A 55,494-nucleotide genomic window follows, 5' to 3' on the forward strand; every position below is an offset into this window, starting at 1 on the left:
ACCGAAGGCCGCCACCCGAACCCCACCCCCGGCACCCGCCGGACAGCGCCCTGACCTGCCCGGACACCCCCGGACACCCGACCAGAACCCACCCGGCACCGAGCCGACCACCACACTCAGCCACACCGCCCCCGGCAGCAGCCGACCGGACCGCCCCGTTCACCCCACCCTTCAGCAACTCGGTCCTCAGCCACGGAGAGCACACCGCCGGCGCCCCGAGTTCCGCGACCACTACAACGCGGCGTCCCGGCAAAACCTCGACTCGCTCAAGAGAAGGCGTTCTCGTCAGGGTAGAGACGGCCCCACCGCGGCCAACACTTCCGCAGGACCGGCGGACTGTCCTGGTGGCGAGGCCAAAGTCGCAACCGATAGGAGTCGTTGATCACCGTTCCACGGTCCCCGAATCCGCGTCCAGAGACCCGCATGCGGTATAGCCCGGGCGGCAATGATGCGCTGGCGCTCCTCGCACTGCCACCAGAAGGTTCGAAGACGATGCCGCCTTCTGGCGCGTCGAAGTCGATATCGACCTCGTGGTCCCAGTCGGCAGTGTCGGCCAAAGACGGTTCGCCGCTCCACAGCTCGACCCGCATCGGCGTTTCCCAGTTCCACTGCCCCGGCGTGACCAGGTCGATGCACCCACGGGAGGAACCTACATAGCGTTTGGTGTCCAATGCGTCATCCAGGGCATCGTGGAAGACGTTTATTTCCTCGGGATCGTCAGGCCACTCGATGTGGGAGTAGATGTAGATCTGGCCATAGTCGGTGGCGACCACGAGGTCCTGTGCGCTCGTCATCTCAGCGGCAGCTCGCCTTCGTCTTCACCATCGACCCGCACACCGCCGGGTTCTCACGAGACGATCTCCTCCACACCCTTCGGCAATACGGATACGGCGAGATCACCACCTGCGACGCGATGCGGCCGTTGCACACCTATCCCGTCTACGCCGCGCCCAGATCACCGGTCACCACCTACCGGACCTCCTGCATCCGCTGCGACACACGTCGCCGAACACCTGGCCGCCACCTCGCTACGGGTCCACGTTCCCGCCGACGACGGGCCGGAAGGACGCGCGTACATCGATGCCGCGATCGACACCCTTGACCGAGCCCTGAACTCCCTGTCCTCGACGCCTGGCCGGACTACCCTGCCAGCGTGACCACCGCATCGGGCCTCGACATCCAGCAGTCGCACGCCGACGCCGACCGCGACGGCATCGCCAAACTCGTGGTCGGTGCCATCGTCCACACCGATGGGCGAGTGCTCATCCTGCGCCGTTCCGCCGAGGACGCCTTCATGGCCGGCATCGAAGAACTCCCCTCCGGCGGCGTCGAGCCGGGCGAGGACCTCCTCACCGCACTCGAACGCGAACTCGCCGAAGAAATCGGCTGGACCGGACCACTCATCCTCGACCCGGGCGTCGTCGCCCACTTCGACTACATCTCCGGCTCCGGCCGCAAAGCCCGCCAGTACACCTTCGGCCTCGCCCACCACGGTCGGCCCATCACCCTTAGCAGCGAACACACCGCCCACCGATGGCTCCACCCCGCCGACCTGAACGATTCCGAAGTCACCCATGAGACCGCTCGAACAATCCGGGACTGGGCTGCCCTATGACGTCGGCCATCGCGACGAGGTGTACCTGGCCGCAAGCCGCAAGCTGACCGAACAGCTCAAGTAGGCCGCAGAGGGGCTATAAATGTCTCTCGGTGCTGGTCCGGGACGGACTGTGTCGGCGAGTAGGGGTAAGTCTCGCGGACGAATGACGGGCAAAAGATCTTGAGGCCGGTCTCCTGTGTGGAGATCCGGCCTCTGATCTGGCGGTTTCTGTCGGGGTGGCGGGATTTGAACCCACGACCTCTTCGTCCCGAACGAAGCGCGCTGCCAAGCTGCGCTACACCCCGGTTGGTGGCTGCCCGGGAGTCGTACGTTTCTCCCGGCGCCTAGACAACTCTAGCGGATGCGGAGGGGTGGTGCGTCCGCTTTTAGCGGGGGACGAGGGTGAGGAGGGAGGCTTCGGGAGGGCAGCAGAAGCGGATGGGGGCCTTCGGGGAGGTGCCGAGGCCGGCGGAGACGTGGAGCCAGGAGCCGCGGTGGCGGTGCAGGCCCTTGACGCGGGGGCGGTCGATGCCGCAGTTGGTGGCGAGGGCGCCGTAGAAGGGGACGCAGACCTGGCCGCCGTGGGTGTGGCCGGCGAGGAGGAGGTCGTAGCCGTCGGCGGTGAAGCGGTCGAGGTTGCGGGGTTCGGGGGAGTGCATGACGCCGAGGTGGACGTCGGCCTGGGGGTCGACGGGGCCGGCGATCTTGTCGTAGCGGTCGAGGTCGATGTGGGAGTCGTTGATGCCGCCGAACTCGATGTCGAGCTCGCCGACCTTGAGGCGGCCGATGCGGTTGTTGAGGTCGAGCCAGCCGGCGGCCTGGAGGGACGAGCCGAGTTCGCGGTACGGGAGGTCGGGTTCGCGCTTCTTCTTGGCGTAGTCGGACTTGCTCGTGCGCCAGACGTAGCGGAGGGGGTTCTTGAGGACCGGGGAGTAGAGGTCGTTCGAGCCGTAGACGAAGACGCCGGGACGTTCGAGGAGGGGGCCGAGGGCGTCGAGGAAGGCGGGGATGGCATCGCGGTGGGAGAGGGTGTCGCCGGTGTTGACGACGAGGTCGGGTTCGAGGGCCTCGAGGGAGCGGACCCAGCGGATGAGACGGGAGCGGCCCGGGGTGAGGTGCGCGTCGGAGATGTGCAGGATCTTCACCGGGGGGCGGCCGGGGGCGAGGACGGGGACGTCGAAGCGGCGCAGGCGGAACCAGTTCCGCTCGATCACCGAGGCGTACCCGAAGGTCGCGGCGCCCGCGCCCGCGAGGGTGAGGGGCACGGAGTACTTCTTTTGCACGGCTCTCCCTTCTCTGGTTTCCATGCTTCCAGACATGGGCGGCGCGCGGTAATCCCGATGAGAAGGCAGGTGCGGGGCGGGCAGAATGTGACCATGACCCTGAAGGAGAAGCTGGAGACCGACCTGTCCGCGGCGATCAAGGGGCGCGACGATGTGCGGACGCGCACGCTGCGGATGGCGCTCACGGCGGTGAAGAACGAGGAGGTCGCCGGCAAGCAGGCGCGGGTGCTGTCGGACGACGACGTCGTCAAGGTGCTCACGCGGGAGGCGAAGAAGCGCCGGGAGGCGGCGGCCGCGTTCGAGGACGCGGGGCGGACGGAGTCCGCGCGGGCCGAGCGGGACGAGGGCGTCGTGCTGGAGGAGTACCTGCCCGCGCAGCTGGGGGACGAGGAGCTCGCGGCGCTGGTCGCGGACGCGATCGCCGAGTCGGGGGCCGCGGGGCCGCGGGCGATGGGGCAGGTCATGAAGATCGTGAACCCGAAGGTGGCCGGGCGGGCCGAGGGGGGCAGGGTCGCCGCCGAGGTGAAGCGGCAGCTCGCCGAATGAGAAGGGGCCCGGCGGATGCCGGGCCCCCTTTTTTTCAGTCGCGTCTGCCGTTGCTCACGTAGAGGATCACCGTGCTGCCGGGGGCGGCCTCGGTGTCCGCGGCGGGCGACGAGGAGACGACCGTGTTGCGGGGGCGGTCCGAGGTCGCGGGGGCGATCTGGACCTTGAAGCCCGCGTCCTCCAGGGCCTTGCGGGCGTTGTTCAGCGGCTGGTTCGCGACGTTCGGGACCTGGGTGGTGTCGCCGAAGTGGCGGGACGGGGTGCTGAAGCCGGGGGCGGGCTCGCCCTGCAGGGCCTCGCTCATGCTGCGCTGCCAGATGGCGCCGGGGGTGTCGGCGCCGTAGACGCCGTAGACCTTGTACTGCCAGGGGCCGCGGAAGTCCCAGTAGGCGACGGCGGCGGCGAGGTTCGGGGTGTAGCCGGCGAAGTCGGCGCAGGTGTGGGCCTCGCAGGTGCCGGTCTTCGCGGCGGACGGACGTCCGATGTTGCGGCCCTTCGGGGTGCCCTTGCTCATGTTCGCGTTGAGGATCGAGTTGACCTTGTCGGCGACGTCCTGCTCGACGACCTGCTTGCACTCGTGCTTCGGCAGCTCGACGCGCTTGCCGGTGTGGTCGACGATCTCGGTGACGGCGAGCGGCGCGCAGTACTTGCCGCGGGCGGCGAACCCGGCGTACGCGGCGGCGAGGTGGACCATGTCGACGTCGTTGACGCCGAGGACCTGGGACGGGACGGGCAGGAGCGGCTGACCGTTGCCCTGCTTCATGCCGAACCGCTCGGCCATCTTGACGGAGTTGCAGAGGCCGACGCGCTTCTCGAGCTGGGCGTAGAAGGTGTTGACGGAGCCCCAGGTGCCGGTCTTGAGGTTGAAGGTGCCCGCCTGGCTGTCGCCCGCGTTGGAGACGGACGGCCAGGTGCCGCCGCCGAGGAGCTCACCGTTGTACTTCTTGCCCTGGTACGTCCCGTAGTAGGGGCATGCCTTGAAGCCGCTGATCGACATCGTCTCGGGCGACTTGATGCTGGTGTTGACCGGGATGCCCTGTTCGAGGGCGGTGGCGAGGGTGAAGACCTTGAAGGTCGAGCCGGCGGAGACGCCGGTGCCGCCGCCGTGCCGGGTGTCGGCCGGGAGGTTGATGGTGGTCTTGCCCTTGCCGGGGCCGAAGTGCTTGCTCAGGCCGATGGCGCGGACCTTGCCGGTGCCGGGCTCGACCATGGCCTCGGCGCCGACGCGGTTGCCCTCGGGGTCGACGATCTCCCGCAGGGCCTTGTCGACGGCGCGCTGCTTGTCCATGTCGAGGGTGGTGCGGACGGTGTAGCCGCCGCGGTTGAGCTTGTTGACGATGGACTGCTGCTCCTTCGCGTCCATCTCCCAGTACTTGCCGTCGGCGAGGGTGTTGAGGACGTCGTACTTCGCGTACTCGCAGAAGTACGGGGCCTGGCTCGTCTGGCAGCCGCCGACGGGCTCGGTGGGGTTCAGCTCGACCGGCTTGGCGGCGGCCTGGTCGGCCTGGGCCTTGGTGATGTGCCCCAGCTCGGCCATCCGCTGCAGGACGACGTCGCGCCGGGCGCGCGCGTCCTTCGGGTTGCGGTGCGGCTCGTAGGCGGTGGGGTTCTGGGTGATGCCGGCGAGCAGGGCGGCCTCGCCGAGGGTCAGCTTGGACGCCGGCTTGCTGAAGTAGCGCTTGGACGCGGCCTGCACGCCGTACGCGCCGCCACCGAAGTAGGCGATGTTGAGGTAGCCCTCGAGGATCTGGTCCTTGGACATCGTCTTCTCGACCTCGAGCGCGTAGCGCAGCTCGCGGATCTTGCGGCCGACGGTGGGGGCGGTGACCTCCTTGTACTCCTCCTGCGTCTGTGCGCTGTCGACCAGCAGGTTCTTCACGTACTGCTGGGTGAGGGTGGAGCCGCCCTGCGTGGTGGTGGAGCCGACGTTCGAGGCCAGTGCGCGCATCGTGCCCTCGATGTCCATGGCGCCGTGCTCGTAGAACCGGGAGTCCTCGATGTCGATCATCGCCTGCCGCATGATGGGGGCGATCTGGTCGAGCCGGACGGACTCGCGGTACTTGTCGAAGAAGGTGGCGAACGGCTTGCCGTCGGCGTCGTACAGCACGGTCTTCTCGGACGGCGGCGAGGTGTTGAGCTCGCTGTCCATCTCCTGGAAGTTGTTCGCGGCGTCGCGCGCGGTGATGCCCGCGCTCCCGACGCCCGGCAAGGCGACCAGGGCGACCAGTACGCCCGCGACGATGCCCGTTCCCAGCAGCTTGATCAGCGTGGTGAGGGCCTTACCCCGATCCGAATTCGCAACGCGCACGCGCTCTAGGGTACGCGGGACGACAGGTGCATACGGGACACGGCCGCCGCGGGTTCGGTGTCCGGCACGAGAAGTTCCGCCCGTTCTGTGGTCATCGTGACAACCTGGGCGGTGTCTCGCGCGTCAACTAGAGGTAACTAGTCCGTTCCGGCGGTATGGCCCTGGAGGGCTATATCGAGAATGGGCCCATCGGGGACTGTTGAAACGTCCCTCGCTTCCGTAAGTTCTTCCCCACGGCTTTCGTTTGGCGGCCTGACGTCCGCGCCCGTCCGGCCATGGAGCGCAAATCGACACAGACCCTAGGGGAGTGGGGCCAAGATGTGGATCACGGATTGGACCGCCCGCGCCGCCTGCCGTAACGCGGACCCGGACGCTCTGTTCGTGCAGGGTGCGGCGCAGAACCGGGCCAAGCTCATCTGCCGCGGTTGCCCGGTGCGGACGGAGTGCCTTGCGGACGCGTTGGACAACCGGATCGAGTTCGGTGTCTGGGGTGGGATGACCGAGCGCGAGCGACGGGCGCTGCTGCGGCGGCGGCCGGACGTGCGGTCGTGGCGCGACCTGCTGGAGACCGCCAAGGAGGAGTACGAGCGGTCGGCGGACGCCGACGAGGAAGAGCTCGTCGCGAGCTGACGGCCCGTCGGGCGGCCCCGGATCCGGTGCGGATCCGGGCCATGCGGCATTGCAACGGACACGGCGGCGGGCCCGCACCGATCATCGGTGCGAGCCCGCCGCCGTGCGCGTCCCGATCGGGTCCGTTCCCCGCGTGATGCGGTGAACTGCTATTTCGGACGACCGAAATTGAACGGTCGGGAACGGCGGGTGCGCGCCATCCGGCGATCGCCGCGCCCGGTCGTGTTCGCGCATGTCGCTGCGTTTGCCGGATGGCCTCGGGCGCGTGCGATGAACGGTCGGCTCGTCCGTCCGGTGGCGCCTTTTCGGTCGCCGAAGTGCATTGCGGACGACCGTTCCGTTCGTCAGTGCGGGTACTGGAGCGGCGGTCGGAAGCGCGGCAGGTCCGCGCGGAAGTCCGCGATGACGGAGTGGATCTGCCGCATCAGCGAGGTGCCCTCCAGCCGGTCGAGGTACAGGGAGCGGCGGGCGAGGCCGTCCAGGTCGACGGCGAAGTACATCGCCATCAGCGGGTTGATGAACAGCTCCCCGCCCCGGGTGCGGTCGGTGAAGCGGACGTCGCCGAACAACCCCCGGACGGCCGCGGCGATCGACCCGTTCACGATGCTGGGACGCGACGGCGTCGACGCCTGCGCGTGGTCCACGGCGTCCAGGTAGAGGGCCGCCTCCCGGCTGTCGAACGGGATGGACACGGCGCCCAGGTACGCGCCGTCCCGGGAGAGGGCCGCGAGGTTCTCCAGAACCTGCGCGTGGTTCACGCCGTGGTAGGCGTCCACACCGAACCCCAGGCAGACGACGAGTTTCTCTGCGACGTCCAGGCCGTGCACCGCCGCGAGGCTCGCCATGTCCTCCTCGGGCGTGCCGAGCCCCGCCTCGTCGCCGCGCATCAGGATGTCGGTGCCGCCGTCCACCAGGACGATCGCGTCCAGCTCCAGCTTCTCGACCAGGTGGGCGTAGGCGGCGCGCAGCGGCCGCACGCCGACCTTGGGGAACGCGTGGACGGTCGAGGGGAGCCCGTGGCGGTCGAGCCAGCGGGCCAGGGCGCCCTCGGGGAAGTACGGGTCGCGGCCGGGGGTGGCGGGCGTGACGGTTGCGACGTCGGCCTCGGCCCAGGCGTCCAGCGGCAGGCCGTCCAGGGAGCTGAACGACAGGTTCGCGAGATGCACCTCCTTGCCGTCGTCCCAGAGGGCGAGGGCGAGGGGCAGCCCGGCGTAGACGTCGAAGCCGCCTCCCGCGCCGGCCACCAGGATGCGGCGCGCGTCGCGGAGGCGCGTGAACAGCGGAGGTTCCTTGAGGGAGAACACGCCGCGAACCTAGACGAACGAGACGCCGTCCGGCCCCCGGTTTTCGATCGGGCGCCGGCGTCGCGGGCCGGGGGTCAGGCGGCGGACTCGTGGTCGCGGGCCGCCAGGTCCTCGCCGACGAGGCGCAGGCCGTCCAGGTCGTGGACGTCCTCGGCCTGCGCGGGCACGGCCGTCACCGGGACGGCCGGGTGCGTGGAGGCGAAGTTCTCGCGGAGGCGCTCCTCGCGGGCCGCGAGCTGCATGCGGTCGGAGTGCAGCCGCAGCAGCGCCGCCGTGAGCGCGTGGTCGCCGCGCTCCTCGAGCGTCTCGGCGGCGGCGAGGCTGCGGGCGGCCGACAGCCCGTCCGCGGCGGACTCGTGCACCCGGTTGACGACGAGGCCCGCGAGCGGCATCCGCTCCTCGGCGAGCCGCTCGATGAAGTAGGACGCCTCGCGCAGCGCGTCCGGCTCCGGCGCGGCCACGACGAGGAACGCGGTGCCGGGCGTCTGCAGCAGCTGGAAGGTCTTCTCGGCGCGCTCCTGGAACCCGCCGAACACCGTGTCGAACGCGGCGACGAACGTCTGGACGTCGCGGAGCAGCTGGACGCCGATGACCTTGTTGACGACCCCGGTGAACATGCCGAACCCGGCGCTGATCACCTTGACGCCGAAGCGGCCGCCGGTCTTCGCGGGCGCCGCGAGCATCTTCATGAACCGGCCGTCGAGGAACCGGCCCATCCGCTCGGGCGCGTCGAGGAAGTCGAGCGCGTTCCGCGACGGCGGGGTGTCGACGATGATGAGGTCCCAGGCGCCGGACCGGTGGAGCTGGCCGAGCTTCTCCATCGCCATGTACTCCTGCGTGCCCGACAGGCTCGAGGAGAGCGACTGGTAGAAGGGGTTGGCGAGGATCTGCTTCGCGCGGTCGGGATCGGCGTGCGCCTCGACGATCTCGTCGAACGTCCGCTTCATGTCGAGCATCATGGCGTGCAGTTCGCCGTCGCCGTCGATCTCGATCTTGCGGGGGTTGTTGTCGAGCTCGCTGAGGCCCATCGACTGGGCGAGCCGCCGCGCCGGGTCGACGGTGAGGACGACGACGTCGCGCCCGCGCTCGGCGGCGCGGACGCCGAGCGCCGCGGCGGTCGTGGTCTTGCCGACGCCGCCGGACCCGCAGCAGACGATGATCTTGGTGCGCGGGTCGTCCAGCAGCCGGTCGACGTCCAGCGCGGGCGGGGTCTTGGCGGTCGGGCTCATCGTCGGCTCGTCTCCCTCATCCCGCTCATGCCGTGCTCTCCGTGGCCACGCCCCCCGGCGGGCGGCATGAGCTCGCTCGGCAGGCTCCGCTCCCTCATGCCGTGTTGCCTGTGGGGGGACGCCCCCCCACGCCCCCCGGTGGGCGGCATGAGCTCGCTCCGCAAGCTCCGCTCCCTCATGCCGTGTTGCCTGTGGGGGGACGACCCCCCACGCCCCCCGGCGGGCGGCATGAGCTCGCTCCGCAAGCTCCGCTCCCTCATGCCGCGCCCTGTTCTCGCAGCGCCGCCGCCAGGTCGTACAGGCCGGCGAGGTCCATGCCGTCGGACAGCAGCGGGAGCGTGTAGCGGGGCCGGTCGATGGACTCCAGGCGCTCCTTCTCGCGGCGCTGCAGGGCGGTGCGGCGGGCGTGCTCGCCGGCCTCGGCGGCCAGCACCCCGGCGACGGCCTCGGCGTCGCGCTCCAGGCCGGCGGCCTTCACCCCGCGGACGATCTCGTCGACGTCGAGCTCGCCGGCGGCGGCGCGGGACCGGTCGTCCTCGGACAGGACGGGCGTGTGCTCCATGTTCACGATGACCGCGCCGATCGGGAGGCCGACGGCCTCGAGGTCGCGGATGCCGTCCATCGTCTCCTGGACGGGCATCTCCTCCAGCAGCGTGACGAAGTGGACGGCCGTCTCGGGGCTGCGCACGACCTTCATCACGGTGTCGGCGTGGTTGCGGACGGGCCCGACCTTCGCGAGCCCGGACACCTCGTCGTTGACGTTGAGGAACTTGGTGATGCGGCCGGTGGGCGGGGCGTCCATGACGACGGCGTCGTAGATGAACGAGCCGTCCTTCTTGCGGCGGCGCACGGACTCGCTCGTCTTGCCGGTGAGGATGACGTCGCGCAGGCCGGGGGCGATCGTGGTGACGAAGTCGACGATGCCGAGCCGGGTCATGGCCTTCCCGGCGCGCTTGAGGTTGTAGAACATCTCGAGGTACTCGATGAGCGCCTCTTCGGTGTCGACGGCGAGCGCGTGGACGTCCCCGCCACCGGGCGCGACGGCGACGCGGCGCTCCTCGTACGGGAGCGGCGGGCAGTCGAAGAGCTGGGCGATGCCCTGCCGGCCCTCGACCTCGACGAGCAGCACCCGGCGGCCGCCGGCGGCCAGCGCCAGGGCGAGTGCGGCGGCCACGGTGGTCTTGCCGGTGCCGCCCTTGCCGGTGACGACGTGCAGGCGCACCCCGTCCCAGTCGGTGTCTCTCGCGCTCACCCGATCGACCATATCGTTCGTCCGCCGCGAGCTTTAGAGGCCGTCGCGTCTCATGCAAGTGATCCCTGACACGATGTGCCCCCCGCTCGGGATTCGCGTGCGAACCGTTGTGTTCCGGCGTGCCCACGGGGTTAGCTGGGAAACGTGACACCGGCTCCCGGGCCGGCTCGTCCGGACGGGGTGCGCCCGCACCCGGCGGTCCGGACGGCGTCGCGGGCTCCCGGGGGGCGGCCCCGCGGGAGAGAGGTGCCCGAAGATGGAAGCGATCATCCTTATTGTGCTCCTGGGCATCGCCGTGGTCGGGCTGATGGTCGCGGGCTCGGCGATCCGGGTGGTGCAGCAGTTCGAGCACGGCATCGTGTTCAGGTTCGGCCAGGTGCAGCGCGGCGGGCAGTTGCGGCCCGGGGCGGTGCGGGCGCCGGGACTGACGGCGATCGTCCCGGTGGTCGAACGGATGCAGAAGGTCAGCCGCCAGACGATCACGATGGACGTGCCCGCCCAGGAGGGCATCACCGAGGACAACGTGAGCGTCCGCGTGGACGCCGTCGTCTACTTCCGGGTGATCGACCCGGTGAAGGCGATCGTGAACGTCCAGAACTACGGGTACGCCGTGTCCCAGGTCGCGCAGACGTCGCTGCGGTCGGTCATCGGGCAGGCGGACATGCAGGAGCTGCTCGGCGAGCGGCAGAAGATCAACGCCAAGCTGCGGTCGATCATCGACGAGATCACGCAGGACCCGTGGGGCATCCTCATCGAGCGGGTCGAGATCAAGGACGTGTCGCTGCCGGAGGGCATGAAGCGGTCGATGGCGCGGCAGGCCGAGGCGGAGCGGGAGCGGCGGGCGCGGATCATCGCCGCGGACGGCGAGTTCCAGGCGTCCAAGCGGCTCGCCGCCGCCGCGGAGATCATGTCGCAGGACCCGGCGGCGCTCCAGCTGCGGCTGCTGCAGACGGTCGTCGACGTGTCCGCCGAGAAGAACAGCACGCTCATCATGCCGCTCCCGGTGGAGGTCCTGCGGTTCTTCGACAAGATGACGAGCGACGCGAAGAAGACCGTCGAGGAGGAGCCGCGGGAGAAGCCGGACCTCGGCGAGCGGCTCGCGAAGGCCGAGCAGGAGCTCGCGAAGGCCGCCGAGGCGTCGTCCCCGGCGCTGGAGTCGCCCGAGGACGTCCCGCCCGTGATCGGACTGGACGAACCGGGCCGCGCGCGCACGGAAGGACGTCAGGGTGTCGCGGGCGGCGAGCCGGGCGCGACGCCCGCGACGGGGGCGCCGGAGGGCGAGCGGCGCGACCCGCCGCTCGACTGAGCCGTCGGTGCGGCGGGCGGTGCGTCGCCGCGGACGATGTCCGGTCCGACGGCGAGCAGCGCCGACGGCGTGAGGCCGAACGTGGCGTGGAAGGTGCTGCTGAGGTGGGACGGGCTGGAGAAGCCCGCCTCGACGGCGGCCCGGGTGAGATCGTGGCCCTCGGCCAGCAGCGCGGCGGCCCGCAGCATGCGCGCCCAGATCCGGTAGCGGCGGAAGCTCGTGCCCGTCTGCGCCTTGAACAGGTGCAGGAACCGGGAGACGGACAGGCCCGCTTCCGCGGCCAGCTCGCGTGCCGTCAGGGCGGACTCCGGGGCGTCGAGGAGCCGCTGGGTGGCCGCGCGGACACGTTCGTCCGATCCCGTTGGGGACGGGGCAGGGGCGGCGCGGGCGAGCCAGAGCGCGCCGTCCGCCGGGTGCCGTTCGTCCAGTCGGTGGGCCAAGCGCACTAGGTCCGCCTCCTGCCGGTGGGTGTGAGCCAGGACGTCGCCTTGGGGCATCTCCGTCCGGCAGGCATCGGCGTACGGGGAGGCGGGGTCGAGGTAGCAGAACACCATGCGCTCCCCGTGGGCGATGAGGCGGTGCGGGATGCGCGGCGGGATGAGGACGCTGCGCGCGGTCAGGTCCGGTCGTCCGGGGACGTGGACGGTGACGGGCGCGTCCACGCCCACGGCGAGGCAGGCGACCGAACCCGAGTGGACCCCGAGGCCGAGCGAGGGGCCCGCGTACAGGGCCTGCCCCGGCCACAGCCAGAGCCCGGCGCGGGAGCACGTTCGTGAAAGCGCGGGCACGGGACGGCGGCACATCCTTTCGGCGACGGGTCCTCGGACCGGGCCCGGAGCCTAGCCGAGTGGAGGTCCCGCGGTGCCCGCCGCCGTTTCCACTGCAGTGATCGTGGTCGTCGCCCTGTTCTTCCTCGGGATGGGCGTGTACGGGCTGGCCGCCCCGGGGGCGCTGATCCGGCCGTTCGGGATCGCGCTGCCGTCCGGGACGGCGCGGGCGGAGGTGCGCGCGGTGTACGGCGGGTTCGGCGTCGCGACGGGGGCGCTGCTGGTCGCGGCGGCGGCCGATGCGGGCGGCGTCCGGTCCGGGGCGGTGCTCGCGGTCGCGTGCGCGCTCGCCGGGATGGCCGGCGGACGGCTCGTCGCGCGGGCGTTCGACCGCTTCGGCGGCTTCTATCCCGGCTGGTTCTACTTCTGGGTCGAGGCGGTCGCCGCGGCCGGGCTCGTCGCGGCGCGCTGAACGGCCCGCCGGGCGGCCCGTGCGGCGGTGGGTTCGCGGGGCCCCGGTGCAAGCAGATCGCTAGGGTGATTGCCATGAAGAAGTGGGAGTACGCGACCGTTCCGCTGCTGGTGCACGCCACCAAGCAGATTCTCGACAACTGGGGCCAGGACGGGTGGGAGCTCGTCACCGTGCTGCCGGGCCCGAACCCGGAGAACCTGGTGGCCTACTTCAAGCGGGAAGTGCAGTCCTAGGCCCGTACGCGGGCGAGTCGAGGAGGGAGTGGCGATGAGCACACCCGAGGAGCGGATCACCGAGCTCGGGCTGGAGCTGCCGGAGGTCGTGCCGCCGGTCGCGTCGTACCTGCCGACGGCGCGGACGGGCTCGCTCGTCTACACGGCGGGGCAGATCCCGCTGGTGAAGGGGGAGCTGGGCGCCACCGGCAAGGTCGGCGCGGAGGTCAGCGCCGAGGAGGCGAAGGCGCAGGCGCGGATCTGCGCGCTGAACGCGATCGCGGCGCTCAAGGCCGAGGTGGGCGAGCTGTCGCGGATCACGCGGATCGTGAAGGTCGTCGGGTTCGTCGCGAGCGCGCCCGACTTCTACGGCCAGCCGGACGTGGTGAACGGTGCGAGCGACCTGCTGGGCGAGGTGTTCGGCGACGCCGGACGGCACGCGCGCAGCGCGGTGGGCGTCGCGGCGCTGCCCCGCAACGTGCCCGTCGAGGTCGAGCTGATCGCCGAGGTCGCCTGACGGACGTCCGGACGCTGGACGGGCCCGTCGGGGAGAACGCTGCTCTCCTCACCCGGATGCTGACTTCGGGTTGACGGAACGGCATTCGGTATGTCCGAATTGGCCGCCATGAGGATCACACGGCCGGCGAGGCGAGGGTGAACGGGCTGAAGCTGCCCGCGGAGTTCGTGGGGCGCATCGAGGACATCGAGGCCGGACGGGCCGCGCCCCCGCCCGCGCGGGACGCGGCGACGGTCGTGGTGCTGCGCGACCACGACCGGCACGGCCTCCAGGCGTTCATGCTGCGCCGGGTGCGGTCCATGGCGTTCGCGCCCGGCGCCTACGTGTTCCCCGGCGGGTCGGTCGACCCGCGCGACGGCGAGGCGTCGCTCGCGTGGTCGGGCCCGCCGCCGTCCGCGTGGGCGGCGGCGTTCGGCGCGACCGAGACGGTGGCGCGCGAGCTGGTGTGCGCGGCCGTCCGGGAGACGTTCGAGGAGACGCTGGTGCTGCTCGCGGGCCCGACGCCGGACACGGTCGTCGACGACACCCGCGGGGACGCGTGGGAGGCGGACCGGCAGGCGCTGCTGGATCGTTCCCGGTCGTTCGGCGGGTTCCTCGACAAGCGGGGCCTGGTGCTGCGGTCGGACCTGCTGCGCCCGTGGGCGCACTGGATCACGCCGAAGATCGAGCCGAAGCGCTACGACACCCGGTTCTTCGTGGCGGCGATCCCGGACGGGCAGCGCGCGCGCGACGTCAGCACGGAGGCCGACCAGGTGGCGTGGGTGCGTCCGGCGGAGGCCGTGGAGCGCGGGTGGGCCGGCGAGTGGATGATGCTGCCGCCGACCCTGGCGACGCTCACCGAGCTGGCCGAGTACGAGACGGTCGCGGACGTCCTGGCGGCCGAACGCTCGATCAACGTGTACGAGCCGACGGCAGAGATCGTCGACGGGGAGGCGTTCCTGGTACTGCCCGAGGACGTCGCGCACTTCTACCCGACCGGGTGACGGGGCCGTCGTGGGCGGCCGGGCGCCGTGGTCGGGCGCGGCCCGCGCGCGGCTGACGCGGGCCGCCGCGCTGCGGCTCGCGGGGACGTCCGCGCTGCGGCGCCTGGACCGGCTCGGGTGGAACCCGGTCGGTCGTCCCGCCCGCGTCTCAGGCAGGATGGGCGACATGACCGAGATCGACGGTATGGGAACCGAACGAGCGTTCTGCGTGCTCGCGCCGAATCCGTCCTCGATGACCCTCGACGGCACGAACACGTGGCTCGTCCGCGACCCGGACTCCGCCGAGGTCGTCGTGATCGATCCGGGGCCGAAGGACGACGTCCACCTGCGGCGCGTCGTGCGCACGGTCGAGTCGTGGGGGGCGAGGGTCGGGCTGGTCGTGCTCACGCACGGGCACCCGGACCACTCCGCCGGGGCCGAGCGGTTCGCCGAGCTGGCGGGCGGCGTGAACGTCCGGGCCCTCGACCCCCGGCACCGCCTCGGCGACGAGGGGATCGTCGAGGGGGACGTCATCACGACCGGCGGCGTCGAACTCCACGTGCTGGAGACGCCCGGGCACAGCGACGACTCGCTCACGTTCTGGCTGCCCGCGGACGGGGCCGTCCTGACCGGCGACACGGTCCTCGGGTACGGGACGACCGTCGTGGAGGGGCGGCTCGGGGACTACCTGGGCTCCCTCGACCGGCTGCGGACGTTCTGCGCGGACCGGGAGGCGGCGACGATCCTGCCGGGGCACGGCCCGAAGCTGGACGATCCGCTGGCGGCCCTCGACCACTACATCGACCACCGGCGCGAGCGGCTCGCGCAGGTCGAGGCGGCCGTGGCGGCGGGCGCCCGGACGGCGCGCGACGTCGTGGAGGTCGTGTACGCGGACGTCGACAGGACGCTGTGGCCCGCGGCGGAATGGTCCGTGCAGGCGCAGCTCGACTACCTGGACGAGCGGCGCTGACGCGGCGCGCGGACCCGGTGCGGCGCGCGGGCCGAGAACGGCCCGCAGGGCGCGGACGGCGGGCGGGCCGCCGGACGCGACCGGCCGGTCGCCGCGGTCGTCCGCCGCGGACCGGCCGGTCCCCTCACTTGGAGCGCTTGCGCAGCCGCTCGATGTCGAGGATGACCACCGCGCGGGCCTCGATCCGCAGCCAGTTGCGCTGCGCGAAGTCGGCGAGGGCCTTGTTGACGGTCTCGCGGGACGCGCCGACGAGCTGCGCCAGCTCCTCCTGCGTCAGGTCGTGGTGCACGTGCAGGCCCGCCTCGGACGGCTGCCCGAAGCGCTCGGCGAGGTCCAGCAGGGCCTTGGCGACGCGGCCGGGGACGTCGGTGAACACCAGGTCGGCCATGACGTCGTTGGTCTTGCGGAGCCGCTGGGCCAGCGCGCGCAGCAGCTGCACGGCGACCTCGGCGTGCCCGGTCAGCCACGGGCGGAGCTGGTCGTGGCCGAGCCCGGCCAGCCGGCACTCGGTCACCGCTATGGCGCTGGCGGTGCGCGGGCGGGGGTCGAACAGCGACAGCTCGCCGAACATCTCGCTGGGGCCGAGGACGCTCAGCAGGTTCTCCCGGCCGTCCGGCGCCGTGCGGGTCAGCTTGATCTTGCCCTCCACGACGACGTACAGGCGGTCGCCCGTCTCGCCCTCGTTGAACAGCGTCTGGCCGCGGGCGAGCCGCACCTCGGTCACGTTGGCGCGCAGCGCCTTGGCCCCCTGCTCATCGAGTGCCTCGAAGAGCGGGGCTCTGCTCAGAACGTCCACGTCGCGGTCGGTCACGCTTCTCCTCCTCGAAACACCAACATGCATAGTGTGACGTACGTCCCACCGCGTACGTGAAGGCAGGGCCACGGCGCGCCGTAACGCGGGGGCGTCACTTCGCGGGATCGTCACCACGACCCTGTTCGCCCAGTGTACGGACACCCGGGTGAATGCCATCACACCGGTCTCATCGCACTTAAACGGGCGTGCGGGTGCCGCCCGTCCGGCCGTCCGGGGCCTACCCTGGCGGCATGGCGACGAAAGCGGCCCGACCCTCCGGCGGACGGTCCTCGGACGCCCGCGCCCGGCCGCGGCCCCGGCGCGCCGGGCGGCGCGGGCCGGAGACCCGCCTCGGACTGGTGCGCCGGGCGCGGCGGATGAACAGGATCCTCACGGAAACCTACCCGGACGCGCACTGTGAGCTGAACTTCGGGACGCCGTTCCAGCTCCTGGTCGCCACGGTCCTGTCCGCCCAGACCACCGACAAGCGGGTGAACCTGACCACCCCGGCGCTCTTCGCCAAGTACCCGACGCCCGAGGACCTCGCCGCCGCCGACCCCGAGGACGTGGAGGCCCTGCTGCGGCCCACGGGGTTCTTCCGCGCCAAGACGAAGTCGGTGATGGGGCTGTCCGCGGCGCTCGTCGAGCGGTTCGGCGGCGAGGTCCCCGGACGCCTGGACGACCTCGTCACGCTCCCCGGCGTCGGCCGCAAGACCGCGAACGTCGTGCTCGGCAACGCGTTCGACGTCCCGGGCATCACCGTCGACACGCACTTCGGGCGGCTCGTCCGCCGGTTCGCGTGGACGGAGGAGACCGACCCCGACAAGGTCGAGCGGGAGATCGGCGGGCTGTTCCCGCGCAAGGACTGGACGATGCTGTCGCACCGGCTGATCTGGCACGGGCGCCGCATCTGCCACGCGCGCCGCCCCGCCTGCGGCGCCTGCCCGCTCGCCGACCTGTGCCCGGCGTTCGGCGAGGGCCCCACGGACGTCGAGACGGCCGAGGCGCTCGTCAAGCCCGGCCCGTTCTCGTGACCGCCCCGCCCGCGCCCGGGGGGGCGGGCGGGAAGCAAAACGGCCGACACGGAGTTGAGATCAACGTGACCGAGATCGCCTCCTGCCCCGACTGGCTCGACCGTTTCCGCGCCAACGCGGTGCGGCTGCCGGTGCCGCCGCGGTTCCGGCCGGCCCCGGACGCCCGCGCCGCCGCCGTGCTGATCCTGTTCGGCGAGGGACCGGACGGCCCGGACGTGCTGCTCACCGAGCGGGCCGCGACCCTCAACAAGCACGCCGGCCAGCCCGCCTTCCCCGGCGGCCGCATCGACCCCGAGGACGACGGCCCGGTCGCGGCGGCGCTGCGCGAGGCGTGGGAGGAGGCGGGCGTCGAGCCGTCCGGCGTGGACGTGCTCTGCACGCTCCCGGAGCTGTACCTGTCGCGCAGCCGGCACCGCGTCACGCCCGTCGCCGGCTGGTGGCGCGAACCGTCCCAGATCGCCCCCGGGCATCCCGGCGAGGTCGCGACCGTCGCGCGGGTGCCCATCGCCGAGCTCGTCGACCCGGCGAACCGGCTGACCGTCCGGCACCCCTCCGGGCTGAAGCTCGGGCCCGCGTTCAAGGTCGGCGGGATGCTCGTGTGGGGGTTCACCGCGGCGCTGCTCGGCGAGGTGCTGGCGGCGGGGGGCTGGGACCGCCCGTGGGACGCCGGCCGCGTCGAGGACCTGCCGCAGGACGTCCTCGACCTCGCCTCCCGCGGCTGACCTGCGCCGCCGCGCACGGCCGCGGGCCGCGGCGCCCGCGCCGTCCGTCCGCGCCGTCCGTCCGCCGAGCCGCAGGTCAGCGGGCCGCGGCCGGGAGGGGCACGGTCGGTGATCGTTCCGTATCGCCCCCGGTGGTCACGCGGGGCGGGGGAAACTGGTCCGGCGAGGGGACGTGAGAAGGCGACCTCGGGCTATACGGTGAAGCGGTGCTGGACGACCATATGCTCGATCTGATCCTCCTCGGGCTCGTCGTGCTGTTCGGCGTCTCGGGCTACCGGCAGGGTTTCATCGTGAGCCTGCTGAGCTTCGCGGGCTTCGTCGGCGGCGGCGTCGCGGGGGTGCTGATCGCTCCCCCGATCGCGGAGTCCGCGGTGGACGGGGCGGCGCAGCAGGCGCTACTCGCGATCGTCGTCGCGTTCCTGTCCGCGACGTTCGGGCAGCTCATCGCGTCGTCCGCGGGGGCCGTGCTCCGCAACCGGGTCACCGGGCTGAACGCCCGCACCGCGGACGCGGTCGGCGGCACGTTCGTCAGCTCGCTGTCGCTGCTGATCGTCGCGTGGTTCTTCGGCAGCCTGGTCGCGAACTCGGAGTTCAAGCCGGTCCGCACCCAGGTGAAGGGCTCGTCGATCATCAACGGGATCGACGAGGTGATGCCCGGCCAGGCGCACACCTGGTTCACCTCGTTCCAGGGCTTCGTGAAGAACAGCGAGTTCCCGCAGGTCTTCAACGGGCTCGGCGGCGAGTCGGTGGTCGAGGTCCCGCCGCCGGACGACGCGGTCCTGGCGACCGGCGGGCTGCGGGACGCCCGCAACAGCATCGTCAAGATCGTCAGCACGGCGCCGCAGTGCCAGCGCCGCATCGAGGGCACCGGGTTCGTGTTCGCGCCCGACCACATCATGACGAACGCGCACGTCGTCGCGGGCGCGCGCGGGCCGTCCACCGTGGCGAACCGCACCGGCGAGACCGCGAAGGGCGAGGTCGTCCTGTACAACCCGAGCCGCGACATCGCCGTCCTGTACGTCCCGGGCCTGGACGCGCGCCCGCTCGACTTCGAGATGGAGGCCGAGGTGCGCGACAGCGCGATCATCGCGGGCTTCCCGAAGAACGAGCCGTTCAGCGCGAGCGCCGCCCGGATCCGCGCCCGGCAGACCGCCAAGGGGCCCGACATCTACCACACCGGCCAGGTCGCCCGGGAGATCTACGCGATCCGCGGCAAGGTCGAGCCGGGCAACTCGGGCGGCCCGCTGCTGTCCGCCGACGGAAGCGTCTACGGCGTCATCTTCGCCGCGGCGCTCGACACCCCCTCCACCGGCTACGCGCTCACCGCCGAAGAGGTCGCGGAGGACGCCCGCACGGGCGCGCGCGCCACCCGGCCGGTCTCCACCCAGAGCTGCTCCGACTGAACCCGTGAGCGCCCTACTGGGGCGTCACAGGGTGAGCTTGAGTTCGACCGGGCCGTCTTCAGGCGTGTCCACGAGCGCGCGAGCGCGCCGCACGACGCCTTGGACGTCGATCGCGTGCGGGGGGTCGGCGGCGTACGGCTCCAGCCGGTCCGCGGCGCGGCTCAGCAGGGCCCGCGCGCCCCGCGCGTTGCCGCGGCGCAGGTGGGTGACCCCCACGGCGACCTGGGCCAGCCCCCGCCACAGCTCCCGCTCCGGGTCCGGGGCGTCCTTCCAGGCGGCCTCCAGCACCTCGTGGGCGTGGAAGGGGCGGTCGTCGTCCAGGAGCCGCTGCGCCTCCCGCAGAGCCTCCGACGGCCGCATGCTGAGGTCGTCCGGCATGGTGGGGATCCCGGTCGCGCCGTGCGGCAGCGGACGCCCGTACGCGTCGCGGGGCCGCGCGTTGCGCGGGCGTCCCGATTCGTCCCGATCCCGCATGCCTCCACCGTACGCGCGCGTCCCGCACGTCCGGACGTCCGGGCCGTGCGGCGCCCGGGGCACGGGGGCGGTCAGCGGTCGGGTTCCGGGTCGGCGAGCCAGCCGAGCAGGTGCGCGTCGAACTCCTCGGGCCGCTCCTGGTGGGGGAAGTGCCCCGCGCCCTCGATGAGCCGCCACCGGTACGGCGCCGCCACGTACTGCCCGGACCCCTGGGCGCTCTCCGGGAGGATGCACTTGTCCAGGGCGCCGTGCAGCTGGAGCGTCGGAGCCTGTACCGGGGCGCGCATACGGTGCGCGTAGCGGATGCCGTCCGGACGGGCCTGCGACCGCAGGAACCACCGGTGGTACTCGAGCGCGCTGTGCGCCACCCCGGGGATCTGCGCGGCCCGCCGGACGAGCCGTTCCGTCTGCGTGTCCGGCCAGTTCGGCCCGGACCACTCGTGCAGCAGCCGGCCGACGAGCGCGGCGTCGTCCCGCACCAGGCGGCGCTCCGGCAGGACCGGGAGCTGGAAGCCGAACGAGTGCCGCGCCGCCCACCCCTGCTCGCGCGGGCTCTCCCGGAGCGACCGCCGCAGCCGCAGCGGATGCGGGGCGCCGGCGACCGCGAGCCGCTGCACGATCTTCGGGTGGTAGACGGCCATCGTCCAGGCGAGCAGCCCGCCCCAGTCGTGCCCCACCACGATCGCGTTCGCCTCGCCCAGCGCCCGGACCAGCCCGGCGGCGTCCCCGGCCAGCGTCACCAGGTCGTACCCGCGCGGCGGCTTGTCGCTGCCGCCGTAGCCGCGCAGGTCGATCGCCGCCGCGCGGTAGCCCGCCGCCGGCAGCGACACGAGCTGGTCGCGCCACGACCACCAGAACTCGGGGAAGCCGTGCAGCAGGAGGACCAGCGGCCCCTCCCCGGCCTCGGCGACGTGGAACCGCGTCCCGCCCGCGCTGATCGCGCGGTGGGTCCACGGGCCGTCGACCTCGATCAGTGACGCGTCGTGCCCGGGCATGGCCCGTCCCCCTGCCTGCCTGCCCCGCTCAGTCCGTCAGCGCGGGGGTGTCGGAGCCGCCGCGATGGCGCAGCGCTCCGGGTGTGTCCTTCAACGTGCGGCGCGTCCGCTTCGCTCCCTCGATCTTGCCGATGAGGCGCTTGGCGATGAGGCCCAGCACGACGGCGAGCAGACCGTACAGGACCGCGACGATCAGGAACGCCAGCCACGGCCAGATGCCCAGCTCGATCAGCCCGAACGCCAGCGAGATCGACAGCAGGATCACGATGATCCCGCCCATCACCGCGGCGATGACGAGCATCACGCCGCTGACCGCGCCCTTCTTCGCGTCCGACTTGAGCTCCATCTTGGCCAGCTCCATCTCCGCCCTGACCAGGTCGGACACGTTGCTGGACGCCAGCGCGACGAGATCGCCGAGGGACTTGTCCTCGACGCGCTCGCCCGGCGTTGCCTCGGACATATCGCTCTCTCCTTCCAGCGCCCCCGACTGCCACGGCGTCCCAGCCTGGCAGCCGGACGGCGCGTCCGGCCACCCGGTGTCACCGCGTCGTCCCGGCCGGTCGGCCCGGCCGGACGGCCCGGCGAGCGGGTCCGGCCGGTCGGCCCGGTCAGTCGGAGAGCTGCGCGCGGGCGCGCGTCCTCCTCCGGAAGACGACGGTGGCGGCCGCCGAGGCGAGCACGCTCGCGATCAGGACCGCAGTCGTCACTCTCTCCAATTGTGACGGGTCGGTATAGGCCAAACCGCCGATCAGCAGTGAAACGGTGAATCCCACCCCGGCGAGCATCGCGACGCCCGCGATCTCCCGCCAGTGCAGTTCCGCCCCCAGCGTCGCCAGGCCGAACCGCACGGCCAGCCAGGCCCCGCCGAAGACACCGATGAACTTACCGACCACCAGACCGACGATCACGCCCAGGGCGATCCGATCGGTGAACACGTCCCCGAGCGCGGACACGCTGAGCGTCACGCCCGCCGACAGGAACGCGAACACCGGCACCGCGAACCCCGCCGAGAACGGGCGCAGGAAGTGGTCGGCGCGCTCCGCGTTCGTCGGACGTCCGTCCGGGGACTCCCGCGGGCTGGTGAGCATCCCGAGCGCCACCCCGGCGACCGTCGCGTGCACGCCGCTGCGCAGGACGCAGTACCAGGCGAGGAGGGCCAGCGGCGCGTACAGCCACGGCGACCGGACGCCTCGGGCCTGCAGCGCCCCGAACACCGCGATCAGCGCGACGCCGAGGGCGAGCCAGCCCCAGTCCAGTGTGTCGCTGTAGAACAGCGCGATGATCGTGATGGCGATGAGGTCGTCCACGACGGCGAGGGTCAGCAGGAACGCGCGCAGCGGCGCGGGGCACGCCGAGAACGTCACCGCGAGCACGGCGAGCGCGAACGCGATGTCGGTCGCCGTCGGGATCGCCCAGCCCCGCGAGGCGCCGTCCGCGCCCGCGCTGACGATCAGGAAGAGGACCGCGGGGAGCACGACGCCGGCGGTCGCGGCGAGCACCGGGAGCGCCGCGTCGCGCGGGTTGCGCAGCTCGCCGTGCGTGAGCTCCTCGCGGAGCTCCAGGCCGGCGAGGTAGAAGAAGACCGCCAGCAGCCCGCCGGACGCCCAGTGCGCCACGTCCATGTGCCCGATGTTCAGCCAGTGCGGGCTGATCTCGAACTTCTGCAGGTCGTAGTAGGCGTCCGACCAGGGCGTGTTGGCCCAGACGAGCGCGGCCACGGCGGCCAGGAGCATGATGACGCCGCCGACCGTCTCCAGGCGCAGCGCTTTGGCGACCTGCCCGCCGTAGCGGACGGTGGGGCGGAACGGCCAGACCGCGGCCACCGGACGGCGCGAGCCGTCGGTGCCTTCGGTGCCGTCGGAGCGGGCGGAGTCGGTGGTGCGGTCGGGGCGCGTGGACGGGCGCGGCAAAAGGACTCCCGGAGCGGTGGACGGCATGATGAAGAGCCGTCCCGCGGGGATGTCACGGGCCGGACCCTGCCGACCAGACTTCCCGGCACACCTTCCTGCACCTTACCCGCAAGATCTCCGACGAATCATCGTGAATCTGTGCGAAATCGCCCACATTCGACCATCGGGTCGACCTGGGGCGGAATCATCCGCGCCGGGCCGAACCGGGGCGAAGGGCGGAACAACCGGTGCGGCGAAGGGCGGACGTGCGGGCGCGGGACGGACGAGCGGGGCGCGGGTGCCCGCGCCTCGCTCGTCCGTCCGTCCGTGCGTCGGTCAGACCCTCCGGGAGGGGGTCAGTCGTCGGACTTGGCGCTCGGCAGCTTCTCGGAGATCAGGTCCATGACCGTGCTGTCGGCGAGCGTCGTGACGTCCCCGATGCTGCGGTTCTCGGCGACGTCCCGCAGCAGCCGCCGCATGATCTTCCCGGACCGCGTCTTCGGCAGCTCCGGCACGATCATGATCTGGCGCGGCTTGGCGATCGGCCCGAGCGTCTTCGCCACGTGGTCGCGGAGCTCCTTCAGGAACTCCTCGCCCTCGACGTCGCCGCCCGCGCTGCCGCGCGGGATCACGAACGACACGATCGCCTGCCCGGTCACCGGGTCCGTCGCGCCGACGACCGCCGCCTCCGCGACCTTCGGGTGCGACACCAGCGCCGACTCCACCTCGGTCGTCGAGATGTTGTGCCCCGACACCAGCATCACGTCGTCGACCCGGCCGAGCAGCCAGATGTCGCCGTCCTCGTCCTTCTTGGCGCCGTCGCCCGCGAAGTACAGGCCCTCGAACCGCGACCAGTACGTCTTCACGTACCGCTCGTCGTCGCCCCAGATCGTGCGGAGCATCGACGGCCACGGCTCCTTCACCACCAGGAACCCCCCGCCCCCGTTCGGGACGGAGTTGCCCTGGTCGTCCACGACATCCGCGGCGATCCCCGGCAGCGGCCGCATCGCCGCGCCCGGCTTGCCCTCGGTCACCCCCGGCAGCGGGCTGATCATGATGCCGCCCGTCTCGGTCTGCCACCAGGTGTCCACGACCGGCGCCCGGCCGGCGCCGATGTGCTCCCGGTACCAGACGTACGCCTCCGGGTTGATCGGCTCGCCCACGCTGCCGATCACCCGCAGCGACGACAGGTCGTGCGCCGCCGGGATGTCGTCGCCCCACTTCATGAACGTCCGGATCGCCGTCGGCGCCGTGTAGAAGATCGACACCTTGTACTTGGCGATGAGCTCCCACCAGCGGCCCTGGTGCGGCGTGTCGGGCGTCCCCTCGTACATCACGCTCGTCGCGCCGTTCGCCAGCGGCCCGTACACGATGTACGAGTGCCCGGTCACCCAGCCGATGTCGGCCGAGCACCAGTACACGTCCGTGTCCGGCTTCAGGTCGAACACCGCGTAGTGCGTGTACGCCGTCTGCGTCAGGTACCCGCCCGTCGTGTGCAGGATCCCCTTCGGCTTACCCGTCGTCCCCGACGTGTACAGGATGTACAGCGGGTGCTCGGCGTCCACCGGCTCCGGCGCGTGCTCGTCGCTCTGCCGCTCCACGACGTCGTGCCACCACACGTCCCGCTCGTGGGCCGCGACCTCCTCGCCCGTCCGCCGGACGACCAGCACGTGCTCGATCGACGGCGTGTCGGCGACGGCCTCGTCCACCGTCGCCTTCAGCGCGGACGGCTTGCCGCGCCGGTACCCGCCGTCCGAGGTGATGACGACCTTCGCCCGCGCGTCGTCGATGCGGGTGCGCAGCGCGTCCGCCGAGAACCCGCCGAACACGACCGAGTGCGTCGCGCCGATCCGCGCGCACGCCAGCATCGAGATCGGCAGCTCGGGGATCATCGGCAGGTAGATCGCGACCCGGTCGCCCTTGCGGACGCCGAGCTCCAGCAGCGCGTTCGCGGCCTTGCTCACCTCGCGCTGCAGGTCGGCGTACGTGAGGGTGCGGGTGTCGCCCGGCTCGCCCTCCCAGTGGAAGGCGACCTTGCCGCCGTTCCCGGCCTCCACGTGCCGGTCGACGCAGTTGTACGCGACGTTCAGCTCGCCGCCCACGAACCACTTCGCGAACGGCGGATTGCTCCAGTCGAGGACCTGGTCCCACGGCTTGGACCACGACAGCCGCTCCGCCTGCCGGGCCCAGAAGCCCTGCGGGTCGGCGGCCGCCTCCTCGTAGGCGTCGGCCTTGACGTTCGCCGACTCGGCGAGATCGGCCGGGGGGGCGAAGCGCCGCGTCTCCTGCAACAGGTTCGACAGTGTCTCTTGGCTCTGGCTCAACGCAGTACTCCTCGCTTGCTGAGACGGGTCGCCCGGTATGCCCACTCCACCAGGAAGGTCCCGCTCTCACAAGCCGTGTTCCCGTGTGTCGAGGGCGCGGGCCCCGGACGCGCCCGCCCCCGATGCTCGCAGTGACGATCGACACATCCCACCTTCCCAGGTGGGGCGCCCCGGAACCGTACGCTCCCCGCGGGTCCCGGGCCCGCGCCGGGGGCGCCCCGGGGCGGCGTCCGGGCGGCGGCGGCCACCGCATAAGGTCGGGCCGTGACCGATGCCCTCGCACAAGTAGCGAACCTCCCCGGCGTGACCGACGCCGTGAACGACGCGCGCAAAGCCGTCGACCGGCTGCTCGGTCACCGGATCCTGCGCCGCCGCAGCGCCGACGTCTCCACCGAATCCGCGCTGCGCGGCGCGCGCGCGACGGCCGTCCTCGAGGGCGCCGCCGTCGACCTCGAGGTCCTGCGCACGACCGACGACCCCGGCGACCCGCTCGTCCACGGCGCGCTGCGCGTGTCCGCCGAACTGGGCTCGCTCGCCGAGACGTGGCGGCACGCGCCCCGGCAGGTCCTCGCGCGCCTGCACGTCCTCGCCGCCGCCGACGCGGTGGACGCCGCCGACCTCGGCCGCCCGCGCTCCGACGGCCGTCCGGTCACCGACGTCCTCGGGCTGGGCGACCCGCCGTCCCCCGCCGAGGTCGCGGCGCGCCTCGACGCGCTCAGCGGGCTGCTCACCGGGACGACGAAGGCGCCGGCGCTCGTCGTCGCGGCGGTCGTCCACGGCGAGCTGCTCACGCTGCGGCCGTTCGGCTGGGGCGACGGCCTCGTCGCCCGCGCCGCGCAGCGGCTCACCCTCGTCGCGCGCGGCCTCGACCCGAAGTCGCTCGCCGCGCCCGAGGTCGGTCACCTCGAACTCGGCGACGAGTACGCGGACGCCCTGCGCGCCTACGCGTCCGGCACCCCGGACGGCATGACCGCCTGGATCCGGCACTGCTCGGCCGCCGTGGCCGCCGCCGCCCGCGACTCCCAGGCGATCTGCGAAGCGCTGATGCGCGGCTGACGTCGGTCGCGGCTGACGTCCGTCGCGGGTGCGGCCGCGGGTCCGGGTTCGGGTGCGGCCGCGGGTGTGTCGGAGGCGCGTGTGAAGCTGGCTCAATGGCCGATCGCAAGGACGGACGTCCGGCCGCGCCCACGGAGAGCACGATCAGGGGCGCCGACTGGGACTCGCGCGACCTGACGGGCGAAGAACACGAACGCGTCCTGTTCCTGGACGTCGACATGACCGAGGCCCACGGGACGGGCGCGAGTTTCGTCGACTGCACTTTCCGGGGCGTCCGCTTCAATGTCTCCGCTCACACGGACACCGCGTTCATCAACTGCACGTTCGTTCGTTGCGGTTTCTTCGACTCGACGTTCGACGGCTGCAAACTTCTCGGCAGCATGTTCGACGGCTGTACGTACGACCTCATGAAGGTGCAGGGCGGCGACTGGTCGTTCACCGGCCTGCCGGGTGCCGACCTGCGTCGCGCGTCCTTCACGGACGTGCGTCTGCGGGAGGCCGATCTCACGGGTGCGCGCTGTACCGGGGCGACCCTTCGCGGTGTCGATCTTTCCGGTGCGTGGCTCCGGGCCGCGGACCTGTCCCGGTGTGATCTCCGCGGCAGCGACATTTCGACCGTCGATCCCCGGACGGTCGAGTTGGCGGGCGCGCGGATCGACCCGCACCAGGCGGTCGTGATCGCCGAATCGCTCGGCCTCGACGTCCGCTGAGGTTCCGGAACGCTCGTCCGTACCGTTCCCGGACACGACGAGCGGCGCCTCAGCGCGAGGCGCCGCCGCCAGTCACGTCACACCGGGTTACCAAGCGTGCACCTCGTATCCGTCGGATCGGGTCAAGCCCGTCTCGACGCGCCTCCCGCGGCTGGTCGCGCGTGGGTGCCCGGCTGCCGTGCCCGGACAGATGTCCGTACTTCTGGTGTACGCCCTGTTTGCCCAGTTGGCAAGGCCCATTCGGGAAAATGGCGACTACACGCCACAACAGCGACGGCCCGCCCGTCGCCGTCCTCCTCGCCTGACACCCGCCATTCCGGACTAACCACAACTATCACCCAGAAACCGAAATCGATCACGGACGGTGATGATTGCTTTTTGGTTGCGGTGTTCGAAGGATCTTTGCCGTTCCGGTACGCTCCCACTTCCGCCACGTTGCACGCCGCGCGTGCGACGGGACGGTGCCGCGCGGTCGCGGCCGCCCGCCCGGATGCTGTGATCGTTGTAGTCAGATGAGAAAAAACATCATCCAACGGGCGAGTTTGCGACTCGACGGAACTCTCGACGGTCGGGCAGCATATGTTGTATCCGCCTAGACTGGTGATGCAGCGACTTTGCTCGCCCTATAGGACGGGCTTACGTCCGGTTTAGCCTGATCTCCCCTGAGTCTTTCTTGGGAAAGCGGACCGGCTCTACCCCCCCGGAGCCGGATCCGTTCGGCGACCCCCGCTCTCCCCCCCGGCGGGGGTCGCCCAATCTCCCGCGGGCGGGCGTGCGGCACCCCTCGGGCCGCCGCCCGCCCGCGAAGTTATCCACAGCCCCGCGAATCCGTGCCGCTCCTTCGGACGCCGCCGCAAGGTGGAGACCTCCGGACCCGAAGGAGCCTCCATGAACCTCGCGGCACTGATCGTCACCGGCGATCCCGGCACCGCCGACGCCCTGCTGCGGCTCGCCGCCGCGGCCGACGCCCACGCGGAGGTCGCCCACGACGTCGGCGAGGCGCGCCACGCCTGGTCGTGGCCCGCGCTCGTCCTCGTCGGCGCCGACGCCGCCGGCGACGTCGCGGCGAGCGGCCTGCCCCGCCGCGCCGGCGTCGTCCTCGTCGCCTCCGCCGCCACCGCCGACGCCTACCGGATGGCCGTCCAGGCCGGCGCCCAAGACGTCGCCGTCCTCCCCGACCACGAAGACTGGCTGATCGGCGCGTTCGCCACCGCCGCCGAACCCGACGCGAACCGCGCCGCCGTCGTCTGCGTCGTCGGCGCCCGCGGCGGCGCGGGCGCCAGCGTCCTCGCCGCCACCCTCGCGGTCACCGCCGCCGGCACCGGCCTGCGCACCCTCCTCGCCGACGCCGACCCCCTCGGCGGCGGCATCGACCTCCTCCTCGGCCTCGAGGAGCACGAAGGCGTCCGCTGGCCCGACCTCGCCGAGCGGCGCGGCCGGCTCGGCACCGCCGCCCTCCGCGACACCCTCCCCGGCGACGGCGACCTGTCCGTCCTCTCCTGGCGCCGCGGCGAACCCGTCCCGCTCACCGGCGAGGCGACCGCGTCCCTCCTGGAAGCGGCGGTCCGCGGCTTCGACCTCGTCGTGGCCGACGTCCCCCGCTACCCCGGCGACCTCGGCCGGGCGGCCCTGCGCGCCGCCGACACCGCCTACCTGCTCGTCCCGGCCGAGGTCCGCGCCACCGTCGCCGCCGACGGCCTCGCCGCCGCGCTCCGCCGCGAGACCGCCGACCTCCGCCTCGTCGTCCAGGGCCCGTCCCCCGGCGGCCTGACCGCCGACGGGGTCGCCCGAGCCCTCGACCTCCCGTCCGCCGGCGCCTTCGAACGCGACCGCCGCCTCCCGGCCGCCATCGACGAGGGCGAACTCGCCGCCGTGACCCGCCGCGGCCCCCTCACCGACTTCTGCCGCGACCTCCTCGACGACCTGGCCCTCCAGCCCTCCGCGTACCGCGAGGAGGCGGCATGACCCGGCTGTCGGACGCGGTGCGCGGGCGGCTGGCGGACACGGGCGCCGAACCGACGGCCGGCCGCGTCGCCGCCGCCCTCCGCGCCGAGGAGCGCCTCCTCGGCGACCGGGAGGTCCTCGCCCTCACCGACGAGCTCCGCGCGGAGTTCGTCGGCGCCGGCCCCCTCGAACCGCTCCTGCGCTCCCCGGACGTCACCGACGTCCTCGTCAACGGGCCCGACGAGGTCTGGGCCGACGCCGGCGGCGGGCTCGTCCGCACCGACGTCCGGTTCCCCGGCGAGCCCGCGCTGCGGCGCCTCGCGCAGCGGCTCACCGCGGCGGCCGGCCGCCGCCTCGACGACGCCGCGCCCTACGCCGACGCCCGGCTGCCCGGCGGCGTCCGGCTGCACGCCGTCCTGCCGCCCGTCGCGCCCGGCGGCACCTGCCTGTCCCTGCGGCTCCCCCGCCGCCGCGCGTTCACCCTCGACGAGCTCGTCGCCGCCGCGACCGTCCCGCCCGAGGGCGCCGCCCTGCTGGCCGCCGTCGTGGCCGCCCGCGCGGCGTTCCTCGTCACGGGCGGCACCGGCACCGGCAAGACGACGCTGCTGAGCACCCTGCTCGGCTCCGCCGGCCCGTCCGAACGGCTCCTCCTCGTCGAAGACTCCGCCGAGCTGCGCCCCGACCACCCGCACGTCGTCCGGCTGGAAGCCCGCCCGCCCAACATGGAAGGCGCCGGGGGCATCACCCTGAACGACCTGGTCCGCCAAGCCCTCCGCATGCGCCCCGACCGCCTCGTCGTCGGGGAGGTGCGGGGCCCGGAGGTCGTGTACCTCCTCCAGGCGCTCAACACCGGCCACGAGGGCGGCTGCGGCACCCTGCACGCCAACACGCCCGCCGACGTCCCCGCGCGCCTCGAAGCGCTCGCGTGCGCCGCCGGGCTCACCCGCGAAGCCGTCCACAGCCAGCTCGCCGCCGCCCTCGACGTCGTCGTCCACCTCGCCCGCGCCCCCGCGGGCGCCCGCCGGGTCGCGGAGGTCGGCGTCTTCCAGCGCGCGCCCGACGGGCTCGTCGCCGTCCACCCCGCCGTCTCGTTCACCCCCGCGGGCGAGACGGTGCACCATCCCGGCGCGGCGGCCTTGGCGGCCCGGCTCCACCCGCACTGGCCATGACGGCCGCGCTCGCTGCCCTGTGCGTCTCCGCCGCGGTCTGGACGCTCGCGGCGCCGCCCCGCGCGGCCGGACGCGTCCGCGACGTCCTCGATCCCCGCGCACCCCGGCCCGCCCTCACCGCCCACCTGAGGACCCTTCGTGAACGCCGCACCCGCACCCGCCGATGGCGCACCTCGGTCATCGAGCTCTGCGACGGCATGGCCGCCGAACTGGCCGCCGGCAGAGCCCCCGAGGACGCCTTCGGCGCGTCCGCGGCCGTCCTCGACCCGCCCATCGCGAAGGAGCTGCTCGCATGCCGCGACCTGGCGACACTCGCGACCGTCCCCGGCGCCGAGGGCCTGCGCCTCCTCGACGCGTGCTGGCGCGTCGGCTCCGAGCGCGGCGGCACGCTGGCGACCGTCCTGGACGGCCTGGCCGCGGCCCTCCGCGACGAGGAGGCCCAGCGCCAGGACGTCTCCGTCCAGCTCGCGGGCCCCCGCGCCACCGCCCGCCTGCTCGCCGTGCTGCCGCTGCTCGGCATCGCCATGGCGGCGGCCCTCGGCGCACGCCCCCTGTCCTTCCTCTGCGGCTCGCTCCCCGGCCTCGCCTGCCTGGTCGCCGGCGTCGCCCTCAACGCCGCCGGCCTCGCCTGGACGGCGCGCCTGGCCAGGAACGCCGAGTCGCCCCGACCCCCGGGACGCTGAATGCTCACAGCGCTGGCGGCCGTGCTCTGCGCGGCGACGGCCGTCCACCTCCGCACGCGACGCGCCTCCGGCCGAAGACTCGCCCGATGCTTCCGCACCCCGCGAAAGACCGGCGCCCGCCCGAACGGTGCCCGCCCGACCGGCGCCCGCCCGACCGGCGCCCGCCCGAACGGCGCCCGCCCGGACGGCGTACTGCTCCGCCGCACCGCGGCGGCCGCCGCGGGCGTCCTCACCGTCCTCCTGTTCGGCCTCCCCCTCGGCCCCCTGCTGGCCGCCCCGGCCGCCGCGGCCGCCTGGTACGCGTGCACCCGCCTGGACGGCGCCGACCGCGCCCGCCGCCGGGCACGGCTCGTCGCCGACCTCCCCGTCGCCGTGGACCTCCTCGCCGCCTGCCTGCGCGGCGGCACCCCCTGGCAGGACGCGGTGGACGCCGTCGCGGGCGCCGTCGGCGGCCCCCTGGGCGACGAACTCGACCGGGTGTCGGCGCAGATCCGCCTCGGCGCAGACCCGGCCGCCGCCTGGCTCGCCCTCACCGGCGAACCGGCCCTGGCGCCCCTGGCCCGCGCCGCCGTCCGCGCGACGTCCCACGGCGCCGCGCTGGCGCCGTCCCTCGCCCGGCTCGCCCGAGACCAGCGGCGGACGGCCCGCACCGCGGCCGCCGCACGCGCCCGGGCCGCGGGCGTCCGCGTCCTCGCCCCGCTGGGCCTGTGCTTCCTGCCCGCGTTCGTCCTCCTCGGCGTCGTCCCCGCCGTGGCCGGCATCGCCTCGACGATCCTCGTCCCCGCGCCATGAGTTATCCACAGCCCCCGCTTCCCCTGACGCCCTGCCACCCCATCCCGGAACCTGAAGACAACCGACACGGAGGACCCCATGAACCCGATGCAGCGCTGGAAGAACAAAGAGGACGCGGGCATGTCCACCGCCGAGTACGCCGTGGGCACGATCGCCGCGGCGGCCTTCGCGGGCCTGCTCTTCAAGATCGTGACCGGTTCGGAGGTCCAGGAACTGCTCTTAGCGATCGTCGAACGGGCCCTCCGACTCGCCGACTGAGGGACGGGGGCATGGCCACGGCGGAGATCGCCGTGGCCCTCCCCGCCCTGGTCCTGGTCACGGCGATCGTCCTGTGGGCGATGGCGGCCGTCTCGACCCAGCTCGCGTGCAACGACGCCGCCCGAACGGGCGCGCGCGCCGCGGCCCGAGGCGAATCCCTCGCCGCGGTACGAGCGCTGGTCACCGAGGCCGTCCCCGAGGGCTCGACGGGGGTCGACACGGCGACGTGCACGGTCCGGGGAGACGTCGTGGAGGTGCGGGTGGTCGTGAGAGTGAAGGGACCAGGGAAGATCGGTGATCTACAAATCGTTTCGCGGGCCAGGGCTGGCCCCGTGGGGGATATGGGCGTAACCTGACGCGACCCAGTTCGTTGAACTGAACGTCAATAGGTCGCGACCGGAGCCACTGCCATCTCACTTGTCACCCATCTGTGACTTTCGTTACCGGTTGGTACGTTACGCTGCCGTAAGCCCCCGCTCATGACTCGGCACAGTGAGCCCCGCGACCCGGACGCAGTCGAAGGGATTGACGCCGTGACCATCATTCGCAGGATCGGTGCGATCGCGCTTGCGACCCCTCTTGCGATGAGCATCCCGGTCATCGCCGCGCCGCCCGCCTCCGCCGAGTCGGTGGTGGTCGCCCCCAAGGACGGCGCCGTCATCACGAGCGGAACCGAGATCACCGCCGAGGCGAACGCCGACCTCAAGCTGGCGAAGGTCGAGCTGCGGGTGAGCGGCCCCGGCGTCGGGGACAAGCTGCTGGACGAGCACTCGCTCGCGGCGGGTGAGCTCTCCGGGACGTTCCCGATCGCGCACAACGGGGCTTACAAGGTCTACCTCACCCACTGGACCGGCGAGCTCGCGGCCAGCAACTTCACCGTGAAGGTGCCCCCGGCGACGCCCTCGGGGGTGTCCGCGGGCGTGTCCGGCGGCAAGCTCGTCGTGAAGTGGGGCATGGGCTCCGAAGCCGACCTGGAGGGCTACACGCTCAGCGGGTCGGGCGTGAAGCCCGCGGCCGGATCGGTGGGCACCTTCTGCAGCGGCGGCCAGTGCTCCGCGAGCCTGCCGCTGACCCAGGAGAACGGCACCTTCGCCGTCGAGGTCCGCGCCAAGCGGTCGGACGGCGCGGGCGGCTCGGTGTACTCGGAGGCCGCGAGCGCGAGCGACGTCGTCGCCGCGGCGAACGTCCCGTCCGCCGGTGGCGGATCGACGTCGCTGCCGGCCACCGGATCGGTGCCGAGCGCCACGACCCCGCTGACGCCGTTCAACGAGCAGTCGCCGATCACGCTGCCGTCCGTCCAGCCCGACGGCGCGACCCCGGGCCTGGTCTACCCGGCGCCGGAGATCGCGGGCGACGCGCCGGTCGCGCAGAACATCGCGTCCACCGACCGGTTGCAGTGGGGCCAGAGCATCGGCATCGCGCTGGTGCTCCTGGTCGTCGCGGCGCACCTGGGCACGTGGACGCGGAGCCTGCGCGTCGCGTCCGCCGCGACGAGCGCCCGCGGGACGGCGGCGCGGATCGCGCGGGCCGGCACCGGGCGCAAGCGGGTCGCCAAGGCGCGGGAGCAGATCGCGCGCGCCGAGGCCGTCGCGAAGACCGGTCCTGCGAAGCCGAAGACGGCCAAGCCCGGCTCCGCCAAGGCCGCACCGGCGAAGGCGCCCGCCGCCAAGGCCGACTCCGCGAAGGGTTCCGCCGCGAAGGCGCCCGCCGCGCCGGGGGCGACGGCCACGATGCCGGCCCGGCCCGGGGCCCGGCGTGCGCCCGCCCGCAAGGGCGGCGACGTCAAGGGGCGGCGCCGTCCGGCGGGCGTCGAGGTGAAGGTGGCGCGCTCGCGGCGCAAGTGATCGGCAGGGGTGGCGACCGAAATGTCCGCGGTCTAGGCTGCGGTGCCAGTCGGACTCCCGGAGAGGAGAACCTCCCGCATGATCTTCCTGGGGCTGGTCCTGGTGCTGGCCGCCGTGCTCGCGGCGGTGGCGGTGATGCTGGACAACACGGGCGAGGCCGGGCTCACGGCGTTCGGTGACTCGGTGCCCGGAGTGACCGAGGAATGGCACGTGTTCATGGCCGGTGCCGTGGTCGCCGTGGTGTTCATGGCCGGTGTGATGGTGGCGGCGTTCGGGTTCAAGCACGCGATCGAGATGCGCAGGGAACTGCGGGACCTCCGGGACGAGCACGAGGAGTCCCTGCAGACCCTCGAGATGGAGCGGCGGAAGCTCCAGCAGGCGCTGGCGCAGGCCCGGCGCGGCATGGGCGACGAGCCGTCCATCCCGGCCCAGCGCGTCGCCCCGTAGGCCGTACCGCCGGGCGGCCGACCTGTGCGTCCCTTGAGGGCGGGCGTTGCCGTGAGTATCCGGGGTCGCGCGTCGCTCCGCACGTCGTTCTGTCGGGCGGCCGGCCTGTGTGTGCTGGAGGGCGGGCGTTGCCGTGAGTATTCGGGTCGCGCGTCGCTCCGCACGTCGTTCTGTCGGGCGGCCGGCCTGTGTGTGCTGGAGGGCGGGCGTTGCCGTGAGTATCCGGGGTCGCGCGTCGCTCCGCACGTCGTTCTGTCGGGCGGCCGGCCTGTGTGCTGGAGAGCGGGCGTTGCCGTGAGTATTCGGGTCGCGCGTCGTTCTGCTGGGCATGCCGGCCTGTGTGTGCTGGGGGGGCGTTGCCGTGGACGTTCGGGTCGCGCATCGCGCTTTGCTGCGCAGGCTGCTGCCTGAGGATGAGCTTGAGGCTCTCGCCGTGCGCCGGGGGCAGTTCCACCACGTTGTCGTCGGCTCGGCTCGCGTGGTGTGCCTGCCGCGTACGCGGGCGGCAGCGGCGCGGCTGCCGGCGCGGGCGGCGGGGCTCCGCACGCTCGGCGGGCTCGACCTGGGCTTTCGCACACCTGAGCCGCTGCTCGAAGGCGGCGCCGACGGGGTGCCGTTCCTCGTGCTCGACCGCATCCCCGGGGAACCGCTGGACGGTGCCGCGCTGCGCGACCCGCGCGCGGCCGATGCCGTTGCGGCGCAGTACGCCGCGCTGCTAGCCGGGCTGCGCCGCGCCGGTGCCGACGCGAAGGTGCGCGCGGCGCTGCCTCGGGAGCCGGACGACCGGTGGCGCCGGTTCGGGGACGGCGTGCGCGCGGAGCTGTTCGGGTTCATGTCGGACGACGGGCGCAGGCGGGCCGAACGGGAACTCGGGGCGCTCGACGGGATGCCGCAGGACGGACGGGCGGTGGTGCACGGCGATCTCGGTGCGGAGAACGTCCTGTGGGAGTGGCGGGCCGGACTGCCGCGCCTCGCCGGAGTGCTCGACTGGGACGACGTCGCGCTCGGCGACCCCGCCGAGGACCTCGCGGCGCTCGCCGCCGGGCACGGGGACGACCTCCTGCGACGGCTGCTCGCCCCCGGGAGCGAGGAGGGGCTCGCCTCACGGGTCGCCGCGATCCGTGCGACCTTCGCCCTCCAGCAGGCCCTCGCCGCCGTCCGCGACGGAGACGAGGAGGAACTGGCGGACGGGCTGAGCGGCTACCGCTAGCACGGTCGGGTCTTCCGGGTCAGGGTGCGGCTTTCAGGAGGGCGTCCAGGAGGACGAGGGCGCCTTCCTTGTCGAGGGGGTCGTTGCCGTTGCCGCACTTCGGGGACTGGATGCAGGACGGGCAGCCGGTGGAGCACTCGCACGAGTCGATCGCGTCGCGGGTGGCGCGGAGCCAGGACGCGGCGTCGGCATAGCCGCGCTCGGCGAAGCCGGCGCCGCCCTCGTGGCCGTCGTAGACGAACACGGTGAGCAGGCCGGTGTCGGGGTGCAGGGCGGTGGAGACGCCGCCGATGTCCCAGCGGTCGCAGGTGGCGAACAGCGGCAGGAGGCCGATGGACGCGTGCTCGGCGGCGTGCGCGGAGCCGGGGAGGTCGAGGTCGAGGTGAGCGGTCTGCTCCTCCGACAGCGTCCACCAGACGGCGCGGGTGCGGAGGGTGCGCGGGGGCAGGTCGAGGGGCTTCTCGCCGAGCATCTCGCCGGTCTGCAGGCGGCGCATCTGGTACGCGACGACCTGCCGGGTGACGTCGACGGTGCCGAAGTTGAGGGTCGCCTCGCCCCACGCGGACGAGCGGAGCCGCTCGACGATGCCGATGTCGGTGACGTCCCGCGCGGTGGTGGAGTAGTCGGGTTCCGCGGGTTCGACGAGGGCGACGGAGTCGTCGAGGTCGAGGGTCCGGACGATGAAGGACTCGCCCTGGTGCACGTAGACGGCGCCGTCGTGGACGGTCGTGTGCGCGGACGCCTCGTCGACCGTGCCGAGGAGGCGCCCCGTGGACGCCTCGACGACCTGGACGGGCGCGCCGCCGGCGCCGCGGATGTCGGCGAGTTCGACGGCCTTGTCGCGGCGCGTCCAGTACCAGCCGGCGGGGCGGCGGCGGAGGAACCCGCGGCGGACGAGGTCGGGGAGGAGGTCGGCGGTGGCGGGGCCGAACAGTTCGGCGTCGGCCTCGGTGAGGGGGAGTTCGGCGGCGGCGGAGCAGAGGTGGGGTTCGAGGACGTACGGGTTGTCGGGGTCGAGGACGGTCGCCTCGACGGGGGTGCCGAAGATCGCCTCGGGGTGGTGCACGAGGAACGTGTCCAGGGGGTCGTCGCGGGCGACGAGGATCGACAGGGACGCCTGGCCGGAGCGGCCCGCGCGTCCGGCCTGCTGCCAGAGGGACGCGCGGGTGCCGGGCCAGCCGCACACGACGACGGCGTCGAGCCCGGAGACGTCCACGCCGAGTTCGAGCGCGTTGGTGCTGGCGAGGCCGACGAGGTCGCGGGAGCGGAGGGCGGCTTCGAGGGCGCGCCGCTCCTCGGGGAGGTATCCGGCGCGGTAGGCGGCGACCCGGTCGGGGAGGTCGGGGGACACGTCGGCGAGGGCGCGTTTGGCGCCGAGGGCGACGGATTCGGCGCCGCGGCGGGAGCGGACGAACGCGAGGGTCTGCACGCCCTCGACGACGAGGTCGGCGAGGAGGTCGCCGGTCTCGGCGGTGGCGGTGCGGCGGACGGGGGCGCCGCGCTCGCCGCGCAGGTCGGTGAGCGGCGGCTCCCAGAGCGCGAACGTCGCGGGGCCGCGGGGGGACGCGTCGTCCTGCACGGCGACGACGTCCAGTCCGGTGAGGCGGGACGCGGTGGTGGCGGGGTCGGACGTGGTGGCGGACGCGAGGACGAACGTGGGGGACGCGTGGTAGCGGGCGCAGACGCGGCGGAGGCGGCGGAGGATCTGCGCGACGTGCGAGCCGAAGACGCCGCGGTAGCCGTGGGCCTCGTCGACGACGACATAGCGGAGGCGGCGCAGGAACGACGACCAGCGGGAGTGGGACGGCAGGATCGACCGGTGCAGCATGTCGGGGTTCGTCAGCACGTAGTTGGCGTGCTGCCGGACCCAGGTGCGGTCCTCGCGGGGGGTGTCGCCGTCGTAGGCGGCGGCGCGGACGCGGGTGAGCCGCAGGGCGCGCAGGGAGCGGAGCTGGTCGGCGGCGAGGGCCTTGGTGGGCGAGAGGTAGAGGGTGGTGCCCTCGCGGTCGTCGTCGTAGATCGCGGCGACGGAGGGCAGCAGGTAGGCCAGGGATTTCCCGGACGCCGTCCCTGTGGCGATGATCACAGACCGTCCGGCGCGCGCGTGCTCGGCGGCGGCGGCCTGGTGCTCCCAGGGGGCGTCGACGCCCGCGGCCGCGAGGCGCTCCACGAGGAGCGGCGGAGCCCAGGACGGCCAGGGCGTGCGGCGGCCCTCACGTGCGGGGACGCGCTCGACGTGCGTGATGCGGTCCCGGCGCGTGGGGTCGGCCAGCAGCCGGTCCAGGGGAGATCTGTGCGCGCCCATCAGGTTTTCAGTTTGCCAGCCTGGGCAAAACAACGGGAACGCCCCGGCGCCGGTGGCCGATCCCCCCTGCCCTCGCAGCGGATCAGCAGGTCAGACGGGAGGCGCTGACTTTCGCCCGAGTGGGCGATAACGTGCGTACGCCGTGCCGGAGCGTGGTTGAATCACGGCGATGTCCCGCATGACCGGCCCCCGGCCGGGGATGTCGGGACCGGATTGTGCTGCACGGTGCTGGAGGATCTGTGGACCTGAAGGTGAACGACTACACCACCGACGATGGCCTCACCGTCATCAACGTGGAGGGCGAGATCGACGTCTACACGGCGCCGAAGCTTCGCGAGAAGCTCATCGATCTGGTCAACAAGGGGAAGTTCCACCTGCTCGTGGACATGGAGAAGGTCGAGTTCCTCGACTCGACGGGCCTCGGCGTCCTGGTCGGCGGGCTGAAGCGGGTGCGCGCGCACGACGGCTCCCTGGAACTGGTGTGCACCCAGGAGCGCATCCTCAAGATCTTCCGGATCACGGGGCTGACCAAGGTCTTCGGCATCCACGACTCGATCGCCGACGCCGAGGAAAAGCGCAAGGGCGCCAAGTAGGCGAAGCGGCTGTGGAGACCGTTGAACTGTCCATCAACGCGCGGCCCGTCCACGTCCGGACCGTCCGGTTGATCGTGACCTCCGTGGCGCGCCTCAACGGGGTCGGCGAGGACATCCTGGACGAGGTGAGGCTCGCGGTCGGCGAGGCGTTCTCGCGGGCCGTGGAGGCGCACGTCCGGCACTGCCCGGACGAGCCGATCCGGCTGGAACTGACCGGCGGGGACCGGCGCTTCGAGGTCACGGTGAGCGACACGGTGCCCGGGGACGATCCGGGCGGGCTGCCATCGGCGCCGGACGCGGACGACCTCGAGTACGGCTTCGGGGAGGGCGCGGCGGAGCTGGGACTGGCCGTCATCGCCGGGCTCGCCGAAGACGTCGACATCTCCGCGACGCCGAAGGGCGTCCAGATCCGGATGAGCTGGCCGGCGGAGGCCGAAGCGATCGTCTGAGCGCCCCCGGCATCCCGAAGGCCCCGCCCCGGCGGGGCCTTCGCCATGCGCGGCCCGAGCGCCCGGCGGACGGGCGGGGCCGCGGCGGTCTCGGTAATGCGGGTGCGGGGTACCGCTCGGGGATCTTGATATGAGATCGTCTTACCGGAAGATCGCGAATCGCCGGCCATTGCGGGCTGCTGTTAAACGGGGTTGTCGTTCGCCCTGAACTGGGTGGCGCGAGTGGTTCGTGTGCGGGGTGTGTCGGATGTCCGGTGTCAAGGTTGCTTTGGAGTAAGAGGACCCTTGCCCGGGTTGACCTGCGGAGATGTGGCGGGATTTCCGGTGAAGGTCAAATTCGAGCGTAAATTCCATTGCACGATGATGACGCTTTCGTTAAGCCTCCTGTGCCCTTCTTGATCAGAAGTCGCGTGCGTAGACTCGCGGCACGCGCGTTGCCGCGAGAGGCGTTCGAAATCACGACTTGCGGGGTAAGCGGTAAAGATCGACTTTGACGGTCGAGATCGCAACGCCCCTGTCGAGGAGGACGGATGTCTGGGCTTTCCGTGTCAAGCCCGGCCGGCGCTGAAGTGGATCTCGGCGGCGGCGACCTGTCCCTGGTCGTCGTCGTCGCGGTGATCGCGCTGCTGGCACTGGCCGTCGCCGCGGGACTGGTACGCGATGTGCTGGCCGCGGGCCAGGGCACCGAGAAGATGCAGGACATCGCGAAGGCGGTGCAGGTGGGCGCGGGCGCCTACCTGAAACGCCAGTTCCGCACGGTCGCGGTGTTCGTGGTGCTGATCCCGCTGGTGCTGCTGCTCCTGCCCGCGGACGGGGCGGGCGAGCGCATCGGCCGGTCGGTGTTCTTCGTCATCGGGGCGCTGTTCTCGGCCGTCACCGGGTTCACCGGCATGTGGCTCGCGGTGCGCGGCAACGTGCGGGTGGCGGCGGCCGCGCGGGAGGAGGGCGGCGAGCGGACGGCGATGCGGATCGCCTTCCGGACGGGCGGCGTCGCCGGGATGTTCACCGTCGGGCTCGGGCTGTTCGGCGCGGCCGTCGTCGTGCTCGCCTACCAGGGCGACGCGCCGCGGGTGCTGGAGGGGTTCGGGTTCGGCGCGGCGCTGCTGGCGATGTTCATGCGGGTCGGCGGCGGGATCTTCACCAAGGCCGCCGACGTCGGCGCCGACCTGGTGGGGAAGGTCGAGCAGGGCATCCCCGAGGACGACCCGCGCAACGCGGCGACGATCGCGGACAACGTCGGCGACAACGTCGGGGACTGCGCGGGCATGGCGGCCGACCTGTTCGAGTCGTACGCGGTGATGCTGGTGGCGGCGCTGATCCTCGGGACGACGGCGTTCGGCACGCAGGGGCTGGTGTTCCCGCTGCTCGTCCCGATGATCGGGGTGGTCACGGCGGTGATCGGCATCTTCGCGGTGGCGCCGCGGGCGGGCGACCGGTCCGGGATGACGGCGATCAACCGGGGCTTCTTCATCTCCGCGCTGATCTCGGCGGTGCTGGTCGCGATCGCCGCGTTCACGTACCTGCCGGGGTCGTTCGCCGAGCTGGACGGCGTCACGAACACCGATATCGCGGCGATGGACGCCGACCCGCGCTGGATCGCGCTCGGCGCCGTCCTCATCGGGATCGTGCTGGCCAGCGCGATCCAGCTGCTGACCGGGTACTTCACGGAGACGCACCGCAAGCCCGTCAAGGAGGTGACGGGCAGCGCGCGGACGGGCCCGGCGACGGTGATCCTGTCGGGGATCTCGCTGGGGCTGGAGTCGGCGGTCTACACGGCGCTGGTGATCGGCGGCGCGGTCTACGGGGCGTTCCTGCTCGGCTTCGGCAACACGACGGTCGCGCTGTTCGCGGTCGCGATGGCCGGGACGGGCCTGCTGACGACGGTCGGCGTGATCGTCTCGATGGACACGTTCGGCCCGGTGTCGGACAACGCGCAGGGCATCGCGGAGATGTCCGGGGACGTCCAGGGTGAGGCGGCGGGCGTGCTGGAGCGGCTCGACGCGGTCGGCAACACCACGAAGGCGATCACGAAGGGCATCGCGATCGCGACGGCGGTGCTGGCGGCGACGGCGCTGTTCGGGTCGTACCGGGAGACGGTGGTGTCGGCGCTGGACGACGCGTCGCGGGACGCCCGGGACGCGCTCGGCGACTTCCAGGCGTTCAGCCTGTCGATCGACAGCCCGAACGTCCTGATCGGGCTGATCATCGGTGCCGCGGTGGTGTTCCTGTTCTCCGGCCTCGCGATCATGGCGGTCGGACGGGCGGCGGGGCGGGTGGTCGTCGAGGTGCGCGACCAGTTCCGCACCAAGCCCGGCATCATGGACTTCAGCGAGAAGCCCGACTACGACCGCGTCGTGGACATCTGCACGCGGGACGCGCAGCGGGAGCTGGCCACCCCGGGCCTACTGGCGATCATGACGCCGATCGCGGTCGGGTTCGCGCTCGGGTACGCGCCGCTGGGCGCGTTCCTGGGCGGCGCGATCGCGGCCGGGGTGCTGATGGCGGTGTTCCTCGCGAACTCGGGCGGCGCCTGGGACAACGCGAAGAAGCTGGTCGAGGAGGGCGAGCTCGGCGGCAAGGGCGGCGAGGCGCACGAGGCGACGGTGATCGGCGACACCGTCGGCGACCCGTTCAAGGACACCGCGGGCCCCGCCATCAACCCGCTGATCAAGGTGATGAACCTGGTGGCCCTGCTGATCGCGGACGCGGTCGTGACGTACGCGGGCAACGTCCCGCTGCGCGTCGGCGTGACGATCGGGGCGGTCCTCGTCGTGGTCGCCGCGATCGTGGTCTCCAAGCGGCGGGTCGACCCGATCGCCGAACCGGCCGCCGCGGGCCCCGGGCCGTCCGTCGGCGGCGGCGGCGGCGCCGAGGCCCTCGATGAGCCGGTGCCCGCGGAGCCGCCGGTCGAGGCCGCTCCGCGCGCGGAGGGCGAGGAGTCGCAGGTCAACAAGGCGTGACCGCGCGGCGGGAGGGGGCCGGTCGCCGGGCCGGCCCCCTCCCGTGCGGGTGGTGTCGGGAGCACGGGCGACCGGTCGTACGCTGGACGTGGATGCGGCCCGGCGGTCCGGGCGCATGTGAGGAGACCGGGAGGCGTGGTGGCCGGCGGGAAGTCGACGATGTCAGGGCCCAAGGGGTTCGCCCTTGTGCTCGCCGGGATGCTCGGCATCATGGCGGTGCTGTGGGCGCTCGCCGCCCTCGTTGCTCCCTGACACGCGCCCCCTGAGGCGCGCCCCCGACGCGCGGCCCGTGACGCGCCTCCCTGGCGCGGGCGCCTGCCGTAGGGTGCGGGCATGCCGACCCTGATCGTGCTCCGGCACGCCAAGGCCGAGTCCGGGCTGGACAAGGCCGACATCGACCGCACGCTCGCCGACCGGGGACGCCGCGACGCCGCGGCCACCGGCGATTGGCTGCGCGCGCGCGGACTCGTCCCCGGGTACGTCCTCTGCTCCACGGCCGCGCGCACACGCGAGACCCTGGAGCTCCTGGCGTTCGACGATGCCGAGACGTCGTTCGAGGCGCGCATCTACGGCAACGACCCCGGGACGCTGCTCGACCTCGTGCGGGAAGCCCCCGAGGACGCCGCGACGGTCCTGCTGGTGGGGCACAACCCGTCCGTCCACCTGTTCGTCCACGACCTCGCCGGGGAGTCGCCGGACGCGTTCCCGACGTGCGCGCTCGCGGTCATCGACCTGCCGGGGAGCTGGACGGACGTCCGGGCGGGCGCGGGCACGCTCGGCACCGTGCGCACGCCGAAGGACTGAGCGGGACGGACGGGCGTCAGCGGCGGCCGGTCGCGGCGAACGACGCCTCGATGACCCGCCCGGCGTCGCGGCGCAGCGACCGGATCGCGTAGCGGGTGCCCGACACCTGCAGCAGCGCGTGCCGCAGCGGCGTGAACTCGTCCCGCCCGATGCCCGATTTGATCTCCGCGCGCCGCCGCCGGGTGATCGTCGAGAGGTGGTCGTCGAGGTCGGCGAGCTGCTCGCGGAGCTCCTCGACGGACGCGGCGTCCCCTTCGTCCCGCTGGTCCGGCGGGTCCTCGAGCACCGCCCCGGCCTCCTCGAGCTCGTCGGCGATCCGGTCGAGGATCTCGGGGATCGGGCCGGTGTCGACGGCCTCCTCGCGCGACATCCGCGACACCGCGATGAGGTGGTCGCGGACGCGGTGCGCGGCGCGCACGGCGGTGCGGAGCCGCGCGATCAGCTCGGCGTCCGGCACCCGCTCCTGCTCCAGCCGGTCGCGGGTCTCCGCGACGGCCTCCGCGGCCCGCTCCGCGGTGACGATCACGTCGTGCGGCAGCCGCACGTGCTCGCCCGCCAGGACGTCCGCCGTGGACCGGACGAGCGCGGCGTGCGTGTCGGTGAGCCGGCCGAGCTGCACGGGGAGCCGTTCGAGGTGCCCGGCGGGCCACAGCAGCCGGACGGCGAGGTAGGCGAGCAGGGTCCCGGCGACGGTGAGGGCGACGCGCTCCCCCGCGGTGCGCCAGTCGGACGGGACGGAGAAGTAGAGCAGCATCATCGCGAGCGGGGTGCCGAACAGCGCCCAGTACGCGAAGTTGACGGAGCGCATCGCGAACCCGGCGAACGCGAACACCATGACGATCAGCGCGATCGTGAGCTGGCCGGGCGCGAGGGTCAGCAGCACCGCCGCGACGATCGACCCCGCGGCCGTCCCGCCGACCCGCTGGACGAGCCGCTCGACCGTCTCGCCGTAGGTGGCGCGGAGGCTGAGCATCGCGGTCAGCGTCATCCAGTGGCCGTGCGACAGGCCGAGCGCGGCGGCGAGCGCCATCGACAGGACGGCCGTCAGGAAGACGCGGGACACCTGGCGGAACCGCGGCGACCGGGTGGCGACCGCGTTGCGGATCCGCTCCCACGCGCTCAGCGGGTTCGCTTCGGGGATGCGGGGCGGCCCGAACCCGAGCCGCAGCCCGCCCGCGGTGAGGCGCCGCGCGGACGCGACCTCGCCGGCGATGCGGTCGATCGAGCGGCGCACCTGCCCGATGAGCGCGACCGCGACGAGGTCCTCCTCGCCCGCGAGGCCGGCGCGGCGGACGCCTTCGGCGGCGCGGCCCATCCGGCGGACGGCCGCGGACTCCTCCCCGCCGAGCGGCGCCTCCCCGGACGTCGCGATCGCGCCCGCGAGCAGTCGCAGCCGGGCGGCGAGCGCGGAGATCGCGGTCTGCGCCTCCATCTTCCACTCGCGGTCCGGCGGGTAGTTGCGGGCGGCCTCCACGACGGCCTGGAGCGTGACGGTCTCGTGCAGGACGCGGGCGAGCGCGTCGATGAGCCGCTCCGGCCGCGTGGGGTCCTCCCGCCCCCGGTCGGACCGGTACAGGCCGAACGTGGTGCGGGCGGCGGTGAGCGACTCGGACGCGGCCCGGCGCCGCTGCTCCCAGTCGGGGAGCCGGGTGACGGCCAGCAGGTCCGGGTTCGTCAGCTCGACGGCGTCCAGCGGGGCGGGGTCGGGCGCGTCGACGTGCTCGGCGACGGCGTCGAGGGCTTCGGCGACCGCGTCGGCGGCGTCGCTCAGCGCGGTGTTCAGCGGACGGAGCCGCCGTGCGGGCCATGGCGCGAGCAGCAGCGCGGTGGTGAACGCGCCGCCGATGAGTTCGAGCAGCCCGACGTCCAGGACGACGTCCGGCTGCCGCGGCCGGATCGCGGCGAGCAGCACGGCGAGCCCGGCGGTCGGCCCGATGCGCGGCACCGCGACGCCGAGCGCGATCAGCGGCGGGACGATCGCGACGGCGAGCCACGTGTTCCCGGCGAGGAACCCCCCGACGGTCGAGCCGACGGCCACCACGACGACGGCGAGCCCCAGATCGCGTGCGCGCGCGCCGTACGGGCCTTCGGGGGTCCGCAGGGCGACCAGGTACGCGCCGAGCGCGACCATCGAGCCCTGCGCGGCGTGCCCGGTGAGCGCGCCCGCGAGCAGCGGCACGGCGACGGCGAGCGCGGCCGCGACCCCGTACCAGGGCGCCGCACTCCCCTCAGCCTGCGCGTACGCTTCGCGCGCACGCTCCCACACCGTTGCCCTCCAAGATCACCGCCCGCACCACCGGCCTACCCTGGTGATCAACGGTACGAACGGTGAACGGCGACTCCGCCCGGTTTCATTCCGCGCAGAGGCCCGCGGTGACCCGGAACACCCCGGTTTCGGCCGCCGCGGGTTACAGGGAACGGGTTACAGGGAACGGGTTACAGGGAACGGGTTACAGGGAACGGGTTACAGGGAATCCGCCGCGTCGGCGGCTTCGACTTCCTCGCGGGAGATGCCGAGGAGGAAGACGATCGTGTCCAGGTAGGGGACGTTGACGGCGGTGTCGGCGGCCTCGCGGACGACGGGCTTGGCGTTGTAGGCGATGCCGAGGCCCGCGGCCTGGAGCATGTCGAGGTCGTTGGCGCCGTCGCCGATCGCGACGGTCTGGGCGACGGGCACGCCGGCCTCGCGGGCGAAGCGCTCGAGGGCGGCGGCCTTGCCGGGGCGGTCGATGACGGGGCCGACGACGCGGCCGGTGAGCTTGCCGTTCTCGATCTCGAGGGTGTTCGCGGCCGAGTAGTCGATCCCGAGGTCGTCGACGAGGGCGTCGGTGACCTGGGTGAACCCGCCGCTGACGATCGCGAACTTGTAGTCGAGGCGCTTGAGGGTGCGGACCATGGTGCGGGCGCCGGCGGCGAGCTTGAGCCGGTCGCGGACGTCGTCGATGGCGGCGGCGTCCAGTCCGGCGAGGAGCGCGACGCGCTCGCGGAGGGAGCCCTCGAAGTCGAGTTCGCCGCGCATGGCGGCCTCGGTGACCTTGGCGACCTCGGTGAGGCAGCCGGCGTGCTCGGCGAGCAGCTCGATGACCTCGCCCTGGATGAGGGTCGAGTCGACGTCCATGACGATGAGCCGCTTGGCGCGCCGGGACAGCCCGCCGGGCTGGACGGCGACGTCGACCTGGCGCTCGGCGGCCTCGGCGGCGAGACCGGCGCGCAGGGCGTCGGGGTCGGCGCCGGAGACGTCCATCTCGATGCAGGTGACCGGGGTGCTCGCGAGGCGCTCCATGCGGTCGATGTTGGCGCCGTGCGCGGAGATGCGGCCCGCGATCCCGGCCATCGCGGCGGGGGTGAGGGGCGCGCCGAGGACGGTGACGTGCAGGCGTCCGCGCCGCTTCGGGGTGCGCGAGTCGCGGCCCGTGGAGAGTTCGACCTCCATGTCGAGGTCGCTCGCGACGCGTTCGGCGGCGTTCCACACGCCGCCCATGTCGGCGTCGGCGGTGTAGGCGACCAGCACGCCGAGGACGAGCCGGCCGCGGATCACGACCTGCTCGACGTCGACGACGGTGATCGGGAAGTCCGACAGCGTCCGGAACAGGCGCGACGTCACGCCGGGGCGGTCGCGTCCGGTGAGTGTGATGAGCAGCGTGCGCTCGGCTGACCCGTCCATGCTGGGGTCCACGCTACCGGCTCGCGGCGCCGCACCCGGGTGTGACGTCCGCCATGTGAGACGGGTCAGGGCAGGAGCAGGTGGGAATCGCCGAACTCGCGGAACAGGTAACGCTCGTCGAGCGCGGCCCGGTACACGCTGTTCACGAGGCTGTGACCTGCGATGGCGGCGAGCGCCGCCAGGTGGGGCGAGCGGGGCCCGTGCAGGCCGGTGAGGAGCCCGTCCACCGCGCGGACGCCCGATTCGGGGGTGACGACGCGGTCGGTCCATCCTTCGGACGCCTCGACGCGCCCGGACGCGGCGGCCGTCTCGAGCGCCCGGACGGCCGTGGTGCCGACCGCGATGACCCGTCCGCCCTCGGCCCGGACGTGCCGGACGAGCGCGGCGCCGGCGTGCAGGGTGATCGGGGCGAGCAGGACGCCGCGGGACACCAGGCGCGTGACGAGGTCGGCGGTGAAGGGCCGGGCGGCGCCGGGCATCGCGGCGCCGCCGGACGACGGGTCGTGCGCGAACACGGTCTGGTAGGCGGCGATGGGCTGGTCGTGAGGGACGGCCCCGTAGCGGACGGGCGTGCCGTGGCGGCGCAGGTACGGGACGACGTCGGTGTCGAGGCGGGCGCGCCAGAGGCGGTCGGTGCGGCGGTCGACGAGGGTGAGGGTGGCGCCGCCGGGCAGCGGGATCCACTCGCCGGGCGACCCGCCCGGGTAGGGGCGGGTCGTCGTGCCGGTGAGGCGGCGCAGCTCGACGAGCCAGAGGCGGTCGGCGGCGTCCGGGACGGGGGTGGAGAAGTGGACGCCGATGCGGTCGAGGCGGACGGCGGCGGGCAGCGTCGCGGCGGTGTTGACGACGAGGAGGTCGCCGGGGCGCAGGAGGCCGGGCAGGTCGCGGAAGGCGTGGTGGGACACCTCGCCGGTGGCGCGGCGGCCGACGAGGAGGCGGACGCCGTCGCGGGGCCGGCCGCGCGCCTCGGGCGGCTCGCGGGCTTCGAGGCCGGGGGGCACGGCGAAGTCGGCCGTCTCGGGGACGGTGGTCATGTCCGGGCCTCCAGGCGGAGCGCGGCGGCGATGCCGAGGGCGGCGACGGCGGCGAGCGCGGTCCCGGCGGCGGTGAGGCCGAGTTCGAGGCGGTCGGGGCCGAACGCGGCGACGAGGGCGCCCGCGGTCCCGACGACGACGGAGGTGCCGAGCATGTCGCCGATCTGCAGCGCGGAGGAGTTCACGCCCTGCTCCTCCTCGCTGGAGCCGGCGAGCAGCAGGACGCTGAGGCTGCCGACCGCGAGGCCCATCCCGGCGCCGCCGATGAGCCAGGCGGGGGCGGCGGCCCAGCCGCCGAGCCGGAGCGCGACGGTGACGGCGGCGATCCCGGCGGTGACGCACACGGCGCCGAGCCGCACGAAGAACGCGCGGGAGCGCTTCGAGCGCCCCTGGTACTGGGACGCCGCGGACCAGCCGAGCGCGGCCACGGTGAGGACGATCCCGGCCTCGGCGGGGCCGAAGCCGTGCAGGGACGTGAGGGCGAGCGGGATGAAGACGTCGGTGCCCATGAACGCGCCGGACAGCAGCCCGCGGGTGAGGATGATGCTCGGCAGGCCGCGGCGCATCCGGAACGTCCCGGCGGGCAGCAGGCGCGGCAGCCCGAACGCGAGCCCGGCGAGCCCGGCGGCGACGGCGGGGACGATCGCCCAGCCGGGCGCGTCGAGGCCGTAGAGGAAGACGGCGGCGCCGACGGCGACGGCGACGGCCGCGACGGCCCGGCCGCCGGGGACGGACGCGCCGGGGGCCCGTTCGGGGGGCTCGGTGCCGCGCAGGGCGCGGACGAGCAGCAGGGTCGGCGGGACCACCAGGGGGATGAGCCCGAGGAACACCCACCGCCAGCCGACGTGCTCGGCGAGGACGCCGCCGACGGCGGGGCCGACCAGCGCGGGCAGCACCCACGCCGCCGACTCGGCCGCGAACACGCGGGCCCGCAGCGATTCGGGATAGATGCGGGCGACCACGACGTACATCGCGACCATCGCCAGTCCGGTGCCGATGCCCTGGACGGCGCGTCCGGCGACGAACACCCACATGGCGGGCGCGGCGCCCGCGACGGCGAGCCCGGCGACGAACGTGCCCAGGCCGATGAGGAACGGGCGCATCGGGCCGGACCGGTCGATCCAGCCGCCCGCGAGGACCGTGGACAGCAGCCCGGCGATCAGCGTGGCGCTGAACCCCCACGCGTACAGGCCGAGGCCGTGCAGGTCGGCGGCGACGGCGGGCATGACGGTCGTGACGGCCATGGACTCGAACGCCAGCAGGGTGACGACGAAGACGATCCCGAACGTGGGCCCGCGGTAGCCGGGGCCGAGCACGCGCGGTTCGTCCCGCGCCTCGGCGCCGTCGGGGTGCAGGGCGGTCGTCATCGGGCGCCCGCCCCGGCGGCGCGCGGGCCGGCGGCGTCCCGCGCGCCGGCGACGAGGGTCCGGCCGTCCCGGGCGAGGCCGCGGGCGAGGGGCCGGCCGAGCCCTCGGGGGGCTCTGGTGGTCGGTGCGGTGTTCATACCCCGGGACGCTAGGCGTCCGGGCACGTCAGGGGCATCGGGCGCGGGCCCGGCGGGGGCTCGGCACATGGTCGTAGGTCCCCGGTCCGGCGGCTGCGGCAGGGGACCCGCGGGGCGCGGGCGTCCGGACACGGCCGCACCTCCTCCCAGCGGCTGATTCGCGATGCCCGCGCGTGCGAGTACGGTGCTTGTCAGGCGGGCGGCGGGCGCCCGCCCGGACGCGGGCGGGCCGCCGGAGACGGCCGGACGAGAGGGCGGGATGCGCGACGACGACGGGCGGCGCCGCGGCGAGCCGGGGGCGACCCTGCACGCCGTCAGCTCGGCCGTGCTCGCGGTGACCCGGCACCTGTCCGTCCACGAGGTGCTGCAGGTGATCGTCCGGGCGGCGGCGCAGCTCCTGGACGCCCGCTACGCGGCGCTCGGGGTGCCCGACGACGAGGGGTCGTTCGCCGAGTTCGTCGTCGAGGGCGTCTCCGACGACGACTGGGAGCGCATCGGGCCGCTGCCGCGCCAGCACGGGATGCTGGCGGCGATGCTGCGCGACGGCGCGCCGAAGCGGCTCGACGACATCCGCCGCGAGCCCGAGTTCGAGGGCTGGCCGCACGCGCACCCCGTCCTGAAGGACTTCCTCGGCGTCCCCATCCGCGACGGCGACGACGTGCTCGGCATCGTGTTCCTCGCCAACAAGCGCACCCCGGGCGGCTTCACCCGGGAGGACGAGGAGCTGCTGACCCTGTTCGCCGCGCACGCCGCCATCGCGATGACGAACGCCCGGCTGTACGAGCACAACCGGGAGCTGACGGTCGTCGCGGAGCGCAACCGGCTGGCGCGCGAGCTGCACGACGCGGTGGCGCAGAAGCTGTTCTCGCTGCGGCTGACGGCGCGGACGGCGGCCGCGCTCGCCGAGCGGGACGCGGCGCGGACCGTCCGGGAGCTGGAGCAGGTGGAGCGGCTCGCGGCGGAGGCGCTCGCCGAGCTGCGGGCGGTGATCAACGAGCTGCGCCCGGCGGACCTCGCGGACGGGCTCGTCCCGTCGCTGCGCAAGCACGTGGCGGTGCTCGACCGGGCGCACGAGACGTCCGTCCGGTTCTGCGGCGACGAGGCGGTCGTGCTGCCGGAGGAGCACGAGGCGGTCGCGTTCCGCATCACCCAGGAGGCGCTGTACAACGCGCTGCGGCACGCGGGCGCGCGGGAGGTGCGGGTCCGGCTGGGCACGGAGTGCGGTCAGGCGGTGCTGGAGGTCGCGGACGACGGTTCGGGGTTCGACCCGGGCGACGACCCGCACAACGGGCTGGGGCTCGCGTCGATGCGGGAGCGGGCGGTGTCGATCGGCGGGGAGCTCTCGGTCTCCTCGGCGGCCGGCGCGGGCACGACCGTCCGGCTGGAGGTGCCGCTGTGACGCCGCGGGGGGCGGTGCGGGCGCCGATCCGGGTGCTGATCGCCGACGACCATCCGGTCGTCCGGCAGGGGCTGCGCACGTTCCTCGGCATCCAGGACGACATCGACGTCGTCGGCGAGGCCGCCGACGGCGCGTCGGCCGTGTCACTGGCCGAATCCCTCGAGCCCGATATCGTGCTGATGGACCTCAAGATGCCGGGCGCCGACGGATTGAGCGCGCTGACGGAGCTGCGGGCACGCGGGGTCTCCGCACGGGTCCTGATCCTGACGAGCGTCACGGAGCGCGGGCACGTGCTGCCCGCTGTACAGGCGGGCGCCGCCGGGTACCTCTACAAGGACGTCGACCCGCAGGCGCTCGTCCAGGCGATCCGGGCGGTGCACGACGGGCACGTCCTGTTCGCGCCCGACGCCGCCGAGGCGATGCTGGCGGAGCCGGCGTCGGTGGACGACCGCGGCCTGGCCGCGCTGACCGATCGGGAACGGGAGGTGCTCGTGCACATCGCGCGGGGAAGGTCCAACAGGGAGATCGCCCGCGCGCTCGTGGTCTCGGAGAAGACGGTCAAGACGCACGTCAGTAATCTGCTCATGAAACTGGGAGTCCAGGATCGGACGCAGGCGGCCCTTTACGCGGTCCGGCATGGTGTCGGAACGGTTGGGGAGGGCGCTCGTGACTGATACAACTCCTCTGACAGGATCGTCATCGAAACTGGTATGAACGTAGCAATCAGGTACGCAGCAGGCAGCGACATCGGGTGCAACCGGGAGAACAACGAGGACTCGGGTTACGCCGGTGCGCGGTTGATCGCGGTCGCGGACGGAATGGGCGGTTATGCCGGCGGCGAGGTCGCCAGTTCGACCGTCATCGGGTCGCTGCGCTCGCTGGACGCCGATGCGCGCGGTGACGACCTTGTCGACATGCTGGGCCGCGCCGTGGCCGAGGCCAACGAGAAGCTCCGCATCGTCCGCGAGGAACGTCCGGATCTGAGCCGGATGGGCACCACGCTCACCGCGATGCTCTGGTCGGGTTCGTCGGTCGCGCTCGCGCACATCGGCGATTCGCGCGGTTATCTCCTGCGTGACGGCGAGCTTTTCCAAATGACGCAGGACCACACCATGGACGAGCTCCTCAAGGCGGAGGCCGAGCAGTCCGGGCAGACGCCCGACCCGGCCGAGACGTCGCGGCTCTCGCACGTCCTGTACCGGGTGCTGGACGGCCGGGACGACCGGGAGCCCGACCTGCGGCTGCGCGAGGCGCGGCTCGGCGACCGGTACCTGCTGTGCTCGGACGGCCTCAGCGGGCCCGTCGACGCGCAGACGATCTACGAGGTGCTGTCGGCCGAGGCCGATCCGCAGCGCGCCGTCGACCGGCTCATCGAACTCGCCCGCGAGAACGGCGGCCCCGACAACATCACCGCGGTCGTCGCCGACGTCATCGAGGCCGAGCACGTCACCGAGCCGGACGCCCCGCTGACCGTGGGCGCCGCGGGGAGCGCGTGATTGCGGCGTCTTGGCGCCAGGCCCCGCGGAGGGCCTGACGCCAAGACGCCGCAATGCACACCGGCGGTGCAATGCACACCGGCGGCGGCGGTCGGACGCCGATGCCGCGGCCGGCACCCGTGGCCCGAAGTCACGGCGGAACATCAAAGAGCACGCACGTAGATGGCGTTTTGTCCTACTCTTGCCCAGAGGCTGTCGAGAGCGCGGTCCGCGTAACGGTCCCATCGCGGATCGTGGTCGGGGCTTGACCTGCCTCTGGGTGCACCCTGTATACGGGTCACTCACCTTTTGTCATCGACACGGAGGATCCGTTGGGGGGAGCGCCCGGGGCGGCGGTCACCGGCGCATCGCAAGGTGCACTCGGGGGAATCGTCAGCCGGACCCTCACCGCATCGCGGCACGGCCCCGCGGGGACGCTGCTGCGTGTTGCGGCGATGGCCGTCGCGGCCGTCGGCGCGTCATGGATCCACCGTGTCAACGACCCCGGCGTGCTCTGCCCCTTGCGGGCGCTCACCGGCATCCCGTGCCCTCTCTGCGGAGGGACGACCGTGTTCATCGAGCTCGGAGCGGGCCACCCGGCCCGTGCCCTGCTCGCGAACCCGGTGGTCCTCGCGGGCGCGATCGGCTTCGCCGTCGCGCCGCTGGGCCCGGGGCGGCGGTGGTGGGCACTCGCGCCGAGGACCCGCTCATGGGTTCTCGGAATCGCCCTCGTGGGGTCGGAGCTGTGGCAGCTCGTCCGGTTCGGTGTCCTGCCGGTTTGAGCCGGGGTGCGTCCTCGGTCAGACTTGCGGAGCCCATCGGGTCCGGCGGGCGTCACATAACCACAGGGTCAATCAATAAGGAGCAAGTGTGGGTAACCCCTACGACCCGTACGGTCAGCAGCCGGGCTACGGTCAGCAGCCGGGCTACGGTCAGCAGCCGCAGCCCGGGTACGGCCAGCAGCCCCAGCCCGGGTACGGTCAGCCGCCCGCGCAGCCGGGCTACGGCCAGCCCCCGGCGCAGCCGGGTTACGGCCAGCCCCCCGCCCAGCCCGCCGCACAGCCCGGCTACGGCCAGCCCGCCGCGCAGCCGGGGTACGGCCAGCCGCAGCCCGGGTACGGCCAGCCGGCCGCGCAGCCCGGCTACGGGCAGCCCGCGGCGGAAGTCCACCACCACCACTACGGCACCCCCGGCGGCGGCCAGCTCGCCGAGTGGGGCTCGCGCGCCGGCGCCTACCTCATCGACGGCCTGATCATCGGCGCTCCGGTCGCGGTGCTGTACATCCTCGGCATGGTCCTCGCCGCCGCCGGCGACGCCGGCGTGGCGATCGGCGGCCTCCTGATCCTCCTGGGCTACCTCGCCGCGTTCGCGGCGGGCCTGTGGCTCATCTACCAGGAGGGGACCACCGGGCAGACGATCGGCAAGCGGCAGATGAACATCCGCCTCGTCGGTGCGCAGACCGGTCAGCCGATCGGCTTCGGCATGGCCTTCCTGCGGAAGATCTGCCACGCGGCCGACAGCTTCGCGTGCTACGTCGGGTACTTCTGGCCGCTGTTCGACGACCGCAAGCAGACGTTCGCCGACAAGATCTGCAACACCCTCGTCGTCCGCCACTGAGGCGTTCGCGAGCGAGGCTGCACGAACGGGGCGTCCCCACCAGGGGCGTCCCGCTTCCGTTTCCGGGCCCGGACGGCCGCGCGGCCGGGGGCCGGGTCCCGGCTACGGGACGGGGTCGAAGGCGCTGCTGCAGGCGGCCACGAGCGCCCGCCGGACGGCGCCGTCCAGCAGCCGGAGCGCGTCGCCGCGGCGGTGCATCTGGTCGGCGGTGAGGCCCCGCTCGTCCATCCGGCGGGCCAGGTCGACGACCAGGGACAGCCGTCCGGCGAGGGCGGCGACCCGGTGCGCGCGCTGCGGGAAGCCGGGGGCCAGCAGGTGGTCGCCGCGCCCGGGGTCGCGCAGGTCGACGAGCGCGTCGGCGATCTCCGGGGGGACGCCCGCGAAGTCGTCCACGGTCAGCAGCGTCTCGGTGGCGTCGCGCATCGCGAGGGTGAGCCGCCGGTCGGCCTCCGCGAGGGACGGGACGTCCGGCAGGGCCGGCGACGCGCCGAGGGTGGTCCAGCGCACGCCGACGTAGGAGGAGCCGCGCCGGTCCTCGGCGGGGACGAGCCCGATCGCGCGGTCGCCGAGCACCGCGACGACGGCGGCCTCCGCGTCGATCGCGGCGCGGTTGAACTCGGGCGGTCCGGTGAGGCCGAGCGGGTCGCCGGGGGCGGGGAGCGCCAGCCGGAACGCGGTCAGGCCGCCGATGCGCAGGTCGCCGAGGCCGCGGCGGAGCGTCACCTCGGCCGGCTCGCCGCCGAGGATCTGCGGGCCCGCGGCCTTCTCCACCGCGTCGACCGCCTCGTCGAGGCCGACGTTGCCGGTCAGCCAGGCGTTGCCCCACGCCACCAGTGCGGTCGCTACGTCCTTGATCATTGTCGTTCCCAACACGTCCCAATGGGCATGCGATCCACCATAAGCGTTCGCCCGGCCCGTGCCACCGGACGTAAGGCAGGTCTCTCGTCGCGGTCGCCGTCGTTTCGGGAGCCGCGCGCGCCCGGCGGGCCGCGGGTCAAGCCCGCGGCTGAAGATGGGCATTTATCCGTCTTGACGGCATTGTCGCGCGGGCATCTCGGGCAGACACTCCGGACGTGATCGAAGGAGGCCGCCCATGCGGGCCCTGCTGAACTCGCTGAACGAGGACGAACTGGCGCTCGTCCGCGAGACCGACCGCGAACTCGCGACGATGGACGAGGACGGGCTCATCGACCTGCACGAACGGATCCGGCGCGCCCGGAACAAGTACGCGAAGCTGTACCGGCGCACGGCGAGCGCGCGGGTGGAGGAGTACGGCGGCCGCGGGACGGCGCGGCCGAAGAACCTGCGGAACGCGCAGCGCGCCGAGGTGTTCGAGGACGCGCTGGCCCGGGTGAGCTGGCACCTGGCGCGCGCCGCGCGGCGCAGCGCGGGCGAGCTCAAGGCCCGGCGGATCGCCGACGCGAACCCCGCCCGCGCGGCCGCCCCCGGCACCGCGCCCCCGGACGCGCCGCGGATGACCGCGCGGACCACCGCGCGGCGGCGGCCGACGAGCCAGGACGCGGCGGGGCGGCGGCAGGCCGCGGCGAGCCGGGCGAAGGGGGCCCGGCGGCAGGCCCGGCGCGACAGCGGGTGACGCCGGGCGCGCGCCGTCCCGCGGGAGGCGTCCTTCGCGGACGTCCCGCGGAATCTGTGGAAACCCGGGGGCACGCCGGCCCGGTGTATCGCATAGGTTCTTGTGCGGGAAACGGGATCACCGGATTGGAGACGAAGGCGCGCGATGACCGGCGAGGTGCTTCAACTCCGAGGAGTCGGGGTCAGGCGCGAAGGGGCGACCCTCCTTCGCGATGTGACGTGGGACGTGGGCGAGGGCGAACGGTGGGTGATCCTCGGACCGAACGGCGCGGGCAAGACGACGCTGCTGCAGATCGCGGCGTCGCTGCTGCATCCGAGCGAGGGCACCGTCGACGTCCTGGAGGAGCGGCTCGGCCGCACCGACGTGTTCGAGCTGCGCACCCGCATCGGGTTCGCGAGCACGGCGCTGGCGGAGAAGGTGCCGTCCGGTGAGACGGTCGTCGACCTGGTGCTGACCGCGTCGTACGCGATCCTCGGCCGCTGGCAGGAGGAGTACGACAGCACCGACGTCAGCCGCGCCGTCGGGCTGCTGGAGGCGCTCGGCTGCGCCGGGCTGCTGCGGCGCCGGTTCGACACCCTCTCGGAGGGCGAGCGCAAGCGCGTCCAGATCGCCCGCGCCCTGATGCCCGACCCGGAGCTGCTCCTGCTGGACGAGCCCGCCGCGGGCCTCGACCTCGGCGGCCGCGAGGACCTCGTCGCCCGGCTCGGCGGGCTCGCCGACGACCCGGCGGCGCCCACCATGGTGATGGTGACGCACCACCTCGAGGAGGTCCCCGACGGGTTCACGCACGCGCTGCTGCTGCGCGAGGGGGAGATCGTCGCGCGCGGCAAGGTCGACGAGGTGTTCACGCCCGAGCACCTGTCGGACTGCTTCGGGCTGCCGCTCGCCGTGGAGCGCCGCGACGGCCGCTGGTACGCGCGGGCCGCGCGCTGAGGCAGGTGCGGGCCGCGCGCTGAGGCAGGTGCGGGCCGCGCGCTGAGGCACGCGCGGGCCG

The 55,494-nt window shown here is 73.2% G+C and carries 54 protein-coding genes and 1 tRNA gene; 34 read left to right on the plus strand and 21 right to left on the minus strand.

Annotated elements, in window-relative coordinates:
* Positions 1-266: 266 nt before the first annotated feature.
* Entirely contained in the window at positions 267-794 is a 528-nt protein-coding gene (locus DMH08_RS06485; RefSeq protein WP_125612348.1) for a hypothetical protein, read from the minus strand.
* A gap of 359 nt (positions 795-1,153) precedes the next feature.
* Between DMH08_RS06485 and DMH08_RS06490 the strand changes: the two genes are divergently transcribed.
* Positions 1,154-1,615, plus strand: a complete 462-nt coding sequence (locus DMH08_RS06490; RefSeq protein WP_199747647.1) for an NUDIX domain-containing protein — start codon at positions 1,154-1,156, stop codon at positions 1,613-1,615.
* Between the two features lie 213 nt (positions 1,616-1,828).
* On the opposite strand, the gene DMH08_RS06495 is transcribed toward DMH08_RS06490, so the two are convergent.
* Both DMH08_RS06495 and DMH08_RS06500 read right to left on the minus strand, forming a co-directional pair.
* Positions 1,829-1,902: transfer RNA gene (locus DMH08_RS06495), tRNA-Pro, on the minus strand.
* A gap of 81 nt (positions 1,903-1,983) precedes the next feature.
* Positions 1,984-2,904, minus strand: a complete 921-nt coding sequence (locus DMH08_RS06500) for a metallophosphoesterase (protein ID WP_125612349.1) — start codon at positions 2,902-2,904, stop codon at positions 1,984-1,986.
* A 69-nt stretch (positions 2,905-2,973) separates the two neighbouring features.
* Here DMH08_RS06500 and DMH08_RS06505 point away from each other — a divergent pair, with 69 nt between their 5' ends.
* The gene (locus tag DMH08_RS06505) at positions 2,974-3,426 is read left to right on the plus strand and encodes a GatB/YqeY domain-containing protein (RefSeq protein WP_026402965.1); all 453 of its coding nucleotides are present in this window, start codon (positions 2,974-2,976) and stop codon (positions 3,424-3,426) included.
* Positions 3,427-3,460: 34 nt separating this feature from the next.
* On the opposite strand, the gene DMH08_RS06510 is transcribed toward DMH08_RS06505, so the two are convergent.
* Entirely contained in the window at positions 3,461-5,734 is a 2,274-nt protein-coding gene (locus tag DMH08_RS06510; RefSeq protein ID WP_051300788.1) for a transglycosylase domain-containing protein, read from the minus strand.
* A 318-nt stretch (positions 5,735-6,052) separates the two neighbouring features.
* Here DMH08_RS06510 and DMH08_RS06515 point away from each other — a divergent pair, with 318 nt between their 5' ends.
* Positions 6,053-6,364, plus strand: a complete 312-nt coding sequence (locus DMH08_RS06515; RefSeq protein ID WP_026402964.1) for a WhiB family transcriptional regulator — start codon at positions 6,053-6,055, stop codon at positions 6,362-6,364.
* Positions 6,365-6,708: 344 nt separating this feature from the next.
* Here the strand turns inward: DMH08_RS06515 and DMH08_RS06520 are convergent, their stop codons facing one another.
* The 3 genes from DMH08_RS06520 to DMH08_RS06530 all read right to left on the minus strand — a co-directional run bounded on the left by DMH08_RS06520 (position 6,709) and on the right by DMH08_RS06530 (position 10,149).
* Positions 6,709-7,668, minus strand: a complete 960-nt coding sequence (locus tag DMH08_RS06520) for a DUF1152 domain-containing protein (protein ID WP_026402963.1) — start codon at positions 7,666-7,668, stop codon at positions 6,709-6,711.
* Between the two features lie 74 nt (positions 7,669-7,742).
* Positions 7,743-8,897, minus strand: coding sequence for an ArsA family ATPase (locus DMH08_RS06525; RefSeq protein ID WP_026402962.1), 1,155 nt, complete (start codon positions 8,895-8,897; stop codon positions 7,743-7,745).
* Positions 8,898-9,153: 256 nt separating this feature from the next.
* Positions 9,154-10,149 (minus strand): ArsA-related P-loop ATPase, encoded by a 996-nt coding sequence (locus DMH08_RS06530; RefSeq protein WP_233617438.1) that lies wholly within the window; start codon positions 10,147-10,149, stop codon positions 9,154-9,156.
* Positions 10,150-10,405: 256 nt separating this feature from the next.
* On the opposite strand from DMH08_RS06530, the gene DMH08_RS06535 reads away from it, so the two are divergent.
* Entirely contained in the window at positions 10,406-11,455 is a 1,050-nt protein-coding gene (locus DMH08_RS06535; protein WP_125612352.1) for a slipin family protein, read from the plus strand.
* On the opposite strand, the gene DMH08_RS06540 is transcribed toward DMH08_RS06535, so the two are convergent.
* The gene (locus tag DMH08_RS06540; protein ID WP_233617439.1) at positions 11,371-12,243 is read right to left on the minus strand and encodes a helix-turn-helix transcriptional regulator; all 873 of its coding nucleotides are present in this window, start codon (positions 12,241-12,243) and stop codon (positions 11,371-11,373) included. The genes DMH08_RS06535 and DMH08_RS06540 overlap by 85 nt on opposite strands.
* Positions 12,244-12,316: 73 nt before the next feature.
* On the opposite strand from DMH08_RS06540, the gene DMH08_RS06545 reads away from it, so the two are divergent.
* From DMH08_RS06545 to DMH08_RS06565, 5 genes are all read left to right on the plus strand, one after another.
* The gene (locus tag DMH08_RS06545; protein WP_034518221.1) at positions 12,317-12,694 is read left to right on the plus strand and encodes a DUF4345 family protein; all 378 of its coding nucleotides are present in this window, start codon (positions 12,317-12,319) and stop codon (positions 12,692-12,694) included.
* Positions 12,695-12,768: 74 nt separating this feature from the next.
* Complete coding sequence (locus tag DMH08_RS06550; RefSeq protein ID WP_021591512.1) at positions 12,769-12,927, plus strand: DUF4177 domain-containing protein; 159 nt, start codon at positions 12,769-12,771, stop codon at positions 12,925-12,927.
* Between the two features lie 34 nt (positions 12,928-12,961).
* A complete protein-coding gene (locus DMH08_RS06555) occupies positions 12,962-13,423 on the plus strand; it encodes a RidA family protein (RefSeq protein ID WP_026402959.1) in 462 nt (153 codons plus the stop codon).
* Between the two features lie 146 nt (positions 13,424-13,569).
* Positions 13,570-14,406 (plus strand): NUDIX hydrolase, encoded by an 837-nt coding sequence (locus tag DMH08_RS06560; protein WP_026402958.1) that lies wholly within the window; start codon positions 13,570-13,572, stop codon positions 14,404-14,406.
* Between the two features lie 166 nt (positions 14,407-14,572).
* Positions 14,573-15,355, plus strand: coding sequence for an MBL fold metallo-hydrolase (locus DMH08_RS06565; RefSeq protein ID WP_442778630.1), 783 nt, complete (start codon positions 14,573-14,575; stop codon positions 15,353-15,355).
* A 124-nt stretch (positions 15,356-15,479) separates the two neighbouring features.
* Here the strand turns inward: DMH08_RS06565 and DMH08_RS06570 are convergent, their stop codons facing one another.
* Positions 15,480-16,166: a Crp/Fnr family transcriptional regulator gene (locus DMH08_RS06570; protein ID WP_026402956.1), complete on the minus strand. Its 687-nt coding sequence runs from the start codon at positions 16,164-16,166 to the stop codon at positions 15,480-15,482.
* 359 nt (positions 16,167-16,525) lie between these two features.
* Here DMH08_RS06570 and nth point away from each other — a divergent pair, with 359 nt between their 5' ends.
* The 3 genes from nth (at position 16,526) to DMH08_RS06585 (ending at position 19,307) form a co-directional block, all read left to right on the plus strand.
* Positions 16,526-17,182, plus strand: a complete 657-nt coding sequence (gene nth / locus DMH08_RS06575; RefSeq protein WP_425248256.1) for an endonuclease III — start codon at positions 16,526-16,528, stop codon at positions 17,180-17,182.
* A gap of 65 nt (positions 17,183-17,247) precedes the next feature.
* Positions 17,248-17,904: an NUDIX hydrolase gene (locus DMH08_RS06580; protein WP_034518219.1), complete on the plus strand. Its 657-nt coding sequence runs from the start codon at positions 17,248-17,250 to the stop codon at positions 17,902-17,904.
* Positions 17,905-18,125: 221 nt separating this feature from the next.
* Complete coding sequence (locus tag DMH08_RS06585; RefSeq protein WP_026402953.1) at positions 18,126-19,307, plus strand: MarP family serine protease; 1,182 nt, start codon at positions 18,126-18,128, stop codon at positions 19,305-19,307.
* A gap of 24 nt (positions 19,308-19,331) precedes the next feature.
* Here the strand turns inward: DMH08_RS06585 and DMH08_RS06590 are convergent, their stop codons facing one another.
* The 5 genes from DMH08_RS06590 to acs all read right to left on the minus strand — a co-directional run bounded on the left by DMH08_RS06590 (position 19,332) and on the right by acs (position 24,989).
* Positions 19,332-19,781 carry a DUF309 domain-containing protein gene (locus DMH08_RS06590; RefSeq protein WP_034518216.1) on the minus strand — a complete coding sequence of 150 codons (450 nt, stop codon included), beginning with the start codon at positions 19,779-19,781 and terminating at the stop codon, positions 19,332-19,334.
* 71 nt (positions 19,782-19,852) lie between these two features.
* A complete protein-coding gene (locus DMH08_RS06595; protein ID WP_026402952.1) occupies positions 19,853-20,776 on the minus strand; it encodes an alpha/beta fold hydrolase in 924 nt (307 codons plus the stop codon).
* 28 nt (positions 20,777-20,804) lie between these two features.
* Positions 20,805-21,236 carry a phage holin family protein gene (locus DMH08_RS06600; RefSeq protein ID WP_125612358.1) on the minus strand — a complete coding sequence of 144 codons (432 nt, stop codon included), beginning with the start codon at positions 21,234-21,236 and terminating at the stop codon, positions 20,805-20,807.
* 148 nt (positions 21,237-21,384) lie between these two features.
* A complete protein-coding gene (nhaA, locus tag DMH08_RS06605) occupies positions 21,385-22,686 on the minus strand; it encodes a Na+/H+ antiporter NhaA (protein WP_233617441.1) in 1,302 nt (433 codons plus the stop codon).
* A gap of 335 nt (positions 22,687-23,021) precedes the next feature.
* Entirely contained in the window at positions 23,022-24,989 is a 1,968-nt protein-coding gene (acs, locus tag DMH08_RS06610) for an acetate--CoA ligase (RefSeq protein WP_125612362.1), read from the minus strand.
* A gap of 264 nt (positions 24,990-25,253) precedes the next feature.
* Between acs and DMH08_RS06615 the strand changes: the two genes are divergently transcribed.
* From DMH08_RS06615 to DMH08_RS06665, 11 genes are all read left to right on the plus strand, one after another.
* Positions 25,254-26,045: an oxidoreductase gene (locus DMH08_RS06615; RefSeq protein WP_125612364.1), complete on the plus strand. Its 792-nt coding sequence runs from the start codon at positions 25,254-25,256 to the stop codon at positions 26,043-26,045.
* Between the two features lie 95 nt (positions 26,046-26,140).
* Entirely contained in the window at positions 26,141-26,755 is a 615-nt protein-coding gene (locus DMH08_RS06620; protein ID WP_026402948.1) for a pentapeptide repeat-containing protein, read from the plus strand.
* Between the two features lie 888 nt (positions 26,756-27,643).
* Positions 27,644-28,720 carry a septum site-determining protein Ssd gene (ssd, locus tag DMH08_RS06625; RefSeq protein ID WP_125612366.1) on the plus strand — a complete coding sequence of 359 codons (1,077 nt, stop codon included), beginning with the start codon at positions 27,644-27,646 and terminating at the stop codon, positions 28,718-28,720.
* Positions 28,717-29,868: a TadA family conjugal transfer-associated ATPase gene (locus tag DMH08_RS06630; RefSeq protein WP_125612368.1), complete on the plus strand. Its 1,152-nt coding sequence runs from the start codon at positions 28,717-28,719 to the stop codon at positions 29,866-29,868. Before ssd ends, DMH08_RS06630 begins: the two co-directional genes overlap by 4 nt.
* Positions 29,865-30,551 carry a type II secretion system F family protein gene (locus DMH08_RS06635; protein ID WP_125612370.1) on the plus strand — a complete coding sequence of 229 codons (687 nt, stop codon included), beginning with the start codon at positions 29,865-29,867 and terminating at the stop codon, positions 30,549-30,551. The genes DMH08_RS06630 and DMH08_RS06635 overlap by 4 nt, the downstream gene beginning before the upstream one ends.
* Entirely contained in the window at positions 30,552-31,343 is a 792-nt protein-coding gene (locus DMH08_RS06640; protein ID WP_125612372.1) for a type II secretion system F family protein, read from the plus strand.
* Between the two features lie 78 nt (positions 31,344-31,421).
* A complete protein-coding gene (locus tag DMH08_RS06645; protein ID WP_034518214.1) occupies positions 31,422-31,601 on the plus strand; it encodes a DUF4244 domain-containing protein in 180 nt (59 codons plus the stop codon).
* 11 nt (positions 31,602-31,612) lie between these two features.
* A complete protein-coding gene (locus DMH08_RS06650) occupies positions 31,613-31,957 on the plus strand; it encodes a TadE family type IV pilus minor pilin (protein WP_125612374.1) in 345 nt (114 codons plus the stop codon).
* Between the two features lie 228 nt (positions 31,958-32,185).
* Positions 32,186-33,445, plus strand: coding sequence for a hypothetical protein (locus DMH08_RS06655; protein ID WP_026402941.1), 1,260 nt, complete (start codon positions 32,186-32,188; stop codon positions 33,443-33,445).
* 78 nt (positions 33,446-33,523) lie between these two features.
* Entirely contained in the window at positions 33,524-33,892 is a 369-nt protein-coding gene (locus DMH08_RS06660; RefSeq protein WP_125612376.1) for a hypothetical protein, read from the plus strand.
* A 361-nt stretch (positions 33,893-34,253) separates the two neighbouring features.
* Positions 34,254-35,102 (plus strand): phosphotransferase, encoded by an 849-nt coding sequence (locus DMH08_RS06665; RefSeq protein ID WP_199747648.1) that lies wholly within the window; start codon positions 34,254-34,256, stop codon positions 35,100-35,102.
* 19 nt (positions 35,103-35,121) lie between these two features.
* On the opposite strand, the gene DMH08_RS06670 is transcribed toward DMH08_RS06665, so the two are convergent.
* On the minus strand, positions 35,122-37,407 hold the full coding sequence (locus tag DMH08_RS06670) for a DEAD/DEAH box helicase (protein ID WP_125612380.1): 2,286 nt from the start codon (positions 37,405-37,407) through the stop codon (positions 35,122-35,124).
* A 239-nt stretch (positions 37,408-37,646) separates the two neighbouring features.
* Here DMH08_RS06670 and DMH08_RS06675 point away from each other — a divergent pair, with 239 nt between their 5' ends.
* The 4 genes from DMH08_RS06675 (at position 37,647) to DMH08_RS06690 (ending at position 42,213) form a co-directional block, all read left to right on the plus strand.
* Positions 37,647-38,000 carry an STAS domain-containing protein gene (locus DMH08_RS06675; RefSeq protein ID WP_026402937.1) on the plus strand — a complete coding sequence of 118 codons (354 nt, stop codon included), beginning with the start codon at positions 37,647-37,649 and terminating at the stop codon, positions 37,998-38,000.
* Between the two features lie 11 nt (positions 38,001-38,011).
* Entirely contained in the window at positions 38,012-38,449 is a 438-nt protein-coding gene (locus tag DMH08_RS06680; RefSeq protein ID WP_026402936.1) for an ATP-binding protein, read from the plus strand.
* Between the two features lie 530 nt (positions 38,450-38,979).
* Complete coding sequence (locus tag DMH08_RS06685) at positions 38,980-41,409, plus strand: sodium-translocating pyrophosphatase (protein ID WP_233617443.1); 2,430 nt, start codon at positions 38,980-38,982, stop codon at positions 41,407-41,409.
* A gap of 333 nt (positions 41,410-41,742) precedes the next feature.
* Positions 41,743-42,213 carry a SixA phosphatase family protein gene (locus DMH08_RS06690; RefSeq protein ID WP_026402935.1) on the plus strand — a complete coding sequence of 157 codons (471 nt, stop codon included), beginning with the start codon at positions 41,743-41,745 and terminating at the stop codon, positions 42,211-42,213.
* A 16-nt stretch (positions 42,214-42,229) separates the two neighbouring features.
* Here the strand turns inward: DMH08_RS06690 and DMH08_RS06695 are convergent, their stop codons facing one another.
* The 5 genes from DMH08_RS06695 to DMH08_RS40000 all read right to left on the minus strand — a co-directional run bounded on the left by DMH08_RS06695 (position 42,230) and on the right by DMH08_RS40000 (position 48,415).
* Positions 42,230-44,479, minus strand: coding sequence for an FUSC family protein (locus DMH08_RS06695; RefSeq protein WP_125612382.1), 2,250 nt, complete (start codon positions 44,477-44,479; stop codon positions 42,230-42,232).
* A 198-nt stretch (positions 44,480-44,677) separates the two neighbouring features.
* Entirely contained in the window at positions 44,678-45,877 is a 1,200-nt protein-coding gene (gene serB / locus DMH08_RS06700; RefSeq protein WP_026402933.1) for a phosphoserine phosphatase SerB, read from the minus strand.
* Between the two features lie 65 nt (positions 45,878-45,942).
* A complete protein-coding gene (locus DMH08_RS06705; RefSeq protein ID WP_125612384.1) occupies positions 45,943-46,911 on the minus strand; it encodes an S-adenosylmethionine:tRNA ribosyltransferase-isomerase in 969 nt (322 codons plus the stop codon).
* The gene (locus tag DMH08_RS06710; RefSeq protein WP_125612386.1) at positions 46,908-48,278 is read right to left on the minus strand and encodes an MFS transporter; all 1,371 of its coding nucleotides are present in this window, start codon (positions 48,276-48,278) and stop codon (positions 46,908-46,910) included. Before DMH08_RS06710 ends, DMH08_RS06705 begins: the two co-directional genes overlap by 4 nt.
* The gene (locus tag DMH08_RS40000) at positions 48,275-48,415 is read right to left on the minus strand and encodes a hypothetical protein (protein WP_158642260.1); all 141 of its coding nucleotides are present in this window, start codon (positions 48,413-48,415) and stop codon (positions 48,275-48,277) included. Before DMH08_RS40000 ends, DMH08_RS06710 begins: the two co-directional genes overlap by 4 nt.
* A 259-nt stretch (positions 48,416-48,674) precedes the next feature.
* On the opposite strand from DMH08_RS40000, the gene DMH08_RS06715 reads away from it, so the two are divergent.
* The 5 genes from DMH08_RS06715 to DMH08_RS06735 all read left to right on the plus strand — a co-directional run bounded on the left by DMH08_RS06715 (position 48,675) and on the right by DMH08_RS06735 (position 52,906).
* The gene (locus DMH08_RS06715) at positions 48,675-49,814 is read left to right on the plus strand and encodes a GAF domain-containing sensor histidine kinase (RefSeq protein WP_125612388.1); all 1,140 of its coding nucleotides are present in this window, start codon (positions 48,675-48,677) and stop codon (positions 49,812-49,814) included.
* Positions 49,811-50,488, plus strand: a complete 678-nt coding sequence (locus tag DMH08_RS06720) for a response regulator (RefSeq protein ID WP_026402930.1) — start codon at positions 49,811-49,813, stop codon at positions 50,486-50,488. Before DMH08_RS06715 ends, DMH08_RS06720 begins: the two co-directional genes overlap by 4 nt.
* Before the next feature lie 36 nt (positions 50,489-50,524).
* Complete coding sequence (locus DMH08_RS06725) at positions 50,525-51,310, plus strand: PP2C family protein-serine/threonine phosphatase (protein ID WP_026402929.1); 786 nt, start codon at positions 50,525-50,527, stop codon at positions 51,308-51,310.
* A gap of 434 nt (positions 51,311-51,744) precedes the next feature.
* Positions 51,745-52,071 (plus strand): DUF2752 domain-containing protein, encoded by a 327-nt coding sequence (locus DMH08_RS06730; protein ID WP_125612390.1) that lies wholly within the window; start codon positions 51,745-51,747, stop codon positions 52,069-52,071.
* A gap of 88 nt (positions 52,072-52,159) precedes the next feature.
* Positions 52,160-52,906, plus strand: a complete 747-nt coding sequence (locus DMH08_RS06735; protein WP_026402927.1) for an RDD family protein — start codon at positions 52,160-52,162, stop codon at positions 52,904-52,906.
* A 102-nt stretch (positions 52,907-53,008) separates the two neighbouring features.
* On the opposite strand, the gene DMH08_RS06740 is transcribed toward DMH08_RS06735, so the two are convergent.
* Positions 53,009-53,764, minus strand: a complete 756-nt coding sequence (locus DMH08_RS06740) for a hypothetical protein (protein ID WP_026402926.1) — start codon at positions 53,762-53,764, stop codon at positions 53,009-53,011.
* 235 nt (positions 53,765-53,999) lie between these two features.
* Between DMH08_RS06740 and DMH08_RS06745 the strand changes: the two genes are divergently transcribed.
* Positions 54,000-54,500: a hypothetical protein gene (locus DMH08_RS06745; RefSeq protein ID WP_125612392.1), complete on the plus strand. Its 501-nt coding sequence runs from the start codon at positions 54,000-54,002 to the stop codon at positions 54,498-54,500.
* Positions 54,501-54,644: 144 nt separating this feature from the next.
* Positions 54,645-55,433 carry an ABC transporter ATP-binding protein gene (locus tag DMH08_RS06750; protein ID WP_026402924.1) on the plus strand — a complete coding sequence of 263 codons (789 nt, stop codon included), beginning with the start codon at positions 54,645-54,647 and terminating at the stop codon, positions 55,431-55,433.
* Positions 55,434-55,494: the final 61 nt, after the last annotated feature.

The organism is Actinomadura sp. WAC 06369 (assembly GCF_003947565.1).
Lineage (GTDB): Bacteria > Actinomycetota > Actinomycetes > Streptosporangiales > Streptosporangiaceae > Spirillospora > Spirillospora rifamycini.

Bases quoted from the DNA above. Each gene is read 5' to 3' on its own strand.
- DMH08_RS06485 (WP_125612348.1), bottom strand. From the start codon at position 794: ATGACGAGCGCACAGGACCTCGTGGTCGCCACCGACTATGGCCAGATC.
- DMH08_RS06500 (WP_125612349.1), bottom strand. From the start codon at position 2,904: ATGGAAACCAGAGAAGGGAGAGCCGTGCAAAAGAAGTACTCCGTGCCC.
- DMH08_RS06505 (WP_026402965.1), top strand. From the start codon at position 2,974: ATGACCCTGAAGGAGAAGCTGGAGACCGACCTGTCCGCGGCGATCAAG.
- DMH08_RS06515 (WP_026402964.1), top strand. From the start codon at position 6,053: ATGTGGATCACGGATTGGACCGCCCGCGCCGCCTGCCGTAACGCGGAC.
- DMH08_RS06525 (WP_026402962.1), bottom strand. From the start codon at position 8,897: ATGAGCCCGACCGCCAAGACCCCGCCCGCGCTGGACGTCGACCGGCTG.
- DMH08_RS06535 (WP_125612352.1), top strand. From the start codon at position 10,406: ATGGAAGCGATCATCCTTATTGTGCTCCTGGGCATCGCCGTGGTCGGG.
- DMH08_RS06550 (WP_021591512.1), top strand. From the start codon at position 12,769: ATGAAGAAGTGGGAGTACGCGACCGTTCCGCTGCTGGTGCACGCCACC.
- DMH08_RS06555 (WP_026402959.1), top strand. From the start codon at position 12,962: ATGAGCACACCCGAGGAGCGGATCACCGAGCTCGGGCTGGAGCTGCCG.
- DMH08_RS06565 (WP_442778630.1), top strand. From the start codon at position 14,573: ATGACCGAGATCGACGGTATGGGAACCGAACGAGCGTTCTGCGTGCTC.
- nth (WP_425248256.1), top strand. From the start codon at position 16,526: ATGAACAGGATCCTCACGGAAACCTACCCGGACGCGCACTGTGAGCTG.
- DMH08_RS06585 (WP_026402953.1), top strand. From the start codon at position 18,126: ATGCTCGATCTGATCCTCCTCGGGCTCGTCGTGCTGTTCGGCGTCTCG.
- DMH08_RS06590 (WP_034518216.1), bottom strand. From the start codon at position 19,781: ATGCGGGATCGGGACGAATCGGGACGCCCGCGCAACGCGCGGCCCCGC.
- DMH08_RS06595 (WP_026402952.1), bottom strand. From the start codon at position 20,776: ATGCCCGGGCACGACGCGTCACTGATCGAGGTCGACGGCCCGTGGACC.
- DMH08_RS06600 (WP_125612358.1), bottom strand. From the start codon at position 21,236: ATGTCCGAGGCAACGCCGGGCGAGCGCGTCGAGGACAAGTCCCTCGGC.
- DMH08_RS06620 (WP_026402948.1), top strand. From the start codon at position 26,141: ATGGCCGATCGCAAGGACGGACGTCCGGCCGCGCCCACGGAGAGCACG.
- ssd (WP_125612366.1), top strand. From the start codon at position 27,644: ATGAACCTCGCGGCACTGATCGTCACCGGCGATCCCGGCACCGCCGAC.
- DMH08_RS06630 (WP_125612368.1), top strand. From the start codon at position 28,717: ATGACCCGGCTGTCGGACGCGGTGCGCGGGCGGCTGGCGGACACGGGC.
- DMH08_RS06635 (WP_125612370.1), top strand. From the start codon at position 29,865: ATGACGGCCGCGCTCGCTGCCCTGTGCGTCTCCGCCGCGGTCTGGACG.
- DMH08_RS06640 (WP_125612372.1), top strand. From the start codon at position 30,552: ATGCTCACAGCGCTGGCGGCCGTGCTCTGCGCGGCGACGGCCGTCCAC.
- DMH08_RS06645 (WP_034518214.1), top strand. From the start codon at position 31,422: ATGAACCCGATGCAGCGCTGGAAGAACAAAGAGGACGCGGGCATGTCC.
- DMH08_RS06650 (WP_125612374.1), top strand. From the start codon at position 31,613: ATGGCCACGGCGGAGATCGCCGTGGCCCTCCCCGCCCTGGTCCTGGTC.
- DMH08_RS06655 (WP_026402941.1), top strand. From the start codon at position 32,186: ATGAGCATCCCGGTCATCGCCGCGCCGCCCGCCTCCGCCGAGTCGGTG.
- DMH08_RS06660 (WP_125612376.1), top strand. From the start codon at position 33,524: ATGATCTTCCTGGGGCTGGTCCTGGTGCTGGCCGCCGTGCTCGCGGCG.
- DMH08_RS06670 (WP_125612380.1), bottom strand. From the start codon at position 37,407: ATGGGCGCGCACAGATCTCCCCTGGACCGGCTGCTGGCCGACCCCACG.
- DMH08_RS06685 (WP_233617443.1), top strand. From the start codon at position 38,980: ATGTCTGGGCTTTCCGTGTCAAGCCCGGCCGGCGCTGAAGTGGATCTC.
- DMH08_RS06690 (WP_026402935.1), top strand. From the start codon at position 41,743: ATGCCGACCCTGATCGTGCTCCGGCACGCCAAGGCCGAGTCCGGGCTG.
- serB (WP_026402933.1), bottom strand. From the start codon at position 45,877: ATGGACGGGTCAGCCGAGCGCACGCTGCTCATCACACTCACCGGACGC.
- DMH08_RS06705 (WP_125612384.1), bottom strand. From the start codon at position 46,911: ATGACCACCGTCCCCGAGACGGCCGACTTCGCCGTGCCCCCCGGCCTC.
- DMH08_RS06710 (WP_125612386.1), bottom strand. From the start codon at position 48,278: ATGACGACCGCCCTGCACCCCGACGGCGCCGAGGCGCGGGACGAACCG.
- DMH08_RS40000 (WP_158642260.1), bottom strand. From the start codon at position 48,415: ATGAACACCGCACCGACCACCAGAGCCCCCCGAGGGCTCGGCCGGCCC.
- DMH08_RS06715 (WP_125612388.1), top strand. From the start codon at position 48,675: ATGCGCGACGACGACGGGCGGCGCCGCGGCGAGCCGGGGGCGACCCTG.
- DMH08_RS06725 (WP_026402929.1), top strand. From the start codon at position 50,525: ATGAACGTAGCAATCAGGTACGCAGCAGGCAGCGACATCGGGTGCAAC.
- DMH08_RS06730 (WP_125612390.1), top strand. From the start codon at position 51,745: ATGGCCGTCGCGGCCGTCGGCGCGTCATGGATCCACCGTGTCAACGAC.
- DMH08_RS06740 (WP_026402926.1), bottom strand. From the start codon at position 53,764: ATGATCAAGGACGTAGCGACCGCACTGGTGGCGTGGGGCAACGCCTGG.
- DMH08_RS06745 (WP_125612392.1), top strand. From the start codon at position 54,000: ATGCGGGCCCTGCTGAACTCGCTGAACGAGGACGAACTGGCGCTCGTC.
- DMH08_RS06750 (WP_026402924.1), top strand. From the start codon at position 54,645: ATGACCGGCGAGGTGCTTCAACTCCGAGGAGTCGGGGTCAGGCGCGAA.